The 56,397-nt window shown below is 53.0% G+C and carries 55 protein-coding genes and 1 pseudogene (2 of these 56 cut by a window edge); 32 read left to right on the top strand and 24 right to left on the bottom strand.

Annotated features, from left to right (window positions below):
• From nadA to BM040_RS08325, 5 genes are all read left to right on the top strand, one after another.
• A protein-coding gene (gene nadA, locus BM040_RS08345) for a quinolinate synthase NadA (protein WP_245756144.1) crosses the window boundary here: on the top strand, positions 1–333 show its end. The gene continues 711 nt to the left of window position 1, outside the view; 333 of the gene's 1,044 nt are visible here — the last part of the coding sequence; its start codon lies off the left edge, out of view; it ends in the stop codon at positions 331–333.
• 2 nt (positions 334–335) lie between these two features.
• Complete coding sequence (gene nadB / locus BM040_RS08340; protein ID WP_092100038.1) at positions 336–1,847, top strand: L-aspartate oxidase; 1,512 nt, start codon at positions 336–338, stop codon at positions 1,845–1,847.
• Positions 1,848–2,027: 180 nt separating this feature from the next.
• Entirely contained in the window at positions 2,028–2,429 is a 402-nt protein-coding gene (locus BM040_RS08335) for a hypothetical protein (RefSeq protein WP_245756143.1), read from the top strand.
• A gap of 135 nt (positions 2,430–2,564) precedes the next feature.
• Complete coding sequence (locus BM040_RS08330) at positions 2,565–2,789, top strand: hypothetical protein (protein ID WP_092100037.1); 225 nt, start codon at positions 2,565–2,567, stop codon at positions 2,787–2,789.
• A gap of 16 nt (positions 2,790–2,805) precedes the next feature.
• Positions 2,806–3,324 (top strand): DUF4112 domain-containing protein, encoded by a 519-nt coding sequence (locus BM040_RS08325; RefSeq protein ID WP_245756142.1) that lies wholly within the window; start codon positions 2,806–2,808, stop codon positions 3,322–3,324.
• Here the strand turns inward: BM040_RS08325 and uvsE are convergent.
• From uvsE to BM040_RS08300, 5 genes are all read right to left on the bottom strand, one after another.
• Positions 3,313–4,212, bottom strand: a complete 900-nt coding sequence (gene uvsE / locus BM040_RS08320) for a UV DNA damage repair endonuclease UvsE (RefSeq protein ID WP_092100035.1) — start codon at positions 4,210–4,212, stop codon at positions 3,313–3,315. The genes BM040_RS08325 and uvsE overlap by 12 nt on opposite strands.
• A gap of 55 nt (positions 4,213–4,267) precedes the next feature.
• Complete coding sequence (locus BM040_RS08315; protein WP_092100034.1) at positions 4,268–4,882, bottom strand: carboxypeptidase-like regulatory domain-containing protein; 615 nt, start codon at positions 4,880–4,882, stop codon at positions 4,268–4,270.
• 189 nt (positions 4,883–5,071) lie between these two features.
• Entirely contained in the window at positions 5,072–5,707 is a 636-nt protein-coding gene (locus tag BM040_RS08310) for a carboxypeptidase-like regulatory domain-containing protein (protein WP_092100033.1), read from the bottom strand.
• Between the two features lie 177 nt (positions 5,708–5,884).
• Entirely contained in the window at positions 5,885–6,388 is a 504-nt protein-coding gene (locus BM040_RS08305) for a hypothetical protein (RefSeq protein WP_092100032.1), read from the bottom strand.
• A gap of 177 nt (positions 6,389–6,565) precedes the next feature.
• Entirely contained in the window at positions 6,566–7,792 is a 1,227-nt protein-coding gene (locus BM040_RS08300; RefSeq protein ID WP_245756141.1) for a metallophosphoesterase, read from the bottom strand.
• Positions 7,793–7,954: 162 nt separating this feature from the next.
• Here BM040_RS08300 and radC point away from each other — a divergent pair, with 162 nt between their 5' ends.
• Positions 7,955–8,677, top strand: a complete 723-nt coding sequence (gene radC / locus BM040_RS08295) for a RadC family protein (protein WP_245756140.1) — start codon at positions 7,955–7,957, stop codon at positions 8,675–8,677.
• A 52-nt stretch (positions 8,678–8,729) separates the two neighbouring features.
• The gene (locus tag BM040_RS08290) at positions 8,730–9,119 is read left to right on the top strand and encodes a four helix bundle protein (protein WP_092100030.1); all 390 of its coding nucleotides are present in this window, start codon (positions 8,730–8,732) and stop codon (positions 9,117–9,119) included.
• A gap of 32 nt (positions 9,120–9,151) precedes the next feature.
• Here the strand turns inward: BM040_RS08290 and BM040_RS08285 are convergent, their stop codons facing one another.
• The 5 genes from BM040_RS08285 to BM040_RS08265 all read right to left on the bottom strand — a co-directional run bounded on the left by BM040_RS08285 (position 9,152) and on the right by BM040_RS08265 (position 13,559).
• Positions 9,152–9,352 carry a YwbE family protein gene (locus tag BM040_RS08285; RefSeq protein ID WP_092100029.1) on the bottom strand — a complete coding sequence of 67 codons (201 nt, stop codon included), beginning with the start codon at positions 9,350–9,352 and terminating at the stop codon, positions 9,152–9,154.
• Positions 9,353–9,409: 57 nt separating this feature from the next.
• Positions 9,410–9,910: a hypothetical protein gene (locus BM040_RS08280; protein WP_092100028.1), complete on the bottom strand. Its 501-nt coding sequence runs from the start codon at positions 9,908–9,910 to the stop codon at positions 9,410–9,412.
• Positions 9,911–9,913: 3 nt separating this feature from the next.
• Positions 9,914–10,150 (bottom strand): hypothetical protein, encoded by a 237-nt coding sequence (locus tag BM040_RS08275; RefSeq protein WP_092100027.1) that lies wholly within the window; start codon positions 10,148–10,150, stop codon positions 9,914–9,916.
• 306 nt (positions 10,151–10,456) lie between these two features.
• On the bottom strand, positions 10,457–12,304 hold the full coding sequence (locus BM040_RS08270; RefSeq protein ID WP_092100026.1) for a pyruvate kinase: 1,848 nt from the start codon (positions 12,302–12,304) through the stop codon (positions 10,457–10,459).
• Between the two features lie 910 nt (positions 12,305–13,214).
• The gene (locus BM040_RS08265) at positions 13,215–13,559 is read right to left on the bottom strand and encodes a hypothetical protein (RefSeq protein ID WP_139217783.1); all 345 of its coding nucleotides are present in this window, start codon (positions 13,557–13,559) and stop codon (positions 13,215–13,217) included.
• Between the two features lie 213 nt (positions 13,560–13,772).
• Between BM040_RS08265 and BM040_RS08260 the strand changes: the two genes are divergently transcribed.
• From BM040_RS08260 to BM040_RS08230, 7 genes are all read left to right on the top strand, one after another.
• Positions 13,773–14,396: a DUF1684 domain-containing protein gene (locus tag BM040_RS08260; RefSeq protein ID WP_092100024.1), complete on the top strand. Its 624-nt coding sequence runs from the start codon at positions 13,773–13,775 to the stop codon at positions 14,394–14,396.
• A 179-nt stretch (positions 14,397–14,575) separates the two neighbouring features.
• The gene (gene pheT, locus BM040_RS08255; RefSeq protein WP_092100023.1) at positions 14,576–16,987 is read left to right on the top strand and encodes a phenylalanine--tRNA ligase subunit beta; all 2,412 of its coding nucleotides are present in this window, start codon (positions 14,576–14,578) and stop codon (positions 16,985–16,987) included.
• Positions 16,988–16,991: 4 nt separating this feature from the next.
• Complete coding sequence (locus BM040_RS08250; protein WP_092100022.1) at positions 16,992–17,288, top strand: hypothetical protein; 297 nt, start codon at positions 16,992–16,994, stop codon at positions 17,286–17,288.
• A 59-nt stretch (positions 17,289–17,347) separates the two neighbouring features.
• Positions 17,348–17,635, top strand: a complete 288-nt coding sequence (locus tag BM040_RS08245) for a cell division protein ZapA (RefSeq protein ID WP_092100021.1) — start codon at positions 17,348–17,350, stop codon at positions 17,633–17,635.
• A gap of 113 nt (positions 17,636–17,748) precedes the next feature.
• Entirely contained in the window at positions 17,749–19,347 is a 1,599-nt protein-coding gene (gene rny, locus BM040_RS08240; protein ID WP_092100020.1) for a ribonuclease Y, read from the top strand.
• 292 nt (positions 19,348–19,639) lie between these two features.
• On the top strand, positions 19,640–20,848 hold the full coding sequence (locus BM040_RS08235; RefSeq protein WP_092100019.1) for an alpha/beta hydrolase-fold protein: 1,209 nt from the start codon (positions 19,640–19,642) through the stop codon (positions 20,846–20,848).
• Between the two features lie 109 nt (positions 20,849–20,957).
• On the top strand, positions 20,958–22,265 hold the full coding sequence (locus BM040_RS08230; RefSeq protein WP_092100018.1) for a serine hydrolase domain-containing protein: 1,308 nt from the start codon (positions 20,958–20,960) through the stop codon (positions 22,263–22,265).
• 154 nt (positions 22,266–22,419) lie between these two features.
• Here the strand turns inward: BM040_RS08230 and BM040_RS08225 are convergent, their stop codons facing one another.
• The 3 genes from BM040_RS08225 to BM040_RS08215 form a co-directional block, all read right to left on the bottom strand.
• A complete protein-coding gene (locus tag BM040_RS08225; protein ID WP_092100017.1) occupies positions 22,420–23,007 on the bottom strand; it encodes a carboxymuconolactone decarboxylase family protein in 588 nt (195 codons plus the stop codon).
• 147 nt (positions 23,008–23,154) lie between these two features.
• Entirely contained in the window at positions 23,155–23,712 is a 558-nt protein-coding gene (locus tag BM040_RS08220; protein WP_092100016.1) for a peroxiredoxin, read from the bottom strand.
• Positions 23,713–23,826: 114 nt separating this feature from the next.
• The gene (locus BM040_RS08215) at positions 23,827–24,300 is read right to left on the bottom strand and encodes a Dps family protein (RefSeq protein WP_092100015.1); all 474 of its coding nucleotides are present in this window, start codon (positions 24,298–24,300) and stop codon (positions 23,827–23,829) included.
• Positions 24,301–24,464: 164 nt separating this feature from the next.
• Here BM040_RS08215 and BM040_RS08210 point away from each other — a divergent pair, with 164 nt between their 5' ends.
• The 3 genes from BM040_RS08210 to BM040_RS08200 all read left to right on the top strand — a co-directional run bounded on the left by BM040_RS08210 (position 24,465) and on the right by BM040_RS08200 (position 27,210).
• Positions 24,465–25,403, top strand: a complete 939-nt coding sequence (locus tag BM040_RS08210; RefSeq protein ID WP_092100014.1) for a hydrogen peroxide-inducible genes activator — start codon at positions 24,465–24,467, stop codon at positions 25,401–25,403.
• 244 nt (positions 25,404–25,647) lie between these two features.
• Positions 25,648–26,625, top strand: a complete 978-nt coding sequence (locus tag BM040_RS08205) for a Gfo/Idh/MocA family protein (RefSeq protein ID WP_092100013.1) — start codon at positions 25,648–25,650, stop codon at positions 26,623–26,625.
• An 87-nt stretch (positions 26,626–26,712) separates the two neighbouring features.
• Positions 26,713–27,210, top strand: coding sequence for a hypothetical protein (locus BM040_RS08200; RefSeq protein ID WP_092100012.1), 498 nt, complete (start codon positions 26,713–26,715; stop codon positions 27,208–27,210).
• A gap of 282 nt (positions 27,211–27,492) precedes the next feature.
• Here BM040_RS08200 and sucD read toward each other — a convergent pair whose 3' ends face one another.
• Complete coding sequence (gene sucD, locus BM040_RS08195) at positions 27,493–28,383, bottom strand: succinate--CoA ligase subunit alpha (RefSeq protein WP_092100011.1); 891 nt, start codon at positions 28,381–28,383, stop codon at positions 27,493–27,495.
• 245 nt (positions 28,384–28,628) lie between these two features.
• Between sucD and BM040_RS08190 the strand changes: the two are divergent.
• Both BM040_RS08190 and BM040_RS08185 read left to right on the top strand, forming a co-directional pair.
• Positions 28,629–29,609: pseudogene (locus BM040_RS08190) on the top strand (PLP-dependent cysteine synthase family protein); the annotation flags it as partial.
• 287 nt (positions 29,610–29,896) lie between these two features.
• Positions 29,897–30,328, top strand: coding sequence for a response regulator (locus BM040_RS08185; RefSeq protein ID WP_092100009.1), 432 nt, complete (start codon positions 29,897–29,899; stop codon positions 30,326–30,328).
• 733 nt (positions 30,329–31,061) lie between these two features.
• Here the strand turns inward: BM040_RS08185 and ade are convergent.
• On the bottom strand, positions 31,062–32,702 hold the full coding sequence (ade, locus tag BM040_RS08180; RefSeq protein ID WP_092100008.1) for an adenine deaminase: 1,641 nt from the start codon (positions 32,700–32,702) through the stop codon (positions 31,062–31,064).
• Positions 32,703–32,969: 267 nt separating this feature from the next.
• Here ade and cmk point away from each other — a divergent pair, with 267 nt between their 5' ends.
• From cmk to BM040_RS08155, 4 genes are all read left to right on the top strand, one after another.
• Positions 32,970–33,692 (top strand): (d)CMP kinase, encoded by a 723-nt coding sequence (gene cmk, locus BM040_RS08170; protein ID WP_092100006.1) that lies wholly within the window; start codon positions 32,970–32,972, stop codon positions 33,690–33,692.
• The gene (locus tag BM040_RS08165) at positions 33,689–34,582 is read left to right on the top strand and encodes a 4-hydroxy-3-methylbut-2-enyl diphosphate reductase (RefSeq protein ID WP_092100005.1); all 894 of its coding nucleotides are present in this window, start codon (positions 33,689–33,691) and stop codon (positions 34,580–34,582) included. Before cmk ends, BM040_RS08165 begins: the two co-directional genes overlap by 4 nt.
• 78 nt (positions 34,583–34,660) lie before the next feature.
• Positions 34,661–35,203 (top strand): DUF502 domain-containing protein, encoded by a 543-nt coding sequence (locus BM040_RS08160; RefSeq protein ID WP_092100004.1) that lies wholly within the window; start codon positions 34,661–34,663, stop codon positions 35,201–35,203.
• Positions 35,204–35,387: 184 nt separating this feature from the next.
• Positions 35,388–36,200, top strand: coding sequence for an alpha/beta fold hydrolase (locus BM040_RS08155; protein WP_092100003.1), 813 nt, complete (start codon positions 35,388–35,390; stop codon positions 36,198–36,200).
• A 181-nt stretch (positions 36,201–36,381) separates the two neighbouring features.
• Here the strand turns inward: BM040_RS08155 and BM040_RS08150 are convergent, their stop codons facing one another.
• Positions 36,382–36,924, bottom strand: coding sequence for a hypothetical protein (locus tag BM040_RS08150; RefSeq protein ID WP_139217782.1), 543 nt, complete (start codon positions 36,922–36,924; stop codon positions 36,382–36,384).
• Positions 36,925–37,033: 109 nt separating this feature from the next.
• Between BM040_RS08150 and BM040_RS08145 the strand changes: the two genes are divergently transcribed.
• From BM040_RS08145 to BM040_RS08125, 5 genes are all read left to right on the top strand, one after another.
• Positions 37,034–38,239, top strand: coding sequence for a PQQ-dependent sugar dehydrogenase (locus BM040_RS08145; RefSeq protein ID WP_394333076.1), 1,206 nt, complete (start codon positions 37,034–37,036; stop codon positions 38,237–38,239).
• Positions 38,240–38,949: 710 nt separating this feature from the next.
• Positions 38,950–39,432, top strand: coding sequence for an ATP-dependent zinc protease family protein (locus BM040_RS08140; protein WP_092100001.1), 483 nt, complete (start codon positions 38,950–38,952; stop codon positions 39,430–39,432).
• Positions 39,433–39,441: 9 nt separating this feature from the next.
• Positions 39,442–40,344 (top strand): 30S ribosomal protein S6--L-glutamate ligase, encoded by a 903-nt coding sequence (rimK, locus tag BM040_RS08135; protein WP_092100000.1) that lies wholly within the window; start codon positions 39,442–39,444, stop codon positions 40,342–40,344.
• Between the two features lies 1 nt (position 40,345).
• Complete coding sequence (locus tag BM040_RS08130) at positions 40,346–41,287, top strand: succinylglutamate desuccinylase/aspartoacylase family protein (RefSeq protein WP_092099999.1); 942 nt, start codon at positions 40,346–40,348, stop codon at positions 41,285–41,287.
• A gap of 934 nt (positions 41,288–42,221) precedes the next feature.
• Entirely contained in the window at positions 42,222–43,691 is a 1,470-nt protein-coding gene (locus BM040_RS08125; protein WP_217646733.1) for a M60 family metallopeptidase, read from the top strand.
• Between the two features lie 200 nt (positions 43,692–43,891).
• On the opposite strand, the gene BM040_RS08120 is transcribed toward BM040_RS08125, so the two are convergent.
• The gene (locus BM040_RS08120) at positions 43,892–44,128 is read right to left on the bottom strand and encodes a hypothetical protein (protein ID WP_092099997.1); all 237 of its coding nucleotides are present in this window, start codon (positions 44,126–44,128) and stop codon (positions 43,892–43,894) included.
• Between the two features lie 215 nt (positions 44,129–44,343).
• Positions 44,344–44,844, bottom strand: a complete 501-nt coding sequence (locus BM040_RS08115) for a hypothetical protein (protein WP_092099996.1) — start codon at positions 44,842–44,844, stop codon at positions 44,344–44,346.
• A 253-nt stretch (positions 44,845–45,097) separates the two neighbouring features.
• On the opposite strand from BM040_RS08115, the gene BM040_RS08110 reads away from it, so the two are divergent.
• The gene (locus BM040_RS08110) at positions 45,098–45,772 is read left to right on the top strand and encodes a hypothetical protein (protein ID WP_092099995.1); all 675 of its coding nucleotides are present in this window, start codon (positions 45,098–45,100) and stop codon (positions 45,770–45,772) included.
• Positions 45,773–45,789: 17 nt separating this feature from the next.
• Here the strand turns inward: BM040_RS08110 and BM040_RS08105 are convergent, their stop codons facing one another.
• From BM040_RS08105 to BM040_RS08080, 6 genes are all read right to left on the bottom strand, one after another.
• Positions 45,790–46,575: an SAM-dependent methyltransferase gene (locus BM040_RS08105; protein WP_092099994.1), complete on the bottom strand. Its 786-nt coding sequence runs from the start codon at positions 46,573–46,575 to the stop codon at positions 45,790–45,792.
• Positions 46,576–46,630: 55 nt separating this feature from the next.
• Positions 46,631–47,302, bottom strand: coding sequence for an oxidoreductase (locus BM040_RS08100; RefSeq protein WP_092099993.1), 672 nt, complete (start codon positions 47,300–47,302; stop codon positions 46,631–46,633).
• A gap of 12 nt (positions 47,303–47,314) precedes the next feature.
• On the bottom strand, positions 47,315–49,795 hold the full coding sequence (locus tag BM040_RS08095; RefSeq protein ID WP_175491019.1) for a DUF5916 domain-containing protein: 2,481 nt from the start codon (positions 49,793–49,795) through the stop codon (positions 47,315–47,317).
• Positions 49,796–49,929: 134 nt separating this feature from the next.
• A complete protein-coding gene (locus BM040_RS08090) occupies positions 49,930–50,772 on the bottom strand; it encodes a CvfB family protein (RefSeq protein WP_092099991.1) in 843 nt (280 codons plus the stop codon).
• Between the two features lie 861 nt (positions 50,773–51,633).
• Complete coding sequence (locus BM040_RS08085; protein WP_092099990.1) at positions 51,634–52,233, bottom strand: Dps family protein; 600 nt, start codon at positions 52,231–52,233, stop codon at positions 51,634–51,636.
• 74 nt (positions 52,234–52,307) lie between these two features.
• Positions 52,308–54,203: a ShlB/FhaC/HecB family protein gene (locus tag BM040_RS08080; protein WP_092099989.1), complete on the bottom strand. Its 1,896-nt coding sequence runs from the start codon at positions 54,201–54,203 to the stop codon at positions 52,308–52,310.
• A 253-nt stretch (positions 54,204–54,456) separates the two neighbouring features.
• Between BM040_RS08080 and BM040_RS08075 the strand changes: the two genes are divergently transcribed.
• The 3 genes from BM040_RS08075 to BM040_RS08070 all read left to right on the top strand — a co-directional run.
• Positions 54,457–55,722, top strand: coding sequence for a putative DNA modification/repair radical SAM protein (locus BM040_RS08075; RefSeq protein WP_092099988.1), 1,266 nt, complete (start codon positions 54,457–54,459; stop codon positions 55,720–55,722).
• Between the two features lie 100 nt (positions 55,723–55,822).
• The gene (locus BM040_RS22060) at positions 55,823–55,954 is read left to right on the top strand and encodes a hypothetical protein (RefSeq protein ID WP_262502447.1); all 132 of its coding nucleotides are present in this window, start codon (positions 55,823–55,825) and stop codon (positions 55,952–55,954) included.
• A 26-nt stretch (positions 55,955–55,980) separates the two neighbouring features.
• On the top strand, positions 55,981–56,397 hold the 5' portion of the coding sequence (locus BM040_RS08070) for a TIGR03915 family putative DNA repair protein (RefSeq protein ID WP_092099987.1). The gene runs 360 nt beyond the window's last position; the window shows 417 of its 777 coding nt (coding positions 1–417); the start codon lies at positions 55,981–55,983; its stop codon lies beyond the right edge, outside the window.

The following is a 56,397-nucleotide window of genomic DNA, read 5'->3' as shown; positions in this document are numbered from 1 at the left end:
GATAACACGGTTTCTGACGCTTTTACGGGTGCCGGCGGCGTGGTGGGCAGTACCTCCGACATTATCCGCTTTGTTGGCGAGAGCCAGATCCGCCAGTTTATACTTGGCTCGGAGTGCGATTTGGGCGCCACCCTGCGCGGCATGTACCCGGAGAAGGAGTTTATCGTGCCCTGCATCAAGTGTCCGCACATGAAACAAATCAGCATACAAAACACCCTGGAGGCTTTGCGGGCGATTGGCACGGCTCAGGAAGCGCTGTTTGAGGTGAGGTTGGAAGAAGAAATCATGAAACGCGCCTTGGCTCCGATTGAGCGGATGCTGGCCTTCTCCTAACGATGGTATCCTTTGATTATGTGGTGCTGGGCAGCGGTGTGGCCGGCTTAACATTTGCCCTGGAGGCGGCGGCGCATGGCCGGGTGGCGGTGGTGTGCAAGGCGGCGATTTCCGAAACGAATACCCTGTTTGCCCAGGGCGGCATTGCGGCCGTGCTCGCCGCAGCAGACTCCTTTGAGCAGCATGTGCAGGATACGCTACTTGCCGGTGCCGGCCTCTGCAACGAGGCGGCGGTGCGGTTTATGGTGGGGCGGGCGCCGGAAAGTATAAACTGGCTGCAGGAGCAAGGCGTTGCCTTTGATACAGACAAAAAGAAAAGTATAGCCTTGGGGCTGGAGGGCGGCCACAGCCAACACCGCATTGTGCACGTGAAGGACCACACCGGCCTGAGACTGCAGCAGGTACAGGGGCAGGCGGCGCGGCAACACCCAAACATCACCATACTGGAGCACCACATGGCCCTGGAGCTACTGCTGCAGCACGGTTCCTGCCATGGCGTGCAGCTGCTGGACCTGAAGACCGGTGAACCCAAAGCCATACTTGCCAGAGCCGTGGTGCTGGCCACGGGCGGCTCGGGGCAAGTATACCAGCACACCACCAACCCCAAAATAGCTACCGGCGACGGGCTGGCCATGGCCTACCGTGCAGGGGCCCAGGTCAGCCACATGGAGTTTTTTCAATTTCACCCGACGGCGCTCTATAACCCGGCATCCGAAGACACTTTTCTGATAAGTGAGGCGCTGCGTGGGGCAGGGGCCGAGCTGGTGTTGCCGGATGGCAGCCGGTTTATGCGCCGTTACCACCTGCAAGGCTCGCTGGCCCCGCGCGACGTGGTGGCCCGCGCCGTTTACCATGAGATGCAGCACCACCACTCACCCTGTTTATACTTGGACGCACGGCACCTGCCCGAGGAACATTTGCAGCAGCACTTTCCGCTCATCTACAACAAATGTATAAGTATAGGCATCGATGCCGCTATAGACTTTATACCCGTAGTGCCGGCGGCGCATTACCAGTGCGGCGGCGTGGCGACAAATCTGCACGGGCAAACCTCGGTTCCGGGCCTGTACGCAGTGGGCGAGGTGGCCTGCACGGGCGTGCATGGGGCTAACCGGTTGGCCAGTAATTCACTGCTGGAAGGGGTGGTGTTCGGCAAAGCCGCGGCGGCGCATGTCGTGGCGCAAAAGTATGAGTTACCAGAAAGTATGGAAGTGCCGGAAATTCCCGCAGGCCAAGCTTCACCGGACGTGTCAGGTTTAAAGGCTGCGCTGCGACAGCTGATGTGGGAAAAGGTAGGCATCGAGCGAACCCACAGCTGGCTAGAGCAGGCACAGGAGCAGGTGCGGTTGCTGCGGCTGCAGTTACAAAAGTATGCGTTAGCCTTGTCGGGGGAAGTATGGGAACTGCGGAACCTGTTAACGGTAGCTGCCCTGACAATAGAAGCCTGCCTGGCCAGAAAAAATAGTGTAGGCGGGCACTTCCTGTTGCAGGAAGCAGAGCTGGTGCAGGCCTGAGCTGCGATTAAAAATATACTTTGTTAGAAAAGCAATATGCCGTAGTTGCACAGCTTTTTCCGCCCAATTGCAGATTGTGTAGCTTCCGGGCGGGGAGGTTAGGAATTAATTGAAACATTGCTGTATATTAGCAGCGGCTACATTGGCTGTAGCCTCAAATAATTCCTAATTATAAGCCCGATGAAGTATACTTTTGTAAGAGTATTATGTGTGCTGGTGGCCGTAGTGATGATGTCTTCATGCCACATCTCCCGCAAAAAGACGGACAAAAACGGTAAAGTAGTGGTGGTGAGCAAGAGCAAGTCTGCTACCAAAAAGGATAACGGCCTGCACAAGGGCTGGTATAAGAACACTAACAACCCGCATCACCCACGCACCACCAACCCTGGCCATACCAAGCACAGAGGCAATGGCAAAGGCGGCAACACGACCGTGGTAGTGGTAAAAAGCCACAATGCCACCAGTGCCGGGCATAAAGGCGGCAGCAAGGCCCAGCCTGGTAAGGGAAATTCTGGCAAAGGCAATGCAGGTAAAGGTAACGCAGGCAAAGGCCACCCCGGAAAAGGCAAGGGAAAGAACTAGACCAACAGGGCTATCCTGGTAAAGGGAGCCGTAATCAGTGACTTAGAGCTGATTACGGCTCCTTTTTTATGTTTGCAGCCATACGCTTTCATGGTATTTTACGTTTAACAGATGGGTTATTTATCCTGCTGGCATATGGTTAGAATACTGGCATTGGCGCTGCTGCTTCTGGCAGGCAGCGTTTCTTATAACGCTCCGGCACACGCTGCGGCAGATGGGCCCAAGCTCCTGAGCGGCCTTTTTAAAAAGGGTGGCAAGAAGACACTCAAGAAAAACAAGAAGCATAAAAAGTACTACCACGTAGCCGCCAAGAAGCAGCGGAAGGCTAAATTTAACAGCCACCGTAGCATGGTGCCTTAAAGTATACCTTTGCTACATGCCCCACCGTATAAGCCGTATGGTAACACCAAACACGCACTACACCCGCACGCCTCAATCTGAGAAGCTGAAGTGGGTAGACCACATCACCTACCTGATGGACAACCAGTTCCGGCTGCCCGGCACCAACTTCCGTTTTGGCCTGGACCCGCTTTTGGGTTTGGTACCCTTTGTGGGCGATTTGGCCTCTTTCGGTGTATCGGCTGCGCTGGTAATGACAATGGCGCGCCACGGGGCCAGTGGCAAACTGATTGTGCTGATGATGATCAACATCGCCCTGGATGTGGTGCTGGGCAGCATTCCGCTTATTGGCAACATCTTCGACTTCGCCTTTAAGGCCAACGAGCGCAACGTGCGCCTGCTGCGCCGCCACTACGAGGAGGGCAGGTACCAGGGCAGCGGCAAAAACATTATTGCGGGCGTGTTGATAGGGCTGGTGCTGATACTGGTGCTGCTGGTATGGGTGCTGTGGCAGCTAGCCGAATGGCTCTGGAACGTGGCTGCCTCATACTTTTAGACGGCCCATCCGCTGCGCCAGGTCGCGGGCTTTAAGGGCACTTTCCTGCTTGTCCTTTATCTCCAGCATGATGTCCATGTCCAGCCCCTCGGTTTCTGCCAGGAAATCGTGGAAAAGCTGCTCTTCTATACTTTGCACATGCTTGCCGCGCCGCTCGTTAGGGGCCTGTGAGCTATAGTCCATCATCAGGATGCCGTCTTTGTCGGGTTGCCAGGTGGTGGCGGCCATTTCCACAGCCTCACGCATGGGCTCGCCGTTGTTCACGCACTCGTGGTGCAGGTTGTCAAAAATAACGGGCATACCGGTCAGCTCGTGCAGTTGCAGGCAGTCCTGTAAGGTATAGGTGCGGTCGTCGTTCTCCACGCAGAGGCGGGCCTTTACGGCCTCAGGCAGCTGGGTGTGGTATACTTCGGCAAAGCGCTGAATAGCCGCGGGCTTGTCACCGTAGGCGCCGCCGCCGTGTATCTGCAACTTGGCCGTGGTGTCCAGCTCCATCAAATCGAGTATACTTCCCTGGTACACGAGTTCGGCAATGCTGTTGCGCACCGTCTGCTCGTTGGGCGAGTTGAGCACCACAAATTGGTCGGGATGCATGGAGATGCGCATATTATTGTTTTTGATGTAGCTGCCCAGCCGCCGGAACGTCATTTTAAAGTGCTCCTGCCAGTTATACTGGTTTACCTCGTGCGAGGCGAAGGGCACCAGCCCGGAGGTGAGGCGGAAAAAGAGCAGGCCGTGCTGCACGTTATACTCCAGGATGCGGCGCAAACAGGCCAGGTTCTGCTCCACGGTGGCAATAAGGCGCTCTTCTGAGTAAGAGGCAAGCCGGAAGGTGCGGGAAGAGCTACAGTCGAGGGCCTCGTTGATGCAGGGGTATCCGATTTTCATAGGTTCAGGTAAAAGTATACTCTCAACCTACGAGGCGCCGGATTGTTTGGCTGCTTTACTGGTAGCCGGTGTTGTCTTTAAAGAAGCGGTTATAGTTCTGTTTGGCCTCCTCCTGTTCCTGCCTTAGCCGCTCTACCTCCTGTCGCTGGCGCTTTTCTTCCTCCTTAGTTAAGTATTTCCGGAGCTTTCGCCGTTGCTTGCCCTCTTTGGAGAAATAGGAAACCGGATTAAAAACCAGGGTTGGCGGACGCGCCGGAACCGGAGGCGGTGGTTTGATGGTGGGCTTTAATTGCTCTTCCGGTCGCTTGACCAGCAGCGGGGCAGTACTGACCTCCACCTCCCGGATTTGCTGCACCTCCTCCTGCAGCACAAAGAGCAACTGTTGGGTGGTGCCCAGCTCCGGCTTTACCTGGTATACTACAGGCCGGAAGCCAACTGCCCGGACAAGTATAGAATCGTTGGGTTTTACCAGCAGGGTGAAGCGGCCGGCCTCGTCGGTTAAGGTGCCTGTGCTGGTGCTAAGCCTGATGACGCCCGCCCCGGCCACGGGCGTCCTTTTATCGGGGCGCAGCACGGTGCCGCTCACTTTTAGCTGCTGCGCATGCGCCGGCAAAGTATAAATGGCGAGCAGCAGGAGTCCTAAAACACACAGGTGTTGGAGTTGGGACATGGGCGGCTTGTTTTCATAGGTGTTTTTATACTTACGGATATATAGCGCAAATATTATATGAGGAAGTATAAATGTTTATCGGAAGGGTTATACTTCAGGTGCCGGTTTATACTTTGACCTGCGAAAAAAGTATAGCGCAGCCGCTTTCCCGTCAGGAAAGGGGAGTAGGTGGAAAGGCGTAGATAGGCCTTACTCGTAGCCGGTATTATCCTTAAAGAAGCGGTTGTAGTCGTCGCGTTCTTTCTGCCTTTGCTCTGCCGCCTGCTTGTCCAGGTACTCCTGCAGCGCGCGCTTCTGCTTGCCCTCGCTGGAGAAAATATCATACAAAAGGCTCATGGGGCTAAGGATGGTAGGCGGTGCGGCAGGCGCAGGAGGCGGAGGCTCCAGGCCCGGAATAAAGTTGGGGTTTTTGGTCTGGCTGGTCTGCTCGCGCTTCATGTTACGCAGGGCGCGGTCTATCATCTCCTGCGAGGGGCGGCTGGTAACCTCCACTTCGCCCAGCATCACGCTATCTTCCTGCAGTACAATGTTCACGCGCAGCTCCGACACGGGCAGGGTCTTGGGCAAGTATAAAAGCGGCTTGTAGCCCAGCGCCCGTATCATGAGCGTGTCGGTCTGGGCTACATCAATCAGAAACTTGCCCTCCTCATCTGATACCACCCCCATGTTCGTGTTTATCTTCACGATGGTAGCGCCCGGAATAGGCGTTTTTCGGTCGGGTTGTAGCACGGTACCGCTTATCCGGATGCTCTTCTGGGCCACAGAAGGCAGGCTGCAGAGCAGTAGCAAGAGCGTCAGGAGGTATAACAGCGAGTGTCTGTGCATGAGGTTCTGGTATGGCTGCGGCGTTTATACGTTGCCGTAGAAAGCTAAAACTGTGCCGGCCAGCAGTATAACGGGCCAAGCTAGGTAAAATTACAAAGAAATCAGGAGAAGGGCTAAAAAAGACGCAGCCCGCTGCACAGGGCAACGGGCTGCGGTAAAGTATACTTGGCCAGCCGGTTATTGCTGGTCGGTTCTGTTGCCGCTGCCTGACTGGTTGTTGCCATTGCCGGCCGGGTCGCTGCTGCTGTTGCTGCCGTCGCTGTTGCCGCTGTTGTTGTTGCTGGCCGGAGTCGGCGCGCTGCTGGCTGGGGCGGGCTGGCTACCGGAAGCCTTACTGCCTACCAGGCTGTTGGGGTTGTATTCCCTGGCCAGATCCTCTAGCGAGCGGCTGGCAGAGTAGTATACGGTAACCATCTGCGTGGCAATATTGCCTCCTTCCAGCGTTCTGCGGGTTTCCTCTGGCAGCGTAGCGGTATTGAATGGGTAATACTGGCTCGTATTTTTAATTGATCCCGGCATGTGCGGCTCTCCTACTCTATAGCCCCGGATGTTATCTGGGTTTACGTTCTCGTCGTAGTTGGCGTTGGTTACCTCAAAGGAGGTGCCCGAGGTATCCTCTCCGCAGGAGGTGGTAAGCAGCAGTATAGCTGCAGCGGCTACCGGAAAAAGTATCTTGTTCATAGTTGTGTTGGTTTTTGGTTCATCCTGCCTCTGCGGGCAGGCAAAAAGGGTGGAATTTGCTCAGAACTAAGTACGCTGGCTTTGGATTGAATGTTCGGGAAGCGGCGTGCCGGTGGTGTCTGGCACAAAAAAAGCGCCTGGGAGCAGGCGCTTTTTCTATGGTTTTATACTGTCAGGTCAGGCTTTCTTCAGCTCAAACACGGTAATCTCCGGTAAAAAGCCCACACGGCCCGGATACCCGATAAAGCCCAGGCCGGTGTTCACGTACAGGTGCTGGCGCCCTTTTTTGTATAGGCCGGCCCACTGCTCGTACACGTACTGCACCGGGCTCCACTTCAGGCCAGGTATGTTCACGCCAAACTGCATGCCGTGCGTGTGGCCCGAAAGCGTCAGGTCGATGTCGGTATACTTTTGGTTGATTTCCCCGTCCCAGTGTGAAGGGTCGTGGGAGAGGAGCACCTTGAACGGCGCGTTCTCTGCCCCCTTGTAAGCCTCGTGCAGGCGGCCATACTTCGGGAATCCGGCCCGGTTGCCCCAGTTCTCTACACCCAGCACGGCAATCTGCTCGCCGTCCTTCTCAATGATGCGGTTCTCGTTCATCAGCAACTGCCAGCCCATCTGCCCGTGCGTATCAATCATTTTGCGCAGGTTCTCGGCCTTGGCGTTGGCATGCGGCCACTCGCGCACATAGTCGGCGTAGTCGTGGTTGCCCAGCACCGAGAATACCCCTTCCTTGGCCCTGATCTCGCTTAAGGTGGGGATGTGCGGCTCAATCTCCGAGGCCAGGTTGTTTACCAGGTCACCGGTGAAGAATACCAGGTCGGCTTCCTGCTTGTTTATCAGGCGCACCGCCTCCTTCAGCGGCCCGGTGGAGGTAAAGCTGCCGGTGTGCAGGTCGGATATCTGCAGCATCTTATACCCGTCGAACGCGGCGGGCAGGTTCGGAAAGCGCAGCGTGACACGCTTCACGCGGTAATCGTAGGCGCCCTTTACCATGCCGTAGATAAAAGCCGAGAAGGGTATGGCGGCCACCAAAAGGCCCATCTGGTTCAGAAACCTGTGGCGCGAGGGGTCATACGTGTCGTCCCCATTGGCCGTGTTAAACACGATCTTGCCCAGCCGCAGGGCATCGTCGGCTATCAGGAAAAGCACCACCACCAGCTTAGAGGCAAAGATGATGAACAGCGTGCTGGCCAGATAAGTCCGGAACGCATCCGGCGGTGTTCCACGGGTGGCGGAGGCAAGTATAAACGTGCCGGCCGTAATGGCAAATACAGCCCAGTGCAGCACATAAATGGCCTTTTGGGCAGTGGGGTTGAGGTTTTCGGTTACAGTTTTGATAGCCTGGAAGACATAAAGGTCTATCAGGAAGAGGAGTAGTAAAATGATTATGAAGGTCAGCATACGTCGCATATCGGTATAAAACCGCCAGAGGCAGGAAATGTTCCGGGCCAGGGGCAGGCAAGCTTTAAAAGTATAAAAGTACAGAAAAGCAGTAAGGTTGAACTATTTCCGGTTGAAAGAGATTCCACTTGCATTCCTATACTATCAAATTTTGTACCGCAAGTGAAAGAAAACGAACTGACTGCCACGCTGCCATACCTGCAGCCGCTCAACATCAAAACCTGGGCTGAGGAAGACCGCCCGCGCGAGAAACTGTTGCTGAAAGGCAAGGCCGCCCTGAGCGACGCCGAACTCATCGCCATCCTCATCGGTTCGGGCACGCCGAAACTCACGGCCGTGGATGTAGCCAAGCTTATACTTTCTGCCGTGGGCAACGACCTGAACGAACTGGCCCGCCTAAGCGTGAAGGATTTGATGAAGCACAAGGGCATCGGCGAGGCCAAGGCGATTACCATTGTGAGTGCCCTGGAACTGGGCCGCCGTCGCAAAGAGGCTGCCATCACGGCCAAAACCCGCATCACCTGCTCCACCGACATCTACAACTACATCAAGCCGCAGCTGCTCGACCTGCCGCACGAGGAGTTCTGGGTCATCCTTTTAAACCGCGCCAACGTGGTGATGAAGAAGGAAAGCATCAGTATGGGCGGTGTGGCCGGCACGGTGGCAGACCCCAAAATCATTTTCAAAAAGGCCCTGGAGCAGCTGGCCAGCTCCATCATCCTGGTGCACAACCACCCCAGTGGCAACACCAAGCCCAGCGCCGCCGACATCGCCCTCACCAAGAAAATGAAGGAAGCCGGCCAATTCCTCGACCTCCCCATCCTCGACCACATCATCTTCACCGACAACGACTACTACAGCTTTGCTGATGAAGGACTTTTGTGAGTTAGAGAGTTGGGGAGTTGGGGAGTTAGAGAGTTAAGATAATTGGAAAAGTATGAGTGAAGAGAGACTGAGTAATTTTGAATTTGCGGAGACTTTTAAGAGGCGCACAAAAACTTTCGCCCTGCGTGCGATTAAGTTATATCAAGCGCTTCCTACCAGACAGGAGGCGCAAGTGGTTGGGAAACAACTGATACGTTCTGCAACGGCTGTGGCTGCTAACTACCGCGCTGCCTGTAGGGCAAGGTCCGGCGCTGAGTTTGTGGCTAAAATAGGAGTGGTGCTGGAAGAAGCAGATGAGTCGCTGTTTTGGCTGGAGATATTAGAAGAGGCAGAGATTGTTGCCGCACCTCGGCTCGTTGACTTGAAGCGTGAAGCAGACGAACTGACCGCTATTCTTACCAAAATAAGAAAGTCAGCAGCTGTAAAAAAAATAACTCTCTAACTCCTAAACTCTCTAACTCTCTAACTCTCAACTTAGTCTTCCGGAAAAATCTCATGAACTCTTCCCACTTCCCCTGTTTCCAGGCGTACTTTGATGCCGTGGGGGTGGGTGGGGGAGTTGGTAAGGATGTCCTGCACGTAGCCCTCGGTGAGTTCGCCGGTGCGCTGGTCCTGCTTCTGCACAATGTTTACGCGGGTGCCGGGTTTAATATTGGCGCGTTTTCTGCCGTCCATGGTGAGCAAGTATAAAGTATAAGTTGGCTGCAAGATACGCAGGAAATCCCGTAGGGGCTAGGGCTGCGGCTTGGTAATGATGTTGAGGTACTGTTCTTCGAAGCTCCAGCGGGAGGGGCTGGTCACGTCGAAATCCGTCACCTCCACCCTCTCTATCTGCCGCAGGTCGGCCAGCAGCAGGGTGGGGTCTTTTACGTGTTTGCCGTTGATGGCCAGCGTTAGCTTTTGCTGCTGCGCAGGGATTTTGAAGGTCTTGTATACTTCCTCCAGGCGTACGAGCGGCAGGTCCTGCTTCAGGTTCATGAGTATAGCGCCGTCCGCAGCTTTCTGACCAAACCGCTCCACCGCCTCGTTTCCTTTCAGCACGTTCAGGCTCTTCACGTCGTTATCGTTCAGAATAATGGCACTCAGCATAGTTTCCTGGTTATTCACCAAAACCAGCGGCTGCGGCTTTTCCTCCACCAACAAGGCTGTTTTCTTGATGGGCTCGAACTGCTGCGCCTGCACCGCAAGGGCAGAAGCAAGGGCCAGGATCCCTGTCAGGAAGTATTGTTTCATTGTTTAGCTTATCTTTTCCCGTACCCGGTCGGCGGGCTCTTCCTGTAGCGGCTCCTGCTCCATCTCATTAGCGTGCTTCATATAGAGCAGTATGCCCGCCACACCCAGAATATGCCCACCAAGTATAAAGTAGAGACCCAGGTAGTTCTCAGAGGGTTGCGTGAGCCGAAGTATAATTCCGACAATCGCCAGCAAGGCGGCAACCTTGTAAAGCATTTTTTCAACGGTCCTGTTTTGCATCTGGTACTGGTTTTACTAAAACAAATGCGTTATACGAGCCACCACGAGGTAGCAGGTAATGCGTCTTCATTATTAACCATCGTGCGGCCAAAGCCTGATACGCGGCCGCGCGCCTTTTGTCTGGGAGCTATAGGAGATTTTATCCTCTATGCTGCGCCAGGATGGTCAATGTACAGGGTGAGTAGCCGAAGAATAAGTATGGTAGCGCTTTATACTTGTAAAGGTATAAATATAATTTATTAAAGTGCAATTGTATTACCAAGTTTCTGTAAAAAAGTATAAAGCAAGCTATTGATGCTGAAAGGGTTACTCCTGAATAAGGTTGCCCAGGTCCGAGATGTGCAGCATCCGCAGCATGGACGTTTTTTTGTGCTGATGCTCCTGCATGCGGACCAGGATGTCGTGCAGCAGTTCGATGGCCTGTATGATATGTGGCCCCTTGTTAAGCATTACGCAATCGGCGCGCTGCGACATGGCTGCATCGGTGATCTCCGCCCGCGACGGCCGTCCTTTCTTAGCCAGCGTCTCGAGTACCTGGGTAGCCCATACTACCGGCATGTGCGCCGCCTCGCTGAGCCACAGAATTTCCTCCTGTGCCTCGGCCAATCGCTGCCAGCCGCACTCCACCGCCAGGTCGCCGCGTGCAATCATGATGCTGGTGGGGTGCGTCTTCATTGCCGTCAGGAGCAGGAGCGGCAGGTTCCGGAAGCCCTCTTTGGTTTCGATTTTAAGCATCACGCCCAGATCCGTGGCATTAAGCCGGCGAAGTTCCTCGTGCAGCGCCTCCACCGTATCGGCATGGTTCACAAAAGAAAGGTTGACGATATCGGCGTGTTTGGCTATAAACTTAAGATCCTGGCAATCCTTCTCGGTCAGTCCTTTTAAATGGAGCTTGCTGTCGGGCAGGTTAATACCCTGGTCAGCGCGCAGTCTGCTGCCTTTGCCACTGGCAAAGGTAATTTTTACCAGCAGACGGTCCGGGCTTACCTCCTCCAGCACTCCTTCAATCTTGCCATCGTTAAAGAGGATAGGTTCCCCTACCTTGGTCTGCGTGAAGACCTCGGGCAAGGTGCAGGAGATGTGTGCGGGTTGTACCACATGTCCTTGCGCGTCAAAAGTGGCGGGTTCGCCAGGGATAGGTTCCCGGTTCAGCACCAGAAAGCTTCCCTTTTTCAGTACAAGGGGTAGCTCCAGGGCTTTCAGTTCTCCGATTTGGGTGGAGCGTTGGGTAACATTTTGCCCTTTCAGCACCAGTTCGGTACCTGTGTTGACATAGGACGTTTTGAGCAGGTGCGCCAGTACGCCTTTTTCCTCCCTCCTGATCACCGTCATAGACCTTTTACGGCCCCGGGTATCTTTAAAGGATAGCCTGTCGCCCTCCTGCAGTTGCACCTGCCAATTTGCGTCCACCGGCAGCCAGACATCCGCATCTTTCGGCAGCGGCACATCCTGCGGGGCGAGCCATACTTTGGCAGCCTCAATCACCTGGCCCAAGCTGTCTTGTATGGGGCGTATCACCAGCAGTTTGGGGCCTTCCTTCAGCGGGCCGGTGCGCAGCTTGGGTCCCATCAGGTCCATGAGTATTTTGCAGGGGATGCCGGTTTCCTGCTCAGCCCTACGGATGTTCTCCACCATTCTGAGCCACTCCTTCTCCGTATCGTGGGCACAGTTGATGCGGGCGCAGTTCATGCCTGCCTTCAGCAGGCGCGGCAGCAGCTCATACTGATCGGCAGCCTCGGACGGAAGGGTTACCATGATGCGGGTGGAGCGTTTTTCCGGCTTTGGGCCAAGCAAGGCCTCTGTGTGTTGGGCGAGTAGCTCCCGGTTTTCAAAAAACGACACAGCCAGCTCTTTCTGGGTGTCCTTGCAGTCGCCGATGCGGCACAGGTGCTGGCGCACGGCCTGCAGGCTGGCCAGCACATGCCCCTCCGAGCGGCCCAGTGACGATAAGCCCAGCTGCGCCAGTTGCTCCTGCAGATCGCGGATGTCGTGCTGGCGCAAGGCCAGGTAGTGCAGCAGGTTCTTGGCACTTTTCTTAAACTTCGGGTGGACAGCCTTGATGGTGGAGCCCAACTTTTCCTCCAGGGCAATAGCGTCATGGTGCAGCTGGTCCAGCTGGTTTATCAGGCTCTGGTAGTGTTCTTTCTTTCGCATAACAAACAGTGGTATTAAGGCATACGGCGAAGCATGGGGCATGGATAGAGTATGGGAAAGCGCTGGATACCTGTGAAGTATAAGTCCCCGTTCAGTAGAGTCCCAGGCTATGAACAGGAGGGAGGCGATAAAGTTATAGTATGGCTGGAAAGGGTGGGTAAAGGGTTTGCCGTAAAGCGATTTTGGTAGTACTGGGGCCAACCACCCCCGGCCCCTCCTTGGCTAAGGCGGGGAGTCTGTTATTACTCTGGCTGAAGTATAAGTTTAGTAGCATCAGTTTTTGCGTGGAAAGGTCGCGATTTGTCCCTACAAAGTATTAACCCACCCCTAGCCCCTCCCAAGAGGGGAATTTATACTTACCATGTTCTCTGTCATGTCGAGCTGCGCGAGAGAACTATTGGGAATCCTATTCAGATCTCTCCCTTTGGTCGAGATGACAGCAAGGGCAGCGGCTATCGAATTTATCCCAGCCTTTGGGTGGAGCGCCTTGTAGATTTCCGGTGCCCGAAGGGCAGCCCGCAGCGGAGCGAGGAGCAGCTTCAGACACGCCGCGCGATGCCCGAAGGCGAGGCCTCCCGGCCTGGGAGAGAGCCAAAGTCAGAGGTGCAACGATAGGTATGTAAGTCTGGAGGATGAACGGTAGCTAGTAAGAATAGCTTATGTCCAGTTGGGGGAAACAGAGGCTATTGGAAGTATAAACTGGCAAGTATAAAAGTATAGCAAAGTATGACTTACGCGGACTTGGAAGTCCGCAGCAGATGTGGTTCCGGACAAGGATATCCGAAACAGCTTAGAGGATGCCTGCGCTAGAAAAGTATAAAGTATGGCTAATGCCTACGCCGAAGCAAGAGCAGTTGAAAGTATAAAGCAGCAGCGGCTGAAGTATACTTCAGCCGCTGCCATCATAATCTTACTTCTGACCAAGCGGGGCGCCAACCGGAATGGCGCAATCATGGCCTGGCTCGCCGTGCGGCGGGTTCGTGCCAGGGGCCACCGTGGTTTTGGCCGGAATAGGCGATAAGTTTGGCTGAACAAGTCTTGGCTGCGGGGTGCCATCCAGCGGAGCACCTACCGGAAGGGCACAGTCGTGACCAGGCTCGCCGTGCGGCGGGTTTAGTGCTACTTGTTTGGCAGGCGCCTGGTTCACATCGGCCGCCGGAACGGTAGCGGTAGTTGTGTTTTCCTGTTCGTTGCCGGAGCAGGAGGCAAATACCATTGCCGACATTATCAATAAAGTAGAAAGTGCAGTTCTCATGCGGGGTTTAGTTTTTGAAGTATAAATGTCTGAACACAGCGGAGTGCCTGTTAGTTTCCGTGCAAGCCCAAAGTGCCGTTTGGCTGTACTAGTTATGCATTCCAGAGCTAAAGTGCAAATTTATACTTTGTAACCGCTAAAGTACTTCTACCTTACCGCTACTTTCCTCCCTAAAAATTTCCGACCTTTGTATAAACTATAACCCGGAGTTTTATGCAAAGACCGCTGAGACTTGTTTTAATGGCGGGCCTGGCGCTCGTCATGTTCTACTTCCTTCAGGATGCCCTTTTTAACGACGATAACTACATTAAGCCTCTGCTGCAGGAGCGGGAACAGAAAGACCTTTCGTTCCGGAGCCGCAGTAGCAGCCCTTTTGACGATGCCGGCCGCCGGGCCTTCAAGAACCTGGTGTATTACGAGCCTAACCTCGATTACCGCCTGACTGCCTCCGTAGAGCTGCTGGCCCAACAGGATACGCTGCTTTTGCCGCTTACTAACGGCAGCTACGAACCTTACCTGCGCTACGGCAAGGCCTCTTTTAAGGTAGAGGGGCAGCAGCACCAGCTTACGCTTTACAAGCGCCTGAGCGGCGAAAACAAGGAGGAGCTATTTGTGCCCTTTACCGATAAAACCAACGGCTTCGAGACCTATGGCGGAGGACGGTTCCTAGATATACCCTACGAGGAGGGGAAAAGTAAGATAGTGCTGGACTTTAACCGCGCCTATAGCCCCTTCTGCGCCTTTAACCCCGATTACGTGTGTCCGCTGCCACCCAAGGAGAATCGCCTGAGCGTTGCCATACCGGCCGGCGAGAAAACCTACGAGAAACCGGAGTAAGGCTTGCCGGTAAAGGAGGTAGAAGTATAGGGATTGAATAATTTGCTCCTTACCATCTTCTAAAAGTCTTTTGTCAAATAGTCTTTTGTCCAACTTTCTCCCATATCATAATTATCCTTATTTTTGGGGAATGGCGGCTGCCCAGGCAGTAGCCAAGACAAAACCAACACAGATTAAACATGCTGATTTCATACGACTGGCTTAAACAACTCATACATACAGATAAAACCGCTGAAGAAATAGGGACGCTGCTGACGGGCGCTGGCCTGGAGGTAGAGGGTATCCATACTTTCGACGTGGTGCAGGGCGGCCTGGAGGGCATCGTGATAGGGGAGGTGCTGACGTGTGAGCGTCACCCGGATGCCGATCGCCTGAGCATCACCACCGTGGACATTGGGGCGGGGGAGCCAAGCCAGATCGTGTGCGGCGCGCCCAACGTGGCAGCCGGGCAGAAAGTGGTGGTAGCCACCGTGAATAGCACGCTTTACCCTGCCGGAGGGGAGCCTTTCAAGATCAAGAAATCCAAGATCCGCGGGGCCGCCTCGGAAGGCATGATTTGCGCCGAGGATGAGATTGGCATCGGCACGTCGCATGAGGGTATTATGGTGCTGGACACTGATTTGCCGAACGGAACGCCAGCCGCCGAGTTCTTCGGCCTGGGCTCTGATAAAGTGTTCGAAATTGGCCTGACGCCCAACCGCGCAGATGCCGCTTCGCATTTCGGCGTGGCCCGCGACCTGCAGGCACTGCTCGACGCGAAGGCGCAGCTGCCTGACACTGATGCTTTCAAGGTAAATAACACTTCCCGCCCGGTGGCGGTGGAGATACAAAATACGGATGCCTGTCCGCGCTACGCTGGCCTGACGGTTTCGGGCGTGAACGTGGGCCCATCGCCGGAATGGCTGCAGAAGCGCCTGCGCGCCATCGGCCTCTCGCCGATAAACAACGTGGTGGATGTGACCAACTTCGTGCTGCACGAACTGGGCCAGCCGCTGCACGCCTTCGACGCCGATAAGATCAAAGGCGATAAGATTGTGGTGAAGAATGTGGAAGCCGGCACTATCTTCAAAACGCTGGATGGTGTGGAGCGCAAGCTGAACGCCACCGACCTGATGATCTGCAACGCCGAGGAGCCTATGGCCATTGGCGGCGTGTTCGGAGGAGAGGATTCCGGTGTATCGGAGGCCACCACCAGCATCTTTATCGAGAGCGCCTACTTTTCACCAAGTTCCGTGCGCCGCACCGGTATGGCGCATGGCCTCAAAACAGACGCCTCTTTCCGCTTTGAGCGCGGCACCGATCCCAACATGGTCATCACGGCCCTGAAGCGTGCGGCCCTGCTGGTGCAGGAGGTAGCCGGCGGCGAGGTAAGCTCCGAGATTGTGGACGTGTATCCGCAGCCCATCCAAAACCATGAGGTGAAGCTGAACATTGCGCGCGCCCATACTTTAATCGGGCAGCACATCGGCGTGGAGCGCATCAAATCTATACTTACTGATCTGGGTATTGAGATCACTAGTGAAACCGAAACGGACCTGACGCTGTCGGTGCCGCCGTTTAAGGTGGACGTGACCCGCGAGGCCGACGTGGTGGAGGAAATCCTGCGCATCTACGGCTTCAATAACATCGAAATGAGCGAGAACCTGGCCACTACTTTCCTGGCTAAGTTCCCGAGCCCCTATGCCGAGGACGTAACTGAAACAATTGCGGGCTATATCGCGGCCAACGGGTTCCACGAGATCATCACCAACTCTATTACCAACTCCAACTACTACCAGGCCATCGGCGAAACGGCCAACCTGGTGCAGGTGGTAAACTATAACTCCGAAGACCTGGACGTGCTGCGCAAGAGCATGGTTTTCTCAGGTTTGGAGGTGCTGCGCCGCAATATCAACCGCCGCCAGCGCGACCTGAAGCTTTTTGAACTGGGCAAAGTATACGAACTGCAGGAAGGCGATTATAAAGAAAGCCGCCGCCTGTCGCTCTACATGACCGGCAACGTAACGGCCGAGAGCTGGAAGCAGCCAAGTATAAAAACCGCCTTCCACGACCTGGCGGGTGTGGTACAGAACGTGCTGCGCAAGCTAAACGCCGGTGATTTTGAGGTGCAGAAGCTGGCGGAGAACCCTTACATGCGCCAGGGCATCGCCTACGCCAAAAATGGTACGGTGATAGCCGAGCTCGGCATGCTGGACACCGCTATTACCCGCCTGATGGAGGTGAAGGAGCAGGTATGGTATGCTGAACTGAACTGGGATTACCTCCTGAAGAAGTATAAAGACAAGCTGGTGGCCGAGGAACTGTCGAAGTTCCCGGAGGTGCGCCGCGACCTGTCGTTGGTAGTGGACAAGCACCTAAGCTTTGACGAGCTGAAGAAGGTAGCCTTCCGGGTGGAGCGCAAGCTGCTGCAGGACGTGAATGTGTTCGACGTGTACGAGGGGGATAAAATCGAGGCGGGCAAGAAAGCCTACGCCCTGAGCTTTACCCTGCAGGACAAGCAGCAAACCCTGACCGATAAGGTGATTGACAGCACCATGAACCGCCTGATGCAGCAATTCGAGAAGCAATTGGGAGCTTTTATCCGCAAGTAATGTTATGGCAAAGGATACGCAAGTACAACAACTCCGGCAGATTGAAGATAAGCTGCGAAAAATGATTCAGCGCCACCAGGAGGTGCAACAAAGGCTCTTGCAAGCTCAGCAGCAGCTAAAAGAGCTCGAAGGACTTCTGGAGGAGAAGGATGAGCAGATAAAAAATTTTCAAAATCAGGAGAATATTGTTAAAATTGTAGACGCGATAGCAGGAAATGCTGCAAATTCGACAGAATTGAAGCTCAGGCTAAACGAATATATCAGAGAAATTGATAAGTGTATTGCTTACCTACAGGACTAAGTATGAGCCACTAAAGCGCTCGGAAAGGTCGGTAAGCCGAACCATAAACTACGCAGCGGATGAGTGAATTATCTATTAAGATTCGCATCGCGGAACGCGAGTATCCGATGCGGGTGAAGGAAGAGGAAGAAGAAAGAATCAGAGCGGTCGGGAAAATCCTGAACGAGCGGCTGCGCTTTTTTAAGGACCAATTTGGGATACAGGACAAGCAGGACCTGCTGGCGATGGTGGCATTTGAGGCCATGGCCGAAAAGGTGAAGCTGGAGGAGGAGCATACCTCCCATGTAGCCCAGGTAGACCAGCAGCTCAACCTTCTGGACGATCTCTTATCATCGGTGAGCAAATAGGCGGAAGAACCTTTACCTCTTTCGGCTATACTTTCGTTTAGGCCCATCAGCCATACCATGTCTCCTTTGCAGGTGCTTGCTATACGTGTTTAAAAACCATAAACGCTATAGTTATGCCCGACATCCTTTATATTGTACTAACTGCCCTCGTCTCGCTGATCATCGGCGTAGTGATTGGGCGTGTACTGCTGCAGAAGGTATTTAAGCAGCAGGAGGAAGAGGCTCGCCAGAGAGCCAAAAGTATCATTCGCGAAGCCGAGCTGAACGCGGAGACCATCAAAAAGGACCGCATTCTGGAGGCCAAGGAGAAATACCTGAAGATGAAGGCCGAGTTCGAGGAGGAGATGAACAAGAAGAAGAACCTCATCATCCAGAACGAGAACAAGGTAAAGCAGCGCGAGCAGCACGTTACCAAGCAAATGGAGCAGGCCAAGCGCCTGGAGGCTGACCTTCATAAAGAGAAAGAAACCCTGCACGCGGAGCTGGAGAAAGAGAAAAACCACCTGCACGCACAGCACGAGCAGCTCAAGAAACGCCGTGAGGAGGTAGAGCAGCAACACGAAGAGGTGGTAGGCCGCCTGGAGAAAATAGCCGGCCTGACGGCTGCCGAAGCCCGCGAGCAACTGGTAGAAGCCCTGAAAAACGAGGCCACTTCCCGCGCTTCCTCCCACATCAAAGACATTGTGGCCCAGGCCAAACTTACGGCTACCAAAGAGGCCAAGAAAATCGTTATCGAAACGATTCAGCGTACTGCCGCAGAGCATGCCATCGAGAACTGCGTATCGGTGTTCAACATCGAGAGCGACGATATCAAAGGCAAGATCATCGGCCGTGAAGGTCGTAATATCCGTGCCCTGGAAGCTGCCACCGGCGTGGAGATCATCGTAGACGATACTCCTGAGGCTATCATTATCTCCGGTTTCGACCCGGTGCGCCGCGAGATCGCGCGCCTGTCGCTGCACCGCCTGGTGGCCGACGGCCGTATTCACCCGGCCCGTATTGAGGAGGTGGTAACCAAGACCCGCAAGAACATCGAGGAGGAGATTGTGGAGATAGGCGAGCGTACCGCTATTGACCTAGGCATCCACGGGCTGCACCCGGAACTGATTAAGATGGTGGGCCGCATGCGCTTCCGTTCGTCTTACGGACAGAACCTGCTGCAGCACTCACGCGAGGTAGCCAACCTATGCGCCACTATGGCCGCCGAACTGGGCCTGAACGTGAAGCACGCCAAACGCGCTGGTCTGTTGCACGACATCGGCAAGGTAACGCCAGACGAGCCGGAACTGCCGCACGCCATTATTGGTATGGAGCTGGCCAAGAAGTATAAAGAGCATCCGGACGTGTGCAATGCCATCGGTGCCCACCACGACGAGATCGAGATGACGGCTATGATATCTCCGCTGATTCAGGCCTGCGACGCCATCTCTGGCTCCAGACCAGGTGCCCGCCGCGAGATCATGGAGTCGTACATCAAGCGTTTGAAGGAGCTGGAAGAGGCTGCCGTGTCGTTCGACGGGGTGAACCAGTGCTACGCCATACAGGCCGGCCGCGAGTTGCGCGTGATGGTAGATGCCGACAATGTATCGGATGAGAAAGCACAGCAACTCTCTTTCGACATCTCGCAGAAGATTGAGAAAGAAATGCAGTACCCTGGCCAGATCAAGATCACCGTTATCCGGGAGATGCGCGCCATCAGCTACGCCAAGTAAGTATTACATTTGATATTAAATAAGGTTAAACCGCCTGCTGCATCTGTGGCAGGCGGTTTTGTTTTGGCTATACTTGAAGGGCAACTTACAGGGCAACTTGCGGTGCTTATACTTTATATATTTTTATATTTATACTTACATATACTATATTGAATAACCTAGTCATTCTATCTACCAGTTGCTGGAAGTATGAGAGGCGTATTGCTCCTGCTGTGCAACACTAAGACTCTATTGCATATTCTAGCAATACCCTGATGGTTATTTACCTGCCGGTTCACCTAAACAAGAAGAAATGAAAAAGCTTCTCCTCGCCTTGTTGTTACTATTTTCCTCGACAGGCTTTTCGCAGCACGGAAGGATCGAGATTGGTGTTATAGACAGCTTACAGTCGCAGGTGTTAGGTGAGGCTCGGGAGATATGGGTACATGTACCAAAGCAGCCGGAATACTACGGGGATTATTTTGCCCCCAAACGTTACCCCGTACTTTACCTCCTCGATGGAGACTGGCACTTTCAGGCGGTTACAGGACTCATGCATTTCCTAAGTTCGGAGAACGGGGCAGGCATTATTCCTGAAATGATTGTGGTGGCTGTCGTAAATACAAACCGCACCCGCGATTTTACTCCAACCAACTCGACTAAAAGTTGGGATGGGACAGAGGCAAGATATCTACGGCAATCGGGTGGCGGCGAGAAGTTCACGGCCTTTCTGGAAAAAGAACTGATACCCTACATTGATGCAAAGTATCCCACAGAACAGTACCGCATGCTCGTGGGTCATTCTTTTGGAGGCTTGCTGGTGACAAACACGCTGGTGGATAAGCCGGAACTTTTCGACTCCTATGTAGCCATTGACCCTAGCCTATGGTGGGATGATAAGTTGGTCCTGAAGAAAGCGAAAAACAACTTCAAAAAGGGTAATTTAGAAGGGAAGAAGCTTTTCTTAGCGTTAGCTGATTCGGTGCTTGCCGTTAAGCAGGACCCGACAAGTATAACTCATGTGAGGGCAAATATGGAATTCTCAGATCTGCTGGACAGGCAAAGCAATAAGTCTCTGAAGTGGAAATATTATGCGGGTGAGACTCATTTCTCCCTTTCGCTTCATGCTGTCAATGATGCTATGCGTGCAATGCTAGCTTTTGAGCCCTTACCCATACCAGAAGCAGGTGTGCACGCCGCCACTTTCAATGCCCAGTTTGTAGAGGATTATTACGACAGTATATCCACAAAGATAGGCTATAAGGTGCTGCCGCCCGAGTCACTGGTATATTCCTTTGCTCTTGCTTGCCTGAACCGGGATTTGCCCGATAAAGCTCTTGGCTTCTTGCAGCTAAATAAAACTAATTACCCGCAGAGCTTTGGTGTATACGATGCCTTAGGCGACTATTACAGTAAGAAGGGAGACAGGAAGAAAGCCATAGAGCACCTCAAAAAGGCTTTGTCGATAAGGGAAAATCCGGAGACACTTACAAAACTAAATGGGCTGAGGAAGAATAAGTAAAGAATCATTTTGCAACTGGCTATCGCAGGATGGGCAAGCACAAAACATATTTAAACCTTTGCTATACTTCTAGCTAAGCACGCTAAAACCATCATCCCCTAAAATTTAAATGAAAACACTTTACCTCACCTTTACCCTCCTTACCGGACTCTGCATCGCCATCGCCTACAAAATAAAGGACGACTACTTTCATTTACCATACCCTAATGCCATCGAGTATATTCTGGTGGTGCTTGTGCTGCTGTTCACGGCTATACTTTTAATTTGGCGCAAGCAACGCCGACTCAAATTTATACTTGGTCTTGCGTCGGCAGCTACTATTTTGCTGGTGGTGAATGCGATGAACTACTTCTTCGAGTGGCACCCGCTTAACCTGTCGCTGCCCTTCACTGTGTCACAGTCCCTTGAGGTGAGCCATGAGCCTTATAACTGGCAAACCGCCACACCCGAAAGTGCCGGGTATGCGGCAGAGGATATTGCAGGTTACCTCCAGGCAATCGAAGGTTGGGAAAGGCTTAGAGGGCTGGTAGTTGTCCAGGATGGGAAATTAATCGCGGAGAAGTATCAGAAGGGAGCCACCAGGTACAGTGCCTTTAATGTCCACTCTGTTACCAAAAGTATAACTGCTGCGCTCGCCGGTCTTTCGGTTCAGGAAGGCTATCTAAAATCAGAAGACGAGTATGTGATGCCATACTTTTCGGAGTACCAAGGAAATGTTTCGGGGGAATCAAAAGATAAAGTAACGGTAGCACATCTGTTATCCATGCGCGGCGGGTTTACCGGTTGGGACGGGCCGCAGGGCGTTGAGCAGGTGCTCATGAAGGAGGAGGTGTCTGAAACTAAAGTAGGGCAGGAGTTTAAGTATTTTACTGGCTCCCACATGCTGCTATCCGCTGTAATTACAAAGGCGTCTAATACCACCACCAAGGAGTTTGCCGAGGAAAAGCTGTTTAAGCCATTGGGCATACAGTGTGGTTTCTGGCGAAAGGTGGATGGCTACTACGCCGGCGGTGACGAGACATACTTTACAGCCCGTGATCTTGCCCGGTTTGGTGAATTATACCTCAACAAAGGTAAGGTGAACGGGAAGCAGCTCCTGGACTCTGCGTGGGTGGAGAAGAGCTTCACAAACTATACAAGGCAGAGCAACGCATTTCGCACCTTAGATTGCTATCAGGAGGTAGGATACGGTTTCTCCTGGTGGCTCTTCAGCTATAACAATAAGCCAGTTTACACCGCGAGAGGCAAAGGCGGGCAACACATTCTGATACTGCCCGAGCAAAAAGTTGTGGTTGTTATCCTGCAGGAGTGGAACCTGCAGAAAGACTTTGAGCGCGAAAATGCCTATTTATGCCAGCTGTTAGCCTTATTAACCAAGGAAGATGCGGGTTCTAATCGGGCCATAGCCCATGAATAGACCTCGGCTGTTTCTTGCCTGTGGTAGTGCCACGTGCATCTATTCAAAGTATAAAAGTGCCCTTTCCAACCTTCTTCCCTGCTGGGGAGGCAAAACAAAAACACCCACAGAAACTGCGGGTGTTTTCAGGTAACTTAACTTAGCTTTAGGGATACTATTTGATAATCTTGCTCAAACCTACCACCACGGCAGCTACACGGATAGCGTCGAAGATGCGTGGCTCTTTGGTGCCCAGTTGCATCACAGAGGCCTCGTGCGAGGTAACGCAGCGCTCGCAGCCGTTGATGGCTGAGATGGCCAGGCTCATCAGCTCGAAGAACTCCTTGCCCAGCACCGGCTTCATCATGATGTTCATTTTAATGCGGGCAGGCTGCTGCTCGTACTCCTCCTTGCCAGCAAAGTGGCGGAAGCGGTAGAGGATGTTATTAGTAGCTAGCAGGGAGGCGCAGGCGATGGCCTCGGCTACTTCGCCTAGTTCGGCACCGTTCTCCAGCGCCTTCTCTTCAAAAGCCTTCACCAGCACCTCGTTTTCCTCGTTAGCCGCCGCCGACAGGGCCAGCAGGTACGCCTCCTTTATACTTAGGGTCTCACCGGCCAGGGCGCTTTTCAGGTTCACGCGCAGGTCGCGGAGGTAGCGTGATTCGGTTTCTGTCAGTTTTTCCAGGGCAGCGAAAGTGCTTTCTTCCGGCAGGCCCAGGTCTTTTAGTAAATCTATCTTTGTTTCTTGTGTTGCAGTCAGCATAATAAGGGATGTTTTAGTTTGGTTGGATTCAAAACTAAAGTATAAGTATGGCGGCGGGTAGCCAGGCAATAGGAGACCAGCCTAGCCACCGCGCCATACTTGTGTCTAAATAAACTATATATGAAGTGCGCCTAGCGCGCGTGAAGGTTAGGCAGTGATGGTTTCTTCGCCTTTCTGCCAGTTGCATGGGCAAAGCTCGTCAGTTTGCAGGGCGTCGAGCACGCGCAGCACCTCGGCCACGTTACGGCCCACGTTCAAATCGTTCAGGCTCACCCAGCGGATAATTCCTTGCGGGTCTACGATGTAGGTGGCGCGGTAGGCCACTCTCTCCTCTGCTTGTAGAATACCCAGCTCCTCGGCCAGCGACTTGGAAGTATCAGCCAGCATCGGGAAGCGCAGGTCGCGCAAGTCCTCGTGGTCGCGGCGCCAGGCGGCGTGCACGAACTCCGAGTCGGTAGAGGCGCCAATCAGCACAGCGTCACGGTCGCGGAACTCGTCGTAGTTCTTGTTGAATTCGGCAATCTCGGTAGGGCACACAAACGTGAAGTCTTTCGGCCACCAGAACATCACCATCCACTGCTCGTTGTGGCGGTGCGTTTCGCTGGAGATTTCGTAAAACTCCTTGCCTTTCTCGATGGATACAACAGCCTGCTTCTTAAACTCCGGGAAAACCGAACCAACTGATAAAATTCTATTTTGCGTCATTTCTTTGTTAATGATGAATGAATTATGATTATTGAGTAATGGATAAGTAGAAGTATGGCCATGGCAGCTCATACTCTTATCAAGTCTTATGTCTTTTGTCCTTTGTCTAATTCTTTAGCTCAGGAAGGCGCTCAGCATCCAGAGCGTTTTCTCGTTTTCGTGGATGTCCTCGCTGATAAGGGCCACAGTGCCCTCATCGCCGGTTTCGGCTGCCAGTTTCAGGATTTCCCGCTCCAGGTCCAGCAGGGTGCTCAGGTTCTGGTGCGTGGCCTGCACAGTCTCTTTGCCGTCGCTCAGGTTGCCGGCCTCCTTTATACTTGACACGCGCAGGTACTCTGAGAAAGTATGGAGCGGTTGCTGGCCGATGGTCAGGATGCGCTCGGCAATAGCGTCTATCTTGCTCAGAGCTGTGTTGTAGAGCTCTTCAAACTTGTCGTGCAGCTGGAAGAAGTACACCCCTTTGATGTTCCAGTGGAAGCCGCGCAGGTTCTGGTAGTATACATGATAGTTCGCCAGCAGCTCGTTCAGTTTTTCAGCTACCTGCTTGCTGTCTTCTTTCTGTAGTCCGATATTCGATAGTTTTTCCATGTTTTATTTTCGTCTGTTGCTTTGCTTTTAGGTTGATACAAAGGTCCCCCTTTTGGTTATATATATCAAATTGATTGTTTTTATACTTTGATAGCTAAAGTTTATAAGGTACTTTTGCAGGAGGGTAGAGCCCTATGAAGTATAGATTATCCTTATCTTGAGAAATGACTTTAGTACAGTTAGAATACCTGGTAGCCGTAGACACCTACCGCCACTTCGCCACCGCCGCAGAGAACTGCTTCGTGACACAGCCAACCCTGAGTATGCAGCTGCAGAAGCTGGAGGAGGAGCTGGGCGTGCAGCTGTTTGACCGCAGCCGGGTGCCGGTGCGTCCTACAGAACTGGGGAAGGAGATTATCGCGCAGGCGCGCGTGGTGCTGGCCGAGAGCAAGAAAATTCAGGAGCTGGTGCAGAACCAGAAACTGGAGCTGAGCGGGGAGCTGCGCATCGGCGTTATCCCCACACTGGCCCCTTACCTGATTCCGCTGTTCATCACGAGCTTTCTGCAGAAGCACCCGCAGGTGCGCGTGGTGGTGCAGGAGCTGCTCACCGACGAGATTGTGGAGAAACTGAACCACGAACTGCTGGACGTGGGACTGCTGGTGACGCCGCTGGGCAATAAAAGTATAAAGGAGCTGCCCCTGTTCTATGAGGCCTTTGTGGCCTATATCAACCCTGGGCACCCGCTGGCCAGGGAAAGCCACATTACCCCCGATGAGCTGGACACCAGCCAGCTGTGGGTGCTGAACGAAGGCCACTGCTTCCGGAGCCAGGTGCTCAATATCTGTAACCGCGGCGGTAGCGCCGACCCCGGCAGCCACCTCGATTACAAGAGCGGCTCCCTGGAAACGCTCAAGCGCATTGTAGAAACCCAGCACGGCCTGACGCTGCTGCCGGAGTTGTCGGTGCTGGATATGCCGTCTGAGAAACAAAAGCTGGTGCGCAACTTTGAGGAGCCGCAGCCGCTGCGCGAGGTGAGTCTGGTAATCCACCGCAGTTTTCTGAAGAAGAAGCTGATAGAGGCGCTGCGCGAGGAAATCCTGACCTGCATCCCCGCAAGTATCAAAAACCGCGAAAAAGAGAAGGTTGTAGCGATAAGCTAAAGTATAAATCCCAAGTTGCGATGAACCCACCCCCTACCCCTCCGAGGAGGAGAATAGTTTTTGAAGCTAAGTCCCCCTTTGAAGGGGGCAGGGGGATGACAATCGTTCACCGATTCCCCTCCCTGGAGGGGTAGGGGTGGGTTTACACCTTCACTCCAAAGTGAATTGCAACTCGAGTTTTAAAGTATAAAGTGCTTTTGCTGTGGGCTAAGCCAGCTCACGTTCATCATAAAATCATAAACAGATGCAGAAAGTACGCTGGGGAATCATTGGCTGCGGCGATGTGACCGAAGTCAAAAGTGGGCCGGCCTTTAACAAGGTTCCGGATTCTGAGCTAGTGGCGGTGATGCGCCGCAACGTAGCCAAAGCCCGCGACTATGCCGAGCGGCATGGCGTGCCCAAATGGTATGATAGGGCAGAAGACCTCATCCACGACCCCGAGGTAGATGCCGTATACATCGCCACGCCTCCCGATTCGCATGCCGCTTATACTTTGCAGGTGGCCGCTGCCGGCAAGCCTGTATACGTGGAGAAGCCCATGGCGCTGAATTATGCCCAGTGCCAGGAGATGATTGCCACCTGTGAGCAGGCCGGGGTGCCGCTGTTTGTTGCTTTTTACCGCAGAAGCCAGCCAGCTTTCCGGAAGGTGAAGGAGCTGGTAGAGAGTGGAGTACTTGGAGACATTCGCTTGGTGACAATAAAGCTATACCAGTCCCTGAGGCCGGAGCAGTATAAAGATGCGCTGCCGTGGCGGGTGCAGCCCGAAATCTCCGGTGGAGGCTTGTTCCACGACCTGGCGCCTCACCAACTCGACATTTTGGATTTTATTCTTGGGCCCATCGTGGCGGCCTCCGGGCAGGTAACCAACCAGGCTGGAATGTACGAGGCGGAAGATTTGGTAACGGCGCAGTTCCGGTTCGAGGGCGGCGTGCTGGGCAGCGGCGTGTGGTGCTTTAGCGTGGCCGAACAGCAACAGGAGGATAATATAGAAATCATCGGCAGCAAAGGTCGCCTTACCTTCCCGACCTTCGCCAGAGAGCCCATACGCCTGGAGACTGCCGCCGGAACCGAGGAGTTTCTCCTGCCACCGCCCCAGCACGTGCAGCAGCCGTTCATCCAATCCATAGTGGAAGAACTGACCGGGAAAGGCAAATGTCCAGGCTCTGCAGCTTCGGCTGCGCGTACGTCGTGGGTGATGGATCAGATTGTGGACAGGGGCTAAAAACCTCGCAGCGTCCGAAGATTCTGCAAGTCAAAGATCCCGAACACTTTCGGGGCACCTGGGCCCATTTTGCAAACCACCTCAAGTATGCGAGAAGAAAAGTTAAGCAGCACAGACAGAAGCAAGGTATGGCTGGAGCTAAAGCAGCTTCTCATTAGCTACGTGCTTGTTGGAATTGTAGCGCTGATGGTAGCTGTCGCTGTGGTTTTGTTTCTGTCGATGGAGCAGCAACCGCGCATAATCATCTTGTCGGCTGTCCTGGTGTTTGTTGCAGGGTTCTTAGGCTTTCTTTACTATTCCACTAAAAACCATTTAAAAGACCTGATAGCAGGGGTGAAGTATACTTATGATGCTCATATTACAGCCAAGGAATCCAACACTAATTGGGGCTGGCATGGTAACCCTGCTGCTGATGCAGCCGCACAACCACAATTATCTATGTATACTTTATCTATTGGTGAGCATAAAATAAATGTAGGGGAAGAGATGTATAACAGTGTTTGTGTAGGAGAAAAGGTATGGGTGCAGATTACTCCTCACAGCAAGCTCATACTTGACTTGCATCATGAGCCTTTGCAAGTATAAACTGCTTTCCCTCGCTCGCCTCCGGCGAGTGTGAGGAATAGTTTGGCCTCTGGCCGTTTCGGATTATACTTTACTTTATATTCCGAGCTATACTTTAATACTTGCTGCTTAACGTGGCGGGACGCCAGCAGATAGCTCACACTCGCCGGAGGCGAGCGAGGGTTTTAATGAGTATTCTTTGCTCCTTTCATACTTTATAATCTCATCAACCTAAAACAAGAACAGGCTGCCTTTGCGGGGCAGCCTGTTTTATACTTGAGATTATACTTTCTAGCAGTATGACTAAGCTTTGATGCCGGCCTCTTCCAGGGCTTTCACCATCGCGTCGCCGATCTCGGCAGGAGACTCCACTACGTGGATGCCGTTCTCGCGCATGATCTTCATTTTTGCAGCAGCTGTATCGTCAGCACCACCCACGATAGCGCCCGCGTGGCCCATGCGGCGGCCAGCAGGAGCCGTCTGGCCAGCGATGAAACCTACTACCGGCTTTTTGTTGCCAGTCTCGCTGATGTACTTGGCAGCCATGGCCTCGTAGTTACCACCAATCTCACCGATCATCACAATAGCGTCGGTCTCCGGGTCGTTCATCAGCAGTTCTACCGCGTCTTTGGTAGGCGTACCGATGATCGGGTCACCGCCGATACCGATGGCTGTGGAGATACCCAGGCCAGCCTTCACGATTTGATCGGCGGCCTCATACGTTAAAGTACCGGATTTAGAAACGATACCGATGCGTCCTGGCTTGAACACGAAGCCTGGCATGATACCTACCTTCGCCTCGCCTGGCGTAATAACGCCTGGGCAGTTAGGGCCAATAAGCGTAACGTCTTTACCTTTCAGGAAGTTTTTAGCAGCTACCATGTCCTTCACAGGAATACCCTCTGTAATGCACACGATAACTTTGATTCCGGCAGCAGCAGCCTCCATGATGGCATCAGCGGCAAAAGCCGGTGGCACGAAGATGATCGATACGTCGGCTCCTGTCTTCTTCACAGCGTCTTCCACTGTGTTGAAAACCGGCAGATCCAGGTGGTTGCTGCCACCTTTGCCCGGCGTAACACCACCAACTACGTTTGTGCCATACTCAATCATCTGTGATGCGTGGAAAGAACCTTCCGAGCCTGTGAAGCCCTGTACGATCACTTTCGAATCTTTATTTACTAAAACACTCATGTGTATCTTTTTTAAGTTGTGTATAGACGGTACTACGATAAGGTTGTGCAAAAATAGGTTTTTTTGTGGCGCCTGCAAAAAATAGTTAGTTCGAATATAGGCTTCGGGCCGGAACCTCAGGGCCTTTCAGGAGGTTATACAGGGGCAGTGCCTGCTGGCGCTCCGAAGTCCGCAATGTTGGTGCGGGGCAGGCAGTATGGCTTATTTTCTTTACATTTGCACTAAAATTCATAAAAACCGAACAGATGGCTTATCTGAATCATATCACCGAGGCAATCGGTAACACCCCACTTGTAAAATTAAACAATGTAACAGCCGGCATTAAAGGTACGGTGCTGGCTAAGGTAGAGTACGCCAACCCCGGCAACTCGGTTAAGGACCGTATGGCCGTTAAGATGATCGAGGATGCGGAGAAGGCCGGTATTCTGAAGCCCGGCGGCACTATCATCGAAGGCACTTCCGGCAACACGGGCATGGGCCTGGCGCTGGCGGCCATTGCCAAAGGCTATAAATGCATCTTTACCCTGGCCGACAAGCAAAGCAAAGAGAAGATGGACGTGCTGCGCGCCGTAGGCGCCGAGGTGGTGGTTTGCCCTACCAACGTGGCACCGGATCATCCGGACTCTTACTACTCGGTGGCCAAGCGACTGAACGAGGAAATCCCGAACTCCTTCTACCCAAACCAGTACGACAACATGTCGAACACGGCGGCGCATTACGAGACAACGGGTCCGGAAATCTGGGAGCAGACAGATGGCAAGGTGACGCACTGGGCTGCCGGTGTGGGCACGGGTGGTACCATCTCGGGCGTAGCTAAATACCTGAAGGAAAAGAACCCGAACCTGGTAACGGTGGGCATAGATACCTACGGCTCTGTGTTCAAGAAGTATAAAGAAACAGGCATCTTCGACGAGAACGAGATCTACGCCTACGCCACAGAGGGCATCGGCGAGGACATCCTGCCAAAGAACGTAAATTTCGACCTAATCGACAGCTTTATTAAAGTATCGGATAAGGACGGAGCTGTGATGACGCGCCGCCTGGCCCGCGAGGAAGGCCTGTTTGTGGGCTGGTCCAGCGGCTCGGCTGTGTACGGTGCCCTGGAGTATGCCAAAGAACACCTGAAGGAAGGTGACGTGATGGTGGTACTTCTTCCTGACCACGGTACCCGCTACCTGGGCAAGATCTACAACGACGATTGGATGCGCCAGCAAGGCTACATCGATTAAGTATAAAGTATAAAAAAAGCCAGGGCCCGTATGAATTACCGGGTCCTGGCTTTTTAATGTTGTAACATTATTGTAATTTGTCTGTTTAGAAAGGATGGTGGCCGGAAAAGGTAGTGCAAATGGCAAGGCAGGAGAAGAGTGGCGGCAGGTGCTGTAACAGAAACATCCGATGCCACAGACAAATAGCCGGCGGTAGTACTCATAATACCGTAAGTTTGTATACCTTTGTAGGTGTATGTATAAACACCTTAGCCACTGCTCTTACGAGTGACTAAAGAACCCCTATGAAAAAGCTGTCAGGCATTTTACTTATTGACGACGACGATACGACCAATTTCCTGAACAAACGTTTACTGGACAGGATGGAGGTTTCCGATCACATCCGCACGTTTGTTAATGGCAAGCAGGCTTTTGATTACCTATATAACGTTAGTAACAAAAACTACGAAGTAGAGAGCAGCGAGTACTTTCAGCCGGAGCTTATCTTCCTGGATATCAACATGCCAGTAATGGATGGTTTCGAGATGCTGGACCTTTACGAGCGCCTGAACCCGGAGTTCCGCAAGAAGATAGTGATGGTAGTGCTTACCACCTCCACACACCCGCAGGACACGGCCAACTCCAAAAAGTATAACGCTGAGTACATCATCAAACCGCTTACCGCCGAAAAGGTAAACAGGCTTCTGGAAGTACATTTCAGCGATAAAAGCGAATAAGCTTAACAAGATACAAATTATAAAACAGAAGGGGCAGCCAAAGTATGGCTGCCCCTTCTGTTTTATAATTTGTCAATCACGAGCGGCCTTCTTACAGGAGCTGGGTCCAACCACCCCTGCCCCTCCTTGTCCAAGGAGGGGAGCCTGTTGTTACTAGTGCTGAAGTATAAGTTTTATAGTCACTATCTCCTCGCAAAGTATAAACCCACCCCAGCCCCTCCAGGGAGGGGAATTACTCAGCAGACGCTTAACATCCCCCTGCCCCCTTCGAAGGGAGACTTCGGCTGAAACTCCGTCAGCAGCGGCTATCGAACCCATCCCAGCCTTTGGGTTGAGCGCCTTGTGGATGTTGCGGTGCCCGCCAGGGTAGCCCGCAGCGGAGCGAGGAGCAGCTTCAGGCACACCGCGCGATGCCCGAAGGCGAGGCCTCCCGGCCTTGAGGGAGCCAAAGCCAGAAGTGAAACAATAGGTCAATAAGTCTGGAGGAGGAACGGCGGCTAGTAAGGGTAACTTGGTTCAAGCTGTGGGAAGCGGCGGCTATGAAAGTATAGACCGGCAAGTATAAAAGTATAACAGCAAGTATAAAAAGGCACGAGCGGATGCTTGCGCCAGCAGGAGCCATGAAGTATAAAGACTTTACTTGAAGCAAGACTACCTCATGCTTCACTTTCTAACTCTTTAACTTTTTAACCTTCTAACTCCTAAACTCCCAAACTCTCTAACTCCTAAACTCCTAAACCCTCTCCACCACCGGCACAAATTGGAACGTATCGCCATCGAAAAGGCCTTTGTCGCTTAGTTTGAGCGAAGGAATAACCAGCAGCGCCATAAACGAGAGCGTCATGAAGGGAGAGGCCAGGGTGCTGCCCATTTCCTTGCTCAGGCGGTCGATGGCAGCATAAGCCTCGGCCACTTTATACCCATCCTCGGCCGACATGATGCCTGCCACCGGCAATGGCAGCAGTTGCTCTTGACCCCTGCCCACGGCAGCCACCCCGCCTTTGGCGGCGATAATCAAGTTTACGGCGCGGGCTATACTTTCATCATCCACCCCCACAGCAATAATGTTGTGCGAGTCGTGGCCAACAGAGGAGGCGATGGCGCCTTCTTTCAAGCCTACATTCTTGATAAAGGCCACTGCCGGCTCGGCGTTCTGGTAGCGGTTCACTACCGTGATTTTGAGCACATCCTGCGCCACATCAGAAAGTATAAAACCGTTCTCCACGCGCGGTGCGGCCCATACTTGCTTGGTGATGAGTTGCCCATCATACGCCTCAATCACGCGTATTTTTCCGGCCTCCTCGGCTGGTATGGCAAACTGCTGCGCCTGTTTTGGCTCGGTGTTAAAGTTGTTTATCGCCTCGCTTGGCGTAAAAGCAATTTTAGACACACCGTTCTCCGCCACCAGCTCCCCGTTGATGTAGGTAGCCAGCACGTTGAAATTCTCTGGGTTGTCGATAAGTATAAAATCGGCCGCGTCGCCTTCGCGCAGCAGTCCCACTTCCAGCTTGTAATGCTCCACCGGGTTAACACAGGCTGCCTGCAGCAAGTGGAACAGGTCGTTGCCTTTGGCCAGCGCGCGCTTTACCAGCAGGTTGATGTGACCCTCCACCAGGTTGTCGGGATGTTTGTCGTCGGAGCAGAACATGATGTTGTGATGGTGCTCAGGAAGCAATGGAATTAAGGCCTCAAAGTTCTTAGCGGCGCTTCCCTCGCGTATCAGGATCTTCATGCCTACGGCCAGTTTATCCAGGGCCTCTTCGGCGGTAAAGCACTCGTGGTCGGTGGTGATGCCGGCTGAGGCATACTGCGCCGCCTGCTCGCCCCTCAGGCCGGGCGCGTGCCCATCCACAGCCTTGCCATACTTTCTGGCCAGCTCGATTTTCTCCATCACTACCGGGTCGCGTTGGAGCACGCCGGGCCAGTTCATCATCTCGGCCAGGTACTTTATCTCCTCGCGCTGGAATAATTTCTCGATGTCGGCGGCCGTTATCTCAGCGCCGGCCGTCTCGAAAGGCGTGGCGGGTACGCAGGAGGGAGCCCCGAAGTAAAACTTAAACGGTACCTTCTTCCCGTTCTCAATCATGTACTCCACCCCCTTTACACCCAGCACGTTACCAATTTCGTGTGGGTCTGAGATGGTGGCCACGGTGCCGTGCGGCACGGCCAGCCGGGCAAACTCACAGGGCACCAGCATGGAGCTCTCCACGTGCACGTGGGCGTCCACAAATCCCGGCAGAATGTAACGGCTGCTGTCGGTGGCCTCCCGAACTATTTTAGAAATGCGGCCGTTTGACACATGAACAGTGCCCTGAAAAATCTCCCTGTGCTGCAGGTCGATGATATTTCCGGAGACGAAAAAGTCTGTATGCATTGGCAGTGAATTTTGTACTTAATTTTGCCCGTTTCAGGTGGGCTTAAACCGGCAAATTACCTTATATTTGCGTTAAAATCAGTCGCTTTGAGAAAGTTAATTTCATACTTCATTTTAGCAGGGTTCTTAGCCAGTGGTACGCTGGCCGGCTGCTCTGGTAAAACCCCACAGCAGAAAAAAACGGCTAAGTACATGAAAAAGAGCAAGAGCGGTAACATGCCTTGCCCCTGCGACTCCAACTAATTCCCCTTTTTGATTCTCCCTGTTATGAAGAAAATTGTAATTGCGCTCGATGGTTACTCCTCATGCGGCAAAAGCACTACAGCCAAACTAGTGGCTGCCGAGCTCGGTTATGCCTACATTGATACCGGAGCCATGTACCGGGCGGTTACATTATACTTTCTCGAGCACCACGTTTCGCTTACCAACCCCAAGGAGATAAAGGACGCGCTCAGTAAAATCGAGGTCGAGTTTCATTACAACCCCAAGAAGCAGCGCAACGAGGTTTTCCTCAACGGCCTGAATGTGGAGGATGAGATTCGCAAGATGTACATCTCTGACAAGGTAAGTGAGGTGAGCGTGATACCTGAGGTGCGCCGCGCCATGGTGGCCCAGCAGCAGAAAATGGGTAAAAAGCGTGGCGTGGTGATGGACGGTCGTGATATCGGAACGGCTGTTTTCCCGGATGCCGAGGTAAAGATCTTTATGACGGCCGACGTGGATACCCGCACCAAGCGCCGCCAAGAAGAACTGCTGCAAAAGAAGCAACTGGTCAATTACGACGATATACGTGAAAACCTGCTCAAACGCGACCACATCGACTCTACCCGGGCCGAAAGCCCGCTGCGCCGGGCTGAGGATGCCCACCTGCTGGACACCTCGCACATGACTATTGACGAGCAGGTAGAGTTTGTGATTGAACGCGTAACGGCCCAGCTCCTGCGCAACGAGTATGCGGCCCAAGAGCAAGAAATGAACTTAGAGAGATGAACGTAACCATAGACAAGAATTCCGGCTACTGCTTCGGCGTAGAGTTCGCCATACAGATGGCCGAGGATGAGATGGAAACCTGCGAGGAGCTGTACTGCCTCGGCGACATTGTGCACAACAGCATGGAGGTAAAGCGCCTCTATGAGAAGGGCCTGCGCATCATCGATCGCGAGCAGCTGAAGGAGCTGCGCGACTGCAAGGTGCTGATCCGGGCGCACGGGGAGCCGCCGGAAACATATAAGCTGGCCCTGGAGAACAACATCGAGCTGATTGATGCCTCGTGCCCGGTGGTGCTGAAACTGCAGAATCGCGTAAAGCATGCCTTCGACTCGGGTAAGGCGGCGGATGCGCAGGTGGTGATCTATGGGCAGGTGGGCCACGCGGAGGTTATCGGCCTGGCCGGCCAGACACGCGACGAGGCGATTATTGTCACCACGGAGGAGGATCTGGAGAAGATTGACTTTACCCGACCGGTTACGCTGTTCAGCCAGACCACCAAGAGCACCAAAGGTTTTTACAACATCAAGTCGCTGATAGAGGAGCGCCTGCAGCAGGCCAACCAGGACAGTAAAGTAGTGCCGAATTTTGATGCCAACGACAGCATTTGCCGCCAGGTGTCGAACCGCGAGCCGCAGCTGGCCAGGTTCTCCACGGAGCACGACGTAATTGTGTTTGTGAGCGGCAAGAAAAGCTCTAACGGAAAGGCCCTATATAGCGTATGTAAGCAGCATAACCCCAACAGCTACTTCGTGGAAAATGAGCAGGAGCTGCAGCGCGAGTGGTTCGAAGGAGCCAGCAGTGTGGGGATTTGCGGAGCTACCTCTACGCCCATGTGGTTGATGGAGCAGGTAGCGGCCGGTATAACCGCCTTGGAGACAGAGCAAGTATAAATATTAGCAACTTACTATAAAGGCTTTTTGCTAATTTAGGCTTTGCTTCGGCAAAGCCTTTTTTATGCACCAAACACCATGAGAACCCTTTTCCGCTACTTCTTAAACGGACTTCTGATTATTGCCCCGATCGCCATCACAGTCTTTATTGTGGTCGGGATTATAGACTGGCTCAACAGCATTTTTGACCTGGGCATACCCGGGTTGGGCATCCTGCTGATGATGGCGCTGCTGACCATTGTGGGCTTTATTGGCTCCTCGTTCTTTGTGAAGCCTTTCTTCGTGGCTGTGGAGACGCTGGTGCACAAAGTGCCGATCATCAGCATCATCTACTCGAGCATTAAAGACCTGTTTGATGCCTTTGTGGGCGACAACCAAAAGTTTAACCGCCCGGTAATGGTGAAGATGAGCGAAGACTCGGAGAACCACAAGCTGGGCTTTGTGACGCAGGACACCCTGTTGCAACTGAACATCGAAGATAAGGTGGCGGTATACTTCCCGCACTCCTACAACTTCTCCGGCGAGCTGTTCCTGGTGCCCCGCCGCAACGTCACCTACCTCAACCTGCCTAGCTCCGAGGTCATGAAGTTCATCGTCTCCGGCGGCGTATCGAAACTGTAGAAAGTTAGAGAGTTGGGGAGTTAGAGAGTTTAGGAGTGATGATAAAACGAAGTTTATACTTTGCTGCTTCTTTCAGTTTATACTTCCCTATTTACTCTCCGTACTTTATACTTTAAATAAAGGTCATTCTATACTTTAACTCACCACTCTCAAACTCCTCAACTCCTAAACTCTCTAACTCCACTTGCCTTACCTCCTCCAAGATAAATCGAAGCTGTTTTACCGCGTCATCGGGCGGGGGAGGCGCGTAATGCTGGCCTTCCACGGGTATGGGCAGAGCAGCAGCTACTACCTGCCGATGGAGAAGGCGCTGGGCGAGGATTACACCATCTACGCCTTCGACCTGTTCTTTCATGGGCGCAGCTACCTCAACAAGCACAACATGCCCCTCTCCAAGGAGTTTCTGGAAGGCTTTATCGAGCGGTTTCTGGAGAAGCAGGAGATACAGGAATTCTCGCTGATGGGCTTCAGCATGGGCGGCAAGTTTGCGCTAACCTTGGTGGAGTGCATGCCCCAACGCATCCGAGAGCTTTTCCTGATTGCCCCGGACGGCATTAAGACGAGCTTCTGGTACAACATTGCCACCTACCCTGGCTGGCTGCAGCAGCTCTTTAAGCGCACGGTGGTAAAGCCGGAGTTCTTCTTTGGGATGCTGCGGATGCTGCAGCGCTACAACCTGGTACACAAGAGCCTCATCCGGTTTGCGCGCTACCAGATGGACAGCACGCCCAAGCGCCTGCGCGTATACCGCAGCTGGATCGGCTTCCGCGAGTTAAACTTTGATATCCGGAAAATAGTGCAGCTGCTGAACCAACATCATGTGCCGGTGACGATGTTTCTGGGCGAGTACGACGAGATTATTTCCCCAAAACGGGTGTCAGTGTTTATGGACGCGCTGGAGAAAGGGGAGTTGGTTATACTTAAAACCGGCCATTCCCACCTGTTGCAGGAAGTAGCCGAGCTGCTGCACCGCAGGCGCAGCTCCAAGGAAGACTGATTTATACTTTCAAAACCTAAGTGTTGACTAACTCCAACGAGGAGGAGAGCTCCTATAGCTGTAATATAATTCCCCTCCTTGGAGGGGCAGGGGTGGGTTTACACCTTCACAAAGGCGGTAGAGCGTAAGTTAAGTTCTATACTTCTGCAGCCTATACTTCATTCTTAACTCTTAACTCCCCTTAGTATTGTTCCGTCAGGCGCAGCGGCGGCAGAAAATAGTAGCGGCCATCGAGGCGAGCAACATTCACCTGTACTTGAAAGGGCAAACCCGAAGCGGAGCTTAGCTGCAGTTGTACCGGAAAAATAATAGCGTTTTCGGTAGGGGAGATATCGGCAGTGAGCGACTCCTGGATGAATGTGGTGGGCCAGTCTACCTCCAGCGTTACCCCATCCTGAACCACCCTATTAAAATCCCGCTGAAAGTCCTGCAGCATATCGGTAGGGGCGTAGAGCAGGAGTGTTTCGCGCACAGAGGCCGTGCCGAGTTTCAGCATTTTATCATACACCTGCTTGTTGACCAGGTGCTGCCGGATGGTATCGAAACTGTTATGTTGCAGTGCCTGGTGCAGCAGCAGGGCCAGCGACTCCACATTCTCCATCCCTGGCTGCTGGTTAAGCGCCTGCCGCTGTACCGCCAGTGAATCCGGGTCCTGCGCCGCAGCGGGCACTGCTGCCAGCAGAGCCAATGTCATCCCGCATACTACTACTTTATACTTTGCCATTTGCCTGCTGCTTAAACATTGTGCCCTTGCAACAGTATACGTATCGTAAAAGCAGCACGGCCTGCCAAACAGTACCTTTATCATCCAAACAAAACCAAACCTGCTGTACATGAAAAGAACACTGCGCTTCCTCTGCCTGGCCTTCGCCATCAGCACCCTAAGCATGAGTTGCGACTCCGAGAGCGAGAACAAGGACACTGCCAAAACAGGGCCTACCGAGAACGAACAGGCCGAAGATGAAGGCGGTGGCATCGGCTTGCCCACCGGACCGGTAGACAAGGACCTGGAGCGGATAAAGTTACCCGAGGGCTTCCGGATAGACTTCTACGCCAGGGACGTGGAAAATGCCCGCTCCATGGCCATGAGTGAGACGGGTATCCTGTTTGTGGGCACGCGCAGCAACGACAAGGTATTCGCGGTGGTGGATGCCAACAAAGACGGCAAGGCCGATGAGGTGGTGGAGGTAGCCTCGGGACTCACCTCACCGAATGGAGTAGCGCTACGCAATGGCGACCTTTATGTGGCCGAAATCAGCCGTATCCTCAAATTCCCGAACATCGAGCAGACCTTCCGCAACAAACCGAAGTATGAAGTGGTGTACGATAAGTATCCTACCGAAACCCACCATGGCTGGAAGTACATCGCCTTTGGTCCGGACGGGAAACTGTATGTGCCGGTGGGAGCGCCCTGCAACATTTGTAAAGAAAAAGACCCGGTTTACGCCAGCATCACGCGCCTTAACCCCGACGGCACTGGCATGGAAGTATACGCCGAGGGCGTGCGCAACACGGTGGGTTTCGACTGGCACCCGGAAACCAAGAATTTATACTTCACCGACAACGGCCGCGACATGATGGGCGATAACCTGCCACCCGACGAGCTGAACCGTGCCACTGAGAAAGGCCAACATTTCGGCTACCCCTACTGCCATGCCGGCACCATCTCCGACCCCGAGTTTGGCAAGCAGGGCAACTGCCAGGATTTTGTGGCACCCGTCCAGAACCTGACCCCGCATGGTGCGGCCTTGGGCATGAAGTTCTACACCGGCAAGATGTTTCCGCAGGAGTATAAAAACCGCATTTTCATTGCCGAGCACGGCTCTTGGAACCGCTCCGAGAAAAGCGGTTATCGTCTGATGCAAGCCATAACCGACGGCAGCGGCAACATCACCAGCTACGAGCCTTTCGCCGAAGGCTGGCTGGAAGGTGAGAAGGACTGGGGACGCCCCGTGGATGTGCTGGTGATGAAAGACGGCTCCCTGCTCGTGTCTGACGACAAGTACAATGCTATTTACCGCATCACTTATGCGAAGTAAAGTATAGGCCTCCCTCCCCTAAGAGTAGGGGAGGGAGCTTTTACTGTGCCGGGTCCAACCACCCCCAACCCCTCCTTGTCTAAGGCGGGGAATTTCTGTTAACGATTACACCTCTATTGAGCTTTGCTCGCAAGTTTCGAACACTTGTCCTCAAGAAGACAGTCTATACTTGTTCTATAGCAGGGGTAGTGGCTATCGAACCTGTTTCCAGTTTTTCTGGGAGGCGCCTATGCGAGTTTTTCCGGTGCCCGGAGGGCATTGCGACGTCAGGAGCAAAGGAAAAGCTCCCAGCGCCGAGCGGGAAAACGAGGCCTCCCGGCCTTGAGGGAGCCAAAGCTATTGATGAAACTTTAGGCAAGTGGGGCTGGAGGAGGAACGGCAGCTAGGAAGGATAGCTTGGTTCCAGTTGCAGGAAGCGGTGACTCGGAGAAGTATAAGCTGGCAAGTATGAAAGTAGAGCTAAAGTATAAGTATGGCTTTTCAAGCCAGTCGGGTTACAAACCCGACGCCATCATAAGGCACAAGTCTGAAGACTTGCGACATAAAACAGTTATAGGCACAAGGGGATGCTTGTGCCAGAGAAAGTATAAACCAGAGTATAAAGTATAAAACAGCAACATCCGTGAACCAAAAGCCTCGTTTTATACTTTGATTAAATTCACAAAGAGGTAGTGCATAATTGCTGATTATCGCCTTATCTTTAGCCGCTGATGAAGGAGAAAAAACTACACCAACCCAAGCCGGAGAAAAAGCTGATAGGGCGGCGCGAGCTGGTCTCTTTCCCGCTGCTCGACATCGAGGAAATAGAAGCCAAGGTGGACACCGGTGCGTTTACATCAGCCATCCACTGTTCCGACATACACGAAGAGGTGCGCCCGGACGGCACCAAGGTCATCGCCCTGGATTTGCTGGACCCCTCTCATCCACAGTATAACCACAAAAAGCTGGAGTTCACCTCCTACGAGCTGCGCGAAATAAAAAGCTCCATCGGAGAGAAGCAGGAGCGCTACGTTATCCGTACAACCATCAAACTCTTCGACGAGGAGATAGAGGCCGAGTTCTCGCTCTCAGACCGCAGCGACATGAAGTACCCGGTCCTCATCGGGCGAAAGCTGCTCCAGGGCCGCTTTATAGTCGACGTGGCTAAAAAGAACCTGGCCCACAAGTATAAAATCAAACACCAACAGAAATAAAAGCATTTTATGAAGATTGCTATTCTCTCCCGCAACCCCAAGCTGTACTCTACCCGTCGGCTGGTGGAGGCGGCAGAGCAGCGGGGGCACGAGGCCGTTGTTCTAGACCACCTGCGCTGCGACCTCGTGATTGAGCAGGGCGACCCGCACATTCTCTACAAAGGCGAACGCCTGACCGATGTGGATGCGATTATCCCGCGAATCGGGGCCTCCGTAACATTTTACGGCACGGCCGTGGTGCGCCAATTTGAGATGATGAAAGTGAAAAGCGCCGTAGACTCGCAGGCCATCGTGCGCTCGCGCGACAAGCTGCGCTCCATGCAGATACTCGGTCGCGCCGGGCTGGGGCTACCTAAAACTGCTTTTACCAATTACTCCAAAGAAACCTCGGAGCTGGTAAAAGAGGTAGGCGGCGCGCCGCTCGTGATAAAGCTGCTGGAAGGCACGCAGGGTTTGGGCGTCGTGCTGGCCGAAACCCGCAAGGCCGCCGAGTCGGTAATCGAGGCGTTCCATAACCTGAAGGCGCGCATTATTGTGCAGGAGTTTATCTCTGAGGCCGGAGGCGCCGACATCCGGGCCTTTGTGGTGAACGGCGAAGTGGTGGGGGCCATGAAGCGCCAGGGCAAGGAAGGCGAGTTCCGCTCTAACCTGCACCGCGGTGGTAAGGCCCAGCTCATCAAGCTGAGCCGGCAGGAGAAGGCCGCTGCGCTGTTAGCCGCCAAATCGCTGGGCCTGGGCATTGCCGGTGTGGACCTGCTGCAGTCCAAGCGTGGGCCACTCATCCTGGAGGTGAACTCCTCGCCGGGGCTGGAAGGCATCGAGAAAGCCACCCAAAAGGACATCGCCGGAAAAATAATAGAGTATGTGGAGGGCCTGACCAAGAAGAAGCCCAAGAAGAAAGTAAACGAGTAGCATGCCCGAAACAATCGTTATCAACGGTCGAAGTATAGACCGTGGTGAAAAAGTACTGACCAAACTGGTTATCAGCAAACTGCCCAGCGGCACTGTCATAGAGATTCCTGTTTACGTTTTCCGCTCGGTGCACGACGGGCCGGTGGTGCTTCTGATGGCAGGCATGCATGGCGATGAGGTGAACGGCACCGAGATTATCCGACGCATGATTTCCCGCAAAATGCTGTACCCGCTGAAAGGGACCATCATCGCCGTGCCTATCCTGAACATCTACGGCTTTTTGAACTTCTCCAGGGAGGTGCCCGACGGCAAGGACGTGAACCGCAGCTTCCCGGGTAACCGCGACGGCTCGCTGGCCAGCCGGGTGGCGCACCGCTTCATGAAGGAGGTAATGCCTTACATTGACTATGGCCTTGATTTCCATACCGGGGGCCGCAGCCGCGCCAACTACCCGCAGATACGCTGCGTGCTTAGCGACCACCGGAACGCCGAGTTGGCCAATGCCTTTGCCCCGCCCTTTGTGCTGAACGCGTCGTACCGGCAGGGGTCGCTAAGAAAAGAAGCAGGCAAACTGGGCAAATCCATTCTGGTGTACGAGACGGGCGAGAGCCTGCGCTTTGATGAGAAAGGTATCAACATGGGTATTGAGGGGACCTGCCGCCTGCTGCACCACTTGGGTATGATGGCCAGCTGCGTGGAGCCTTCCGAGACCACCAAATTATGTTTGAAGGATATGTGGCTACGGGCTAAGAACGCCGGCCTCTGGCGCACCTCCATCAGCATCGGTGACTATGTCAGGAAAGGCCAGCACATCGGCAGCATCACCGACCCTTACGGCGAAATGGAAGTACGCCTGAATTCCCCGGCCAGTGGGCACGTGGTGGGTCTCAACAACATGCCGGTGGTAAACCAAGGCGACGCGTTACTACACATCGCTTATTAGGTCATACTCCACAACATATTTAAAGGCCGAGGCTACAAATTTGTAGCCTCGGCCTTTTGTGTATAGGACTATTTTATTATATTAATCTTCTATTGATATTTAGAACCAGTGAGAACGCTATGAAATACAACTTTGACAATTTGAAAACAGCTTTATCGAGCTCAAAGAATAAACCTCCCTTACTTGTAATCGCAGCGGCTTTGGTTATCATTTTTTTGGCAGGTTTAACGGTAGGAAAGTCTATAGGTGAGTTAATTTACAATTTATCACACTAAAAGAAGCACGTAGATGAAGTTTGTAAAGGTTTGTGAGGGTAGTGAGAACAAGGTGTCTCTACCCATACTAGGAGCTGTGGCCTTTATCTTGTTTATGTACTTTGCGGGAGAGGCTGTAGGGCAGTTTCTATACTTTGCAACCCACTAATTGCGCGTAGGTACCAGCTAAAACAATCCTATACCTGTTGCCCCTAAACAGTTACGCGAAGGTTGTTCTACTTCTATTGTTAGCTTACTTCATTTTCAGGTTTGGGAAGAGTGTGGGCCAATTTCTGCATTACCTCATAAACTAAGTTACCGGCAATACTCAAGGATAAGGCAAAGCCCTTGTTGCTCTTTATTTTGACACTTAATAGTCTCAGGTCCGCTGGCTAAGCTGGCTGTCAGTATATTATGTGTTTGGCAAATAGCCCTTTAGCACCTCAGGAAAACAACGCTGCATAACTCAACCGATGCACATTATCGACTTCCCATGCCTATCTATATTTTATAGCTATATTAGCATATATTCTATAGTAGCGCATTAGCATGATAAGTGTTTCATTATGAAAAAATTATTATTGTTGTCTCTTTTTGTACTAGCGGTTTCGGCTTCCTTCGCCCAGTCAGCTGCCGAAAAGAGAGAAGTTTATGAACAGTTAAGCGTGTTCTCCAATCCTTTGGCGACACAACTAAAGAAAGGCGTAAAGCGCTCTGCAATCTTAAAAATCAAGAACGAGCAGATTCGGGCTGCCGCGCTGGAAATGCTGCACGGAAACTACGATAAGAAGTACCGCTACGCCACCTATGAGGCGTTTTTGTCGCCCCGTGAACTGGGTGAGCAGTTAACCATAGGCGATGGCTACAGCAAGTATGAAAATATAACGGGTATTTACCTGCCGCAAGGAAAGCACATTGTGCTGGCCGATGGCATAGAACAAGGCCGGAAAGTGGGCCTGATAGTTCCTAACTGGGAAAGGCGCGCACCGGACCCGGAAAAACCTACGGAAGATCCCAAAGGCTGGGGGATTGAGCGACAGTACTTTGACCTGCAGAACGGAGTTAATATCATAGAGGTTAAAGACTTCGGAGGACTGGCCTACATTGATTACTATTCCAAAGATCCTCAGAAAGAGAACCCCATTAAAGTACACTTCTTAAACGGGAAGGCCAATGGGTATTTCGACAGCCGGCAGCACACAGATGCAGACTGGGATAGGCTTATTGATAACGCCGTATACCCAATTCTGGATGCGAAGGGCAGGTATATTCAAATTGCGTACCCGGTAGAGGCGTTAAAGAAATACGCTTATGGTAAGGGCACAGTACTTCTAAACAACTACGACTCCCTGGTTTACCGGCAACACCGAATACTGGGGCTGGAAAAGTATAACCAGGTGCCCGACAACCGCATTTTGTCGCGCGTAAACTACAACTACTACATGTTCCGCGACGGAGACGGGGTGGCTTATATGGGTGATAAAAAAGGCTATGCCATGGGTATGGTGGTCGACCCTGCCAGTGTGATCAAGGGAGACCCCTGCTGGGGATTCAGCCATGAGATAGGGCATGTGCACCAGGTAAGGCCATTCTTAAACTGGGGAGGCCTGGGCGAGGTGAGCAATAATATCTTCGCCTTGTATGGCACCACTTCCTTTGGAAACAAAAGCCGCCTTTCGGAGCAGAAAAACTATGAGAAGGTACGGGAAAGTGTGTACGGAAAAGGAAAAAGCTATCTACAGGACGGAGACGTCTTCAATCGTCTGGTTCCCTTCTGGCAGTTGCAGCTATACTTTGACGGCCCGGGGGATAACCCCGATTTCTATCCCGATTTGTTTGAAGCATTCCGCAGGCAGGCAGCAAAAGCCCAGGAGGGCGGCAGAGGCGAAAGAGGTAATTTTATGGCACGCGGGCAAAACCCGGCTACACACCAACTCAACTTTATTAAAACAGCCTGCGAGGTAAGTGGAGTAGACTTAACAGAGTTTTTTGAAAACTACGGCTTCTTTTATGTAGGAGAGTTTGAGTTTGATGATTACGGCAAATACAAGTATGCCATGACAAAAGAAATGGCTGAGGCGTGCAAGCAGGAGATTGCTGCGATGAATTTGCCGAAACCCACGGTAGATATTTCCCTGTTAGAAGACTAACGCTTTGTGCACGAGTACACACTTATATCATAGTTTGCCCCTGAATGCCGCTGACAATCTTTTAGCAAAGTAGCTGATATATGTGCTTGAGCGTGGAAGTTGATAGCACGGGGAAAGTATAAGTCAGAAATATCTGCATAAACGAAAAGGCCCTGCTATACTTTAGCAGGGCCTTTTTGTTTATACTTTATAAACTGAGTTTATACCCATCTCTTTTTCTCGCTGAAGTGGTTGCAGCCAAACTGGGCACCGGTAATCATTTCAAACTGCTTGGGTTTGAGGTCGTTTGAGGCCTCGTGCACCAATGGCAGTACATAGGATGGTTCCAGTGCGTGCTGGCCTGTCAACTCATCGCATACTCCAAAGTCCTTGCTCTGAAGCTGCACTTTATTTTGGTCCTGCTCCCAGTGGGTACAGTTATTGCATATTGCTTCCATAGATTCGTCGTGTTGGTTTATAGTATAACTATACTTAGTAGGCGTGTGGGTGGTTGGCGCTTTACTATGGTTTGTGAGAAATTTAGAATAAGACTAAACAAGCAGGGGGGAAGCCTTTATAGGTATACAGTAGGGGAGGTAGGTATGTAAAAGCAAAAGGCCCCGCTAAAGTATAGCGGGGCCTTTTTTTATACTTTGAAAGTATGGCTTAACAATTAGAACACATAACGTACGTGCAGGGCAGTGTCCCAGAAACCGCCGCCGCTCGGGATGTTGATGTACGGCTTGATGTCGGCGCCGATGGTGAACGGAATATCGCGGATATAATACTCCAGACCCAGGACGCCGTCGATACCTACACCCAACACATCGTCGTCGTAATGCTTGTGGTAGTGCTTGTGGTGGCGGTCATAGTAGTGGCGGCCTTCCCAGAAGCCTATGTGGCCACCGATACCGTAGTACCACTGTAAGCCGGCAGCATTAAAGGCTGGGGCATGCTTCTCGTACAGTACGGTCAACACGGTGCCTCTATACTTAAAGCTGGTGCTCAGGATGCCCTCAATGGCAGCATCGCTCTTGATAAAGTGTTTTACGGTAAGGCCGGAAGCGGCGCCTCCTCTCAGGCCGATGCCTGTTGAGTAACTCTGTGCCTGTGCGCCGATAACGGCAAACAATACAAACATCAGAGCGAATGTTAGTTTCGTAATGGTTCTCATTTGCTAAAAGTTGAAAGATTTTCGCGTAGCAGGGGGTGCACACCTCCTGTCTGCCGCGAAATTACAACTTCTAACGAGTATAAAAACTGTTTTTGTATATGGGGATTACTTTTTGCTTTTGTGCAATTAGTAAAGTTGGCGGAAAACTGTGTGCTTCTTAGAATTATTAAAGTAATATACTTCTGAAACAGTATATTACTTTATCCTTTAAACAGAGGGATGCCCTATAGTTAGCTTCTGATTTTATACCCTGATGAAAACAAACATTCGATTCTTTCTACAGCTGACAAAGATGTCCTTTGGACTTTTGTTCCTATTAAACAGCTGCATCCCATCTACAAATTATACTTCTTCTGTCGGAGGTTGTCCTAAGGTTTTCAAATCAGGGGAGAAGATACTAATGGGAGAAGCGGCAGGCGTATCTCCTAACCAATCCTACGAATTTTACGAGCAGTTTGCAGAGCGAGTGAATAAAGCGGGCTTGATGCCATACTATGCTGTGGAGCAGGAGATGGACCTACGGGTGCACGGCATCAAGCCAAACGAGGCTATAGACTCAAGTAGCCTTGTCATATTGCAGCGCTTGGGTTACGACTACTATATCAAAGTAAATGTCGGAAACACAAGCTCAGGAACAGGTTATACTAGTGTAAGTGCTTCCGAGCAAAGGGAGTTGCAGACTGGTTATGGCACAAAGGCAGAAGACAAAACCAAAGCCTCAGTCGTTTTTGAACTCTATTCCACGAGTAAAAAACAACTTATCTATACATTGGCTGCCACAACTACAATGGAGGGAGTAACACTTCCAAGTAAAGAAACGGAAAACGGGTATCGGGGCAGTAAAAGTATAAACCTGTCCACCACCCCAATAACAGTCAAGAAAGCTTTTAATAAAGGTGTAGAAAAGCTTCTGCAAGCGTGTCAGTAACCCTGTTATAGTAACCGCTACTTTTTGCCCTCTGATTTGTAATCCTGCAGGTAAGCGGTTTGCTTGGTGCGGCGGCCAATCAGCTTAAAAAAGGAGATAAAGCCTTGTTGGTCAAGTTGAATGGCTTTGGCAAAAGCATCCTCCTCTTCGGAGTCTTCGAAATCTTTAATATAATGCTCCCGCACCAGCTCGGCCTCGTCCAGCTGCTGGGCCGCTTCGATTTGTACCAGTCCCGTCTTCTCCCAGAGCTTGCGCCACCAGTCGATGGTGTGGATAAAGTACCAGTAGCGCTGGTAGTCCTGGCGCAGGAAATCCGGCACCTGCTCCAGCGACTCCACCTCCCGGGTAAAGCACACGTCCACGATGGCGATGTAGCCGCCGGGTTTTACGAAGCGGGCAATGTAGGGCAGGTATTTCTCGTCGGTGCCAAAGTAAGTATAGGAGTCCACCACAATCACGGCGTCGAAGTATTCTTCGGCGAAGGGCAGGGCACGGGCGTCGGCCTCCAGCGGAATCACCCGGTCCTGACACTTCTCGTGGCAGATGCGCTGGTAGTTGTCGCTGGCCGAAACGGCCTCGTCCACGGCATACACCGTTACACCAAACTCCCGGGCCAGGAAGATGGAGCTGATGGCCTTGCCGCAGCCCAGGTCCAGTACGCGCATGCCCGGCTCCAGGTGAAGCGACTTGGTAAGGCTTTCGAGGTTAAAAAGCACGTTCTCGCCCATCGAGTGACGGCGCACCCAGTCAGGGTCGTAGCGCATCGCCTTCGGAAACACGTGTTGCAGTTGCTTGTTGGCCATAGGAAGTCAGAGAGTTTAGGAGTTAGAACGTTAGAAAGTTGAGAGAATCCACTAACTAACGTTCAGCAACCATACGGGCAATTTCGTTGGAGGGATGGATATACTTGCCCGTTTTTTCGGTTTTGGCGGCGGCCAGCATGGCGCGTGCCACGGTCTCACCTTCTATGGGTTTATACTTTTGTAGCGGGCCAATCAGCAGGCCGCTCAGCGGTTTCATCACCTTGCTGGCTAGTTCCTCTCCGGAGCGCTTTTCCTCGCGCTCACCCAGCAGCAGGGCAGGCCGGAAAATGTGGATGCTGTCGAACGGTTGCTGCTGCACATCGCGCTCCATCTCGCCTTTTACCTTGTTGTAGAAGAACATGGAGCTTGCATCTGCCCCCATCGCCGACACCACCAGAAACTGTCTGGCTCCCTTTCGGGCTGTAATTTCGGCCAGTTGGGTAACGTAGGTATGGTCTACCTTATAGAAATTCTCCTTCGAGCCCGCCTTCTTAATGGTAGTACCGAGGGTACAAAAGATATCGTCTGCCACCAGGTCAGCGGCATAGTCTTTCATTCGGTCAAAGTTGATTACCTGTTGGTCCAGCTTGGGGTGGATAAGGGGCAGTTCGTGGCGGCCAACAGAAATTACCTGGCTGTAGCGATCGGATTTGAGCAGCAGGGAGAGCAGGTGCCCGCCCACCAAACCGCTGCCTCCGGCTATCAGTGCAGTTCTTACTTTTTGCATAAGGTTTCAGGCTTATGCAGAGAGTACGTTCCTAAGGGAAACATAGTCTATAAAGTATAAAAGTTTAACCGAGAAATTGTTGTGCTGCGGTACGGCAAAGGTGTTGGAGAGATTGTCGAAGTAGCGCTTCTCCACCTTATGAGCCTGGTCCTCCACAAAGTTTTTCCACACCACCCGTAGTTCGCTGCCCGGTGCGAAGCGCCAGCTGTACACCAAATCCAAGGTAAAGGTGTTGTAGTTGATGTCGTTGATGCGTGACGTATACACCTCCTGCTCAGATGTGGTTGGCTGCAGCAGGCCCTGTTTTGTCAGTTCGAAAAACTCCTTGTAGGCGGCCCTGGACCAGTAGTGGCGCATGTTCAGGGTCAGGCCCGAGCGCTCGTTAAAAATATAGGCGCTGGTGATGGTGGTGCTCAGCGTGGTGCGGGTGCGGTCGCCGAACAGGATGTGCGTTTGCTGCTGGGTATCCTCATACTTGCTGGCGTAGCCGATGTTGCGTTTGTCTATACTATAACTGTTGCCGTTGATGATGGAGAACTTATCGTTTACACGGAAGCGCGGCGAGAAATTGAGCGACCAGCTGTTTTGGTCATAGCGGCGCGAAGCCCAGTAATTGGCGGTGGCATCATAGGCAAAACGCTTGCGGTAATCGGTGCTGTAACCAATATTGGTGTTAAAAGCCGGCGGCTGCACAAACACCTGCGGAAAAGTGCGTGCCTCGAAGTAGTCGTAGCGCTCGCCGGGGCGCACTGTTACGCCGCCCCACAAACTATTAAAGTTGCGGAAGCGCACACTGGAGCTGGCGCTCATATCCAGCGCAATAAATTTACCCGGGTCATAGAGCCTGCTGTGGGCCACGCTGATGCTGTTGTTCCACGACAAGAACTTCCAGACAGGTTGGTAGAAATTGTAGCTCACGCTGGCGCTGGTGCTTATCTCGTTGTTGTTGCTCAAAAAGCCCAGGTCGTTGATGTCGTAGGTGTCGGACTCCACGTTATGGTTGATGCCGTAGCGCAGGTTGCCGCTGATCTTGCTCAGGTTCAGGGAGTACTGGTGCCCCAGGCTTACCCCGTCATTGCCGTCTTTGCCATACAACTGGCTCAGGTTGCCGCCGGTGGTCAGGGCATACATGTTGCGCTTGTCGGCAAAGCGCATGCTCAGGCCGGTTACGTTAGCGTCGTAGAAGCCGCTGGCGCGGGTAACGTTGGTGTTGGTAAAGGTAACATAGGAGTTGCGCGGCAGGGTCTGGTCCAGCACAAACACGTTGTAGTTGGTAAAGGGATTGGTCAGCACCTGGCGCGTGTTGCCCAACGAGTCCTGCACGGTGGCGTGGGTGTTGCCGGTAATGGCGTTGAAGAGGCCAATGCCCAGCCCGCGGCGTGTCCTGCCCGATACTTTGGCCGCGTTGAGCAGTTGCGTTTCGCCCGGGTTGCGGGTGATTTCCTCTCCCTCCTGCAACTGATCTTGTACACGGCCATGCCCTACCGGGCGGGAGCCGATGCGGCGGGAGTAGAAGAGGCCGGCTTTGTTGAAGAGTTCTGTGCCCTCGGTAAAGAACTGGCGGTTCTCGTTATACTTCACCTCGAAAGGGCCCAGGTTGAGTACCTGGTCGTCGGAGCGGGTCTGGCCAAAGTCGGGGATTAGGGTTACGTCCAGGGTAAAGGCGTCGTTGATGCCATACTTCACGTCCATGCCGCCGTTCACGGAGTGGGTAAAGTCTTTGGCCTTGCGCTCGCTGTCGGGGCTGGCGTAGTGGTTTACGTAACCGGAAATGTAGGGCATAAATTGCAGCCGCACCGGCGACTTTACGCCCTCAATACCAATCACGCGGCCCGCCTGGTTAATCAGGCCGCTCACCGAGTTGTCTACGTGGCTCCAGTAGGACTTCTCGCGGTTGCGACGGATAACGCGCATGTAGTTCACGCCCCAGGTCTGCACCTCGGCTTCCGGAAAGCGGATGGCTCCGTAAGGTATGCGCATCTCTACCGTCCAGCCTTGCTCATGAGTGCGCACGCTGCTTTCCCACACGGCATCCCAGTTCCAGTCCTCGCGCCCTTGCGAGTGCTTGATGTCGGTCTGCACCCCGGCCGCTGATACCAGGAAAGCAAAGGCATTCTGCTTGTCGTTGTAAGTATCCAGGTACACGCCAAACAGGTCGGCGTTGTTCTCGCCGGAGTCGCGCTGGCCTAGCTGGGTAAGTATAGAGTCTGGGGCGGAGTCGTACAGCATGGCCCCAATGTAGATGGCTTCGTCGTCGTAGAGCATGTACACCTCCGTTTTCTGGGAAGAGGGCATGCCGTTGAGCGGGTCGTAGCGGTAGAAGTCACGGGCCGGGTTTACCTGCTGCCATACTTCCGGCTCCAGGTGGCCGTCCAACTTGGGGGCTGCCTGGGTGCGAATGACTTTAGAGGTTTTACTGGTTTTGGTCGATTCTGTGTCGGTGCCGTCATGTTTGCCGCTGTGCGCCTGTGCTCCTCCTACGCACAAGCCCATTACAAGCGTGAGAGGTAAAAGTTTAGTAAGCATACGTCATGGCCGCGCCCCGTCAGGGTGCGGTAGGTTTTAAAGTGAGATCGTCAGGTATAGTAAGTCGTATCGTAAACGTATGCGGGTAGCGGAGACGGGAATTAGCCCTTTCGCAGCCGTATACTGTCTGGTTCTATGGTAATCTGGCCGGCTTTGTAGAGGCCGCCGATGGCGCGCTTAAAGGTTTTCTTGCTCATGCCCAGCGTCTGGTAAATGTCTTCCGGCGAGCTGTTGTCTGAGATGGGCAACCAGCCGCTGCCTTGCTTCAGAAGGCGCAGAATCTTGTCAGCGGCCTCGTCTTTTTCCTCCTTCTGGTTCACGCCCGGCTTGCGCAGCGTCACGTCTATCTTGTTGTCGGGGCGGATGAGCTTAATGTAACCAGTAGCTTTATCGCCAATGCGCAGGTCCTGGAACACCTCATTTTTGTAGAGGATGCCCATGTACTCGCCGTTGATGAGGACCTTGAGGCCGATGTCGGTGAGGCCGGCCACCAGCAGTTGCACCTCGTCGCCTTCGCTTAACCTGATGTCCTCGTTGTGCAGGAACTTGCCAAGTTTGGAGGTGGCCACTACCCGGTCGGAGGTTTCATCCAGGTAAATGTAAACGCAGTACTTGCGGCCCACCTGCATCTTGTTTTTCTGGTTGTTCAGCGGCACGAGCAGGTCCTTCTCCAGGCCCCAATCCAGGAACGCGCCGAAAGGGGTAACATCGGTGCAGGTGAGGCAGGCGAATTCGTTTATGGTAGCGTAGGGCTCCAGGGTAGTGGCAATCATGCGGTCCTCGGAGTCGCGGTACACAAACACGCGCAGTTTGTCGCCTACCTTCGCGCCTTCCGGCACATACTTGCCCGGCAGCAGAATGTCGCCATCCTCCGAGGTAAGGTACACGCCAAAATCTACTTCACGCGCTATTACGAGCTCATTATAATTACCAAGGTCTACCATGTTTTCTGATTACGGGGTTTGTGGTGCAGGGGCTGCACTCTCCTCACAAATCTACTAAAAAGCAGGCGCGGCTGAAAGTTGTAACAGGAGATAATTAGGTATTTAGTATAAAGTATGTTTCTGCTTTGTGAAAGTATAAGATGATGCCTGCATAATGTAAGAAGGGTAGTAATTCTCTCCTCTGGCGCGCTCGTCCGCTTGTACCCTTTTATACTTACCTGTTTATACTTCCTATAACCACCGCTTACTTCCACTGGAACCAAGCTATTCTTTCAAACCACCGCTGTTCCTCTAGTTCCCACAAACCTATCTTTCCATAGCTGACTTTCTGCCCTCCTAGGCCGGGAGGCCTCGCCTTCGGGCATCGCGCTGTCCACATTTCCTGCCCTCGTACCTCGGGCTGCCTGCGGCACCGGAAATCTAGAAGGCGCTCAACCCAAAGGCTGGGAATCAATTTGATAGCCACGGCTGACGGAGCTTCGGCCAAAGTCCCCCTTTGAAGAGGGCAGGGGGATGTTAATCGTTAGCAGTTGTAATTCTCCTCCTGGGAAGGGTTGGGGTGGGTTTACAGATGTAGGGACAGGTCGCGACCTGTCCACGCGAGAACAGCAACTATAAAACTTATACCCCAGCCAAAGTAAAAACAGATTCCCCTCCTTAGACTACCGAGAACGGGAGTTCGAAGGTAGCGAGCGTAGCTCTGAGGGGCAGGGGTGGTTGGACCCGGTACTGTAAAAGTTGCTCCGCGTGATTTTAGGAAAGGGCTGAGGAGGGATGAATGAAATACATGAACTGTAATAAAGTATAACCCCCGGTAACTCTCGCCACCGGGGTTTATACTTTATACTTGCTCGGGCTGCGTTATGCCTTCGCTTTTTTCTTGGCTTTTGATCTCGATTCCGCCTCGCCGTCCTCCATAATATCCTCTGGCCTGGCAATCAGGCCGATGGATAGGCCGTCTTCGCCCAGAAAGTGCTCGATGTGGTGGCAGCGGTCTTCGGTTTTCAGCAGAATACCTTCTAGCAGGGATTTGGTAGCAAAGTCCTCCATCTCAAACGCCTTTTTAATCGACTTGCGCAGTTCTATGGCTATCGTCTTCTCGTCGTCCATGTCCTTATTGAGCATCTCACGGATACGGAACTCACCTTCCTCCTCGTGCTCCAGGTAGGCAATCTTCAGCTGGTTGGCCGGGTGACAGGTAGGGCAGTAGCCCATCACGGTCAGGCGTTCGGCAATGGCGTCGTACTGCTCGTGTATCTCGTTGTAGTGCTCCTCAAAAAACAGGTGCAGGTCGCGGAACTGCGGACCTTCTACCAGCCAGTGGTGCTTGTGGTATTGGTGGTATAGCACGATAAAGGAAGCCAGGTGGCGGTCCAACTCTTTGGCCATGGCCGTAGCCGTTTCCTTCGACAGTCCTACCGGATTTCCTTCATATTCATTCTTCTCTCTTACCTTTTTCATAGTATGTTATGTGTATTTCAATTTAAGGGTACCTGCCTATAAACAGGTAAAAGCGAGAAAAGGATACAGTCAGATTAATGGAAATCAGCCACGCCGGGGCGATCGAACTGGAAGTTGCGGAAGTCGTAGAAGGGTGCCGAGGACTCGTAAAGCCTTACCCCGCGCATGCTGGTGTTGGGGGGCAGTTGCGGGTAATAACTCAGCGTAACCTGTATGGTGCTGAACGACATAAACTCGTTGCGGAGCCTGAAGCCCAGCCCGAAACTGCTGTAAGGTTTCTCTTTAAAAGGAGAGCTTTGGTTGCCAAACGAAAGCCAGGCCAGGTCGGCATAAACAAAAGTGGCCAGGCGGAAGCCAATCAGGGAAAGCGGGGTGTACAGGTTAGCCTCGTAGTTGAAGGATGCCCGCCGTGTGCCCCGCACCATATCGGATCGGAAGCCGCGCACGCCACTCTCGTTGTTGATGGAGAGCAGCTCCTCCGGGTACCGGTTGATGCCGAAGGTGCCCCGGCCAAGCAGGTAGTGGCGCAGTTTCCAGTTGCCCCACTCGGCCAGCCGCGTAATGTACATTGCTTCTACGTCCAGTACCCCCTGCTCCCATCGGTCGTCGCGCAGGAAAGAGCCGTAACCCACACGGCTGTAGAGGTAGCCAAAGCTGGGGCCGTACCTGGCAAAGGAGAGGGAAGAACCCAGGTAATGCCTGTCCCAGATGGCACCGTCCTGGTAGCCGCCCGTCACCGAGAACAGGGTGCCTACGGGCACGTCCTCTGTCCTACCAAAACCGAAGATGAAGCGGTCCTTGTAATACTTCCGGATGCTGTAGCCCACGCTGCCCAGCATCAGCACGTTATCCTGAAAATTTTCGGTGGGGACGGTATTATACTTGGTGTTGATGACGCGGGCGCCAAGAATGAACCTGCCGCGCGGCTCATACCCCAGGATGTAGGTCTTGGGTTTCAGCGTCCGGCCCAACCACACGTCCTGCTGCGCGTAGCCCACATTCCCGAAACGGGCGGCCGTGTCCTCGGGGGCAGTAGGAAGTATAATGCGCTGATCTATCCGACTGATGCCTACAGCACCCGCATACTTGGTATTTAAAGTATAAAAGTCGCGGTACAGGTAAAAGCTTTTCTCTTTGTAGTAGTTCTCGTCCACATAGGCCAGGTCCGCGGAGATATAGGTTCTGCCAATGTTTTCGATGGAGTAGAAGGCGGCGGCCTCCCAGGGGCGGGGGCGGTTGAGGTTGAACTTGTAGGTGCCCTCAATCTGGTGGCCCTGGCCCAGAAAGTTAAGCTCGCGCAGCGTGATGCGCCCCCTGCCCGAGGAAGGGGAGTAGGAGCCGGAACCACCCAAACTGAAAACGTCCCGGGTGATGACAAACACATCCACGCTGTCGTTGGTGGTGGTCTCCTCGTTCACAATGATGCGGGCGTCGAGGATGTGGCGCGTCTGGCGCAACAAACGCTCCGACTCCACCAGCGCCAGTGGCTCCAGGGGCTCCATCTTCCGGAAAAGTAGTTTGTTGCGCACCTCGCCGCGGCCGGTCTTTACGTGGAGCGAGTTTCCGGCCTTCTCAAAGAAGTTGCGCGGCGCCCGCGAGGTGTCGCTAATGGAGTAGCCGAACGGATCCAGGGACAGGATGTCGATATGGCGCACGATTTTATAGTTATGCAGCTCATACTCCTTCTGTATCAGCTCGGCATCCAGGCCATATACTTCCTCCTCGTCGCGCTCGAAGTCCAGCAGCGCCTTCAGCAGCTTGCCCATAATCGTTTTCCGCTCCGACATCTGCTTCAGGTTCTGAATCATGCGCTCGTTAAAGGTCTGGCGGATGGTGTCCTGCGGGAGGCTGTCTTGCCGGGTAGTATCCTGCGGCTGCACCTGTGCCTGGCATACCCCCACACACAGCAACAGCATGCACAGCAGGCACACCAGCGGCAGCGGTTTACATATAGGGTGCAGGTAAGGCATAAAACGGTTTGTGCGAAGGGGCAAGGAACATTAACCTTCTAATATAACGGTTTATATGGGTATTAGTAGTTGCCGAAAGTATAAAATAGCTATTAGCGGGTGCAGGAGCTCTTTTCTAACTATATATTTGCTAATAAATTTAGTTTATCAACAGATGTCGATAAGCTTGTGGATAAGTATTTGCTAATTATTTTGGTTTTGTAGTCTCATCGGGGCTATCTTTAACCCGTAGAAAGTACAGAAGCAGAGCCGGATGGAAAGCAGATTGATTGAAAAGCTAAGTATTTTAGCAGATGCTGCCAAGTATGATGTTTCCTGCTCCTCGAGCGGCGGGAAGCGGAAGAACGAGAACAAGGGCCTGGGCAACGCCGAGGGCATGGGCATTTGCCACAGCTATACCGAAGACGGCCGTTGTGTGTCGCTGCTGAAGATACTGCTCACCAACCATTGCATCTACGACTGCGCCTACTGCGTGACCCGCAAGAGCAACGATGTGAAGCGCGCCGCTTTTACGGTGCAGGAGGTGGTGGACCTGACCATCAACTTCTACCGCCGCAACTACATCGAGGGCTTGTTTCTGAGCTCGGGCATTTTTAAGAATGTGGATTATACGATGGAGCGGCTGGTGCGGGTGGCCAAAAAGCTGCGGCAGGAGCACAAGTTCAACGGCTACATTCACCTGAAAACGATACCAGGTGCCAGCGAGGAGCTGATAAAGGAAGCGGGGCTGTATGCCGATAGGCTGAGCGTGAACATAGAGCTGCCTTCGGAAATGAGCCTGCAGCAACTGGCGCCGGAGAAAAGCTATAAAGAGGTGCTGGAGCCAATGGGCAGCATCAGGCAGCAACTGGCGCAGGCCAGTGAGGAGAAGAAACTGTTTAAATCGGCGCCAAGCTTTGCGCCGGCCGGGCAGAGCACGCAGCTGATTGTGGGGGCCTCGGCAGAGAACGACCACCAGATCCTGCAGCTCTCGAGCCAGCTCTACAAAGACTATAGCCTGAAGCGCGTGTACTACTCCGGCTACGTGCCCATCAGCAGCGACAGCCGCATGCCGATAATGGCCGAGCCGCCCATTATCCGCGAGAACCGCATTTACCAGGCCGATTGGCTCATGCGCTTCTACGGGTTCGAGGCGAAGGAGATTGTGGATGAGCAGCATCCAAACCTGGACCTGGACATTGACCCGAAACTGGGTTGGGCTCTGCGCCACCGGCACGTGTTTCCGGTGGAGGTGAACACAGCCGACTACGAGCTGATTCTGCGGGTGCCGGGCATTGGTATCAAAAGTGCGCAGAAGATTGTGTCGGCCAGAAGGTTTGCCCAGCTCAACTTTGAGCACCTGCGGCAGATGGGCGTGGTGCTGAAGCGGGCCAAGTACTTTATTACTTGCCAGACCAAGAGCCTGCAGCGCCAGGATTTCGAGTCGGAGCTGATAAGGCGGAAAATCCTGTTCGGAGAAGGCTCGGTGAGAAGTGCCCTGCTAAAGCAGCAGCTGGATTTGTTTAAGCAGGTAGGTTAACTATAAGAGGGGAAAGGGGAGCAACATGACAGCGCGAAAAAAGAAATCATCTATACCAAGTTATACTTCCAAATCTATCCAATCTAAGAAAGTATTCGTCATGAGAAAGAACCAGAAAGTAGCCCGTGTATCGCTGTACTGCAAACTGAACATGCTGGTGCCGCAGCTGCAGAGCCTTTCGGCGCGTGCCCAGTCCGATGTGGCCGACAAGAACCGCAACGCCGGCAAATAACAAAGCCTGCCCGGTTATACTTGGTCATGCACTTTTATACTTACGACGGCTCGTTTGAAGGACTGCTGACGGTGGTGTTTGAGGCCTTCGAGCGCAAAGCCTGGCCCACCAGCATCGAGCCCGAGCACCTGGCCCAGCCCAGTATGTTCGGCGAGCACATTGCCGTGGTCACCGATGAGGAAAAAGCCGGGCGTGTGTGGCAGGGGCTGCAGAAAAAGCTAAGTATAAATGCGCAGCAGGCACTCTACCATACTTACTTGTGGGAGCAGGCAGGCTTTGAGCAAACCATATTTGATTACATCAAGCTGGTTTTTAGCTCCACGCAAAGTATAGAGGGCCATTACACCGCGCCCTGTGTGCTGCAGGTGCAGCAGGCAGCCAAGCAGGTACACCGCGAAAAGCACCGCATGGAAGCCTTCGTGCGTTTTCAGAAAACAGCAGAC

The sequence above is a fragment of the Pontibacter chinhatensis genome (assembly GCF_900113285.1).
Lineage (GTDB): Bacteria > Bacteroidota > Bacteroidia > Cytophagales > Hymenobacteraceae > Pontibacter > Pontibacter chinhatensis.
The sequence above is the reverse complement of the archived record's forward strand: the minus strand, read 5'-3'. Positions and strand labels throughout refer to the sequence as shown.

Excerpts from the sequence above, each read along its gene's own strand:
- rimK (WP_092100000.1), top strand. The coding sequence starts at position 39,442 with ATGAAGATTGCTATTCTCTCCCGCAACCCCAAGCTGTACTCTACCCGT.
- BM040_RS08080 (WP_092099989.1), bottom strand. The coding sequence starts at position 54,203 with ATGCCTTACCTGCACCCTATATGTAAACCGCTGCCGCTGGTGTGCCTG.
- BM040_RS08280 (WP_092100028.1), bottom strand. The coding sequence starts at position 9,910 with ATGAAACAATACTTCCTGACAGGGATCCTGGCCCTTGCTTCTGCCCTT.
- BM040_RS08270 (WP_092100026.1), bottom strand. The coding sequence starts at position 12,304 with ATGCGAAAGAAAGAACACTACCAGAGCCTGATAAACCAGCTGGACCAG.
- BM040_RS08315 (WP_092100034.1), bottom strand. The coding sequence starts at position 4,882 with ATGTCCCAACTCCAACACCTGTGTGTTTTAGGACTCCTGCTGCTCGCC.
- BM040_RS08095 (WP_175491019.1), bottom strand. The coding sequence starts at position 49,795 with ATGGGCTTGTGCGTAGGAGGAGCACAGGCGCACAGCGGCAAACATGAC.
- BM040_RS08310 (WP_092100033.1), bottom strand. The coding sequence starts at position 5,707 with ATGCACAGACACTCGCTGTTATACCTCCTGACGCTCTTGCTACTGCTC.
- BM040_RS08275 (WP_092100027.1), bottom strand. The coding sequence starts at position 10,150 with ATGCAAAACAGGACCGTTGAAAAAATGCTTTACAAGGTTGCCGCCTTG.
- BM040_RS08335 (WP_245756143.1), top strand. The coding sequence starts at position 2,028 with ATGAAGTATACTTTTGTAAGAGTATTATGTGTGCTGGTGGCCGTAGTG.
- BM040_RS08160 (WP_092100004.1), top strand. The coding sequence starts at position 34,661 with ATGAGAACCCTTTTCCGCTACTTCTTAAACGGACTTCTGATTATTGCC.
- BM040_RS08200 (WP_092100012.1), top strand. The coding sequence starts at position 26,713 with ATGCGAGAAGAAAAGTTAAGCAGCACAGACAGAAGCAAGGTATGGCTG.
- BM040_RS22060 (WP_262502447.1), top strand. The coding sequence starts at position 55,823 with ATGAGAAAGAACCAGAAAGTAGCCCGTGTATCGCTGTACTGCAAACTG.
- BM040_RS08220 (WP_092100016.1), bottom strand. The coding sequence starts at position 23,712 with ATGACGCAAAATAGAATTTTATCAGTTGGTTCGGTTTTCCCGGAGTTT.
- BM040_RS08150 (WP_139217782.1), bottom strand. The coding sequence starts at position 36,924 with ATGGCAAAGTATAAAGTAGTAGTATGCGGGATGACATTGGCTCTGCTG.
- BM040_RS08115 (WP_092099996.1), bottom strand. The coding sequence starts at position 44,844 with ATGAGAACCATTACGAAACTAACATTCGCTCTGATGTTTGTATTGTTT.
- rny (WP_092100020.1), top strand. The coding sequence starts at position 17,749 with ATGCCCGACATCCTTTATATTGTACTAACTGCCCTCGTCTCGCTGATC.
- BM040_RS08100 (WP_092099993.1), bottom strand. The coding sequence starts at position 47,302 with ATGCAAAAAGTAAGAACTGCACTGATAGCCGGAGGCAGCGGTTTGGTG.
- BM040_RS08090 (WP_092099991.1), bottom strand. The coding sequence starts at position 50,772 with ATGGTAGACCTTGGTAATTATAATGAGCTCGTAATAGCGCGTGAAGTA.
- BM040_RS08120 (WP_092099997.1), bottom strand. The coding sequence starts at position 44,128 with ATGGAAGCAATATGCAATAACTGTACCCACTGGGAGCAGGACCAAAAT.
- BM040_RS08105 (WP_092099994.1), bottom strand. The coding sequence starts at position 46,575 with ATGGCCAACAAGCAACTGCAACACGTGTTTCCGAAGGCGATGCGCTAC.
- BM040_RS08305 (WP_092100032.1), bottom strand. The coding sequence starts at position 6,388 with ATGAACAAGATACTTTTTCCGGTAGCCGCTGCAGCTATACTGCTGCTT.
- BM040_RS08260 (WP_092100024.1), top strand. The coding sequence starts at position 13,773 with ATGCAAAGACCGCTGAGACTTGTTTTAATGGCGGGCCTGGCGCTCGTC.
- BM040_RS08235 (WP_092100019.1), top strand. The coding sequence starts at position 19,640 with ATGAAAAAGCTTCTCCTCGCCTTGTTGTTACTATTTTCCTCGACAGGC.
- BM040_RS08110 (WP_092099995.1), top strand. The coding sequence starts at position 45,098 with ATGAAAACAAACATTCGATTCTTTCTACAGCTGACAAAGATGTCCTTT.
- BM040_RS08265 (WP_139217783.1), bottom strand. The coding sequence starts at position 13,559 with ATGAGAACTGCACTTTCTACTTTATTGATAATGTCGGCAATGGTATTT.
- BM040_RS08210 (WP_092100014.1), top strand. The coding sequence starts at position 24,465 with ATGACTTTAGTACAGTTAGAATACCTGGTAGCCGTAGACACCTACCGC.
- uvsE (WP_092100035.1), bottom strand. The coding sequence starts at position 4,212 with ATGAAAATCGGATACCCCTGCATCAACGAGGCCCTCGACTGTAGCTCT.
- BM040_RS08330 (WP_092100037.1), top strand. The coding sequence starts at position 2,565 with ATGGTTAGAATACTGGCATTGGCGCTGCTGCTTCTGGCAGGCAGCGTT.
- ade (WP_092100008.1), bottom strand. The coding sequence starts at position 32,702 with ATGCATACAGACTTTTTCGTCTCCGGAAATATCATCGACCTGCAGCAC.
- BM040_RS08185 (WP_092100009.1), top strand. The coding sequence starts at position 29,897 with ATGAAAAAGCTGTCAGGCATTTTACTTATTGACGACGACGATACGACC.
- BM040_RS08245 (WP_092100021.1), top strand. The coding sequence starts at position 17,348 with ATGAGTGAATTATCTATTAAGATTCGCATCGCGGAACGCGAGTATCCG.
- BM040_RS08205 (WP_092100013.1), top strand. The coding sequence starts at position 25,648 with ATGCAGAAAGTACGCTGGGGAATCATTGGCTGCGGCGATGTGACCGAA.
- BM040_RS08230 (WP_092100018.1), top strand. The coding sequence starts at position 20,958 with ATGAAAACACTTTACCTCACCTTTACCCTCCTTACCGGACTCTGCATC.
- BM040_RS08225 (WP_092100017.1), bottom strand. The coding sequence starts at position 23,007 with ATGCTGACTGCAACACAAGAAACAAAGATAGATTTACTAAAAGACCTG.
- BM040_RS08075 (WP_092099988.1), top strand. The coding sequence starts at position 54,457 with ATGGAAAGCAGATTGATTGAAAAGCTAAGTATTTTAGCAGATGCTGCC.
- BM040_RS08130 (WP_092099999.1), top strand. The coding sequence starts at position 40,346 with ATGCCCGAAACAATCGTTATCAACGGTCGAAGTATAGACCGTGGTGAA.
- BM040_RS08325 (WP_245756142.1), top strand. The coding sequence starts at position 2,806 with ATGCCCCACCGTATAAGCCGTATGGTAACACCAAACACGCACTACACC.
- nadB (WP_092100038.1), top strand. The coding sequence starts at position 336 with ATGGTATCCTTTGATTATGTGGTGCTGGGCAGCGGTGTGGCCGGCTTA.
- BM040_RS08285 (WP_092100029.1), bottom strand. The coding sequence starts at position 9,352 with ATGGACGGCAGAAAACGCGCCAATATTAAACCCGGCACCCGCGTAAAC.
- BM040_RS08290 (WP_092100030.1), top strand. The coding sequence starts at position 8,730 with ATGAGTGAAGAGAGACTGAGTAATTTTGAATTTGCGGAGACTTTTAAG.
- BM040_RS08140 (WP_092100001.1), top strand. The coding sequence starts at position 38,950 with ATGAAGGAGAAAAAACTACACCAACCCAAGCCGGAGAAAAAGCTGATA.
- BM040_RS08085 (WP_092099990.1), bottom strand. The coding sequence starts at position 52,233 with ATGAAAAAGGTAAGAGAGAAGAATGAATATGAAGGAAATCCGGTAGGA.
- pheT (WP_092100023.1), top strand. The coding sequence starts at position 14,576 with ATGCTGATTTCATACGACTGGCTTAAACAACTCATACATACAGATAAA.
- BM040_RS08165 (WP_092100005.1), top strand. The coding sequence starts at position 33,689 with ATGAACGTAACCATAGACAAGAATTCCGGCTACTGCTTCGGCGTAGAG.
- cmk (WP_092100006.1), top strand. The coding sequence starts at position 32,970 with ATGAAGAAAATTGTAATTGCGCTCGATGGTTACTCCTCATGCGGCAAA.
- BM040_RS08250 (WP_092100022.1), top strand. The coding sequence starts at position 16,992 with ATGGCAAAGGATACGCAAGTACAACAACTCCGGCAGATTGAAGATAAG.
- BM040_RS08215 (WP_092100015.1), bottom strand. The coding sequence starts at position 24,300 with ATGGAAAAACTATCGAATATCGGACTACAGAAAGAAGACAGCAAGCAG.
- sucD (WP_092100011.1), bottom strand. The coding sequence starts at position 28,383 with ATGAGTGTTTTAGTAAATAAAGATTCGAAAGTGATCGTACAGGGCTTC.
- BM040_RS08145 (WP_394333076.1), top strand. The coding sequence starts at position 37,034 with ATGAAAAGAACACTGCGCTTCCTCTGCCTGGCCTTCGCCATCAGCACC.
- BM040_RS08300 (WP_245756141.1), bottom strand. The coding sequence starts at position 7,792 with ATGCTGACCTTCATAATCATTTTACTACTCCTCTTCCTGATAGACCTT.